The organism is Citrobacter amalonaticus (assembly GCF_037053465.1).
Lineage (GTDB): Bacteria > Pseudomonadota > Gammaproteobacteria > Enterobacterales > Enterobacteriaceae > Citrobacter_A > Citrobacter_A amalonaticus_H.
In genome coordinates, this window is record NZ_JBALIF010000007.1 from 171,256 (window position 1) to 228,926 (window position 57,671).

Here is a 57,671-nt window from a genome sequence, read left to right on the forward strand (position 1 = left end):
CCCCGCAACGCACTCAATGCGGTGCTCGGCTGCTGCGTGATCAGTACCCTGTGCATCTATGCGTTAGAGATTAACCTTGATGCGCTGATTGTTTACGCCAACGGCATCTTTATCATGATTTATCTGCTGTGCATGCTGGCGGGATGCCGTCTGCTCAAGGGGCGCTATCGCGCTCTGGCTGTGGTGGGCGGGCTGTTATGCCTGTTGCTACTGGCGATGGTCGGCTGGAAGAGCGCATATGCACTGATTATGTTGGTCGTGCTGTGGCTGTTTTTGCCAAAACGAAAAAAGATTGAACATCACTTATAAGCCGGTTCTACGAAAATGCCCGGTGGCGCTTACGCTTACCGGGCCTACGGGAATCAGTCGCGACGATCGTCTTTATGCTCAATACGGTCACGCTCGTCATCTTTACGCTGAAATTCACCGTCAAACGTGTCGCCCCCACCGGTCCCCGCGCTAAAACCGCCGCCCGGCATACGGGAAAATCGCAAATGCGGAAGCAGCTTCATTGTCAGGTGCTTCTGCACCGGGGGTAACAAAAGCAAAAGACCGAGGAAGTCTGTAAAAAAGCCCGGCAGCAGCAACAGCAGGCCAGCGATAATCAGCGACACGCTCTTGATCATCTCTTCGGCTGGGCTTTCACCGGCAGCCATTTTCTGCTGCATCAGCAAAAAGTTCTTAAACCCCTGGTTGCGGACCAGCGACATCCCGATGACCGACGTAAAGATAACCAGGATGAGCGTCATCAACACGCCTAGCACATGAGCTACCTGTATAAAGATAGAAATCTCAATATAAACATAGAGAAAGACAGCAAGTAATGGTATCCAGCGCAAAAGGATTCTCCTTAGACAACCGCCGTGTTTCACACGTCGGCCTGAAATTGTTGCGATTCTAATCAATAGGTAATGAGGGTAGTTCGCAAAATTTCAAGCTGTTTGTACACTTATTTTTGGTGTTAATCCCAAAGCGGTGACCTATTTCACAAAATAATAATTAAGGAGTAAATTCCCACCCTTATAGTGATCCAGATTACGGCACAATTTCTGAAGCAGAATATGATCTCGTTGACCAGACCGATGCAGGGGATAATCGTCGGTCAAGAAACAATCGAAACCACATATATTCTGTGTGTTTAGTGCATTCATTGGCAGCTTTAAATAAAGAAGGTTCACATGTTAAACAACATTCGTATCGAAGAAGATCTGTTGGGTACCAGGGAAGTTCCAGCCGAAGCCTACTATGGTGTTCACACTCTGAGAGCGATTGAAAACTTCTACATCAGCAATAACAAAATCAGCGACATCCCTGAATTTGTACGCGGTATGGTAATGGTCAAGAAGGCCGCAGCTCTGGCTAACAAAGAGTTGCAGACCATTCCTAAGAGCGTGGCGAATGCCATCATTGCCGCATGCGATGAAGTCCTGAATAACGGCAAATGCATGGACCAGTTCCCGGTAGATGTATACCAGGGTGGTGCAGGCACCTCCGTCAACATGAATACCAACGAAGTGCTGGCCAATATCGGGCTGGAGCTGATGGGTCACCAGAAAGGTGAATATCAGTACCTGAACCCGAACGACCACGTGAACAAATGTCAGTCAACTAACGACGCCTACCCGACCGGTTTCCGCATCGCTGTGTATGCTTCCATCGTGAAGCTTATCGATGCTATCAACCAACTGCGTGAAGGTTTCGAGCGTAAAGCTGTCGAATTCCAGGACATCCTGAAAATGGGTCGTACCCAGTTGCAGGATGCGGTTCCGATGACCCTGGGTCAGGAATTCCGTGCTTTCAGCGTACTGCTGAAAGAAGAAGTGAAAAACATCGAGCGTACCGCTGAACTGCTGCTGGAAGTTAACCTCGGCGCAACGGCTATCGGTACTGGTCTGAATACCCCTAAAGAGTACTCTCCGCTGGCGGTACAAAAACTGGCGGAAGTGACGGGCTTTGCCTGCGTTCCGGCAGAAGACCTGATTGAAGCAACCTCCGACTGTGGTGCGTACGTCATGGTACATGGCGCGCTGAAACGTCTGGCTGTGAAGCTGTCCAAAATCTGTAACGACCTGCGTTTGCTCTCTTCTGGCCCACGTGCTGGCCTCAATGAGATCAACCTGCCGGAACTGCAGGCGGGCTCTTCTATCATGCCAGCCAAAGTTAACCCGGTTGTGCCGGAAGTTGTTAACCAGGTATGCTTCAAAGTTATCGGTAACGATATCACCGTTACCATGGCCTCTGAAGCTGGTCAGCTGCAACTGAACGTTATGGAACCCGTGATTGGTCAGGCGATGTTTGAATCCATTCACATCCTGAGCAACGCCTGCTACAACCTGCTGGAGAAATGTGTTAACGGTATTACCGCTAACAAAGAAGTGTGCGAAGGCTATGTCTACAACTCTATCGGCATCGTCACCTACCTCAACCCGTTCATCGGTCACCACAACGGCGATATCGTTGGTAAGATTTGCGCCGAAACCGGTAAGAGCGTACGTGAAGTGGTGCTGGAGCGCGGTCTGTTGACTGAAGCAGAGCTGGACGATATTTTCTCCGCCCAAAACCTGATGCACCCGGCTTATAAAGCAAAACGTTATACTGATGAAAGCGAACAGTAGTCGTACAGGGTAGTACCAAGGAGGGCACGTCAGTTGACGTGCCCTTTTTCTTAAAAGAAGTTACCAAATAACAACAATTTAATATCAACTTGTTAAACAACAAGGAAGGCTAATATGATAGTTGTAGAACTTATCATTGTTTTGCTGGCAATCTTTTTGGGCGCCAGACTAGGGGGCATCGGCATCGGATTTGCAGGTGGGCTGGGTGTTCTGGTTCTTGCCGCGATCGGCGTAAAACCGGGTAACATTCCGTTCGATGTCATTTCCATCATCATGGCGGTTATCGCTGCCATCTCCGCGATGCAGGTTGCCGGCGGTCTGGACTATCTGGTTAACCAGACGGAAAAACTGCTGCGTCGGAACCCGAAATACATCACGATCCTCGCACCGATCGTAACCTATTTCCTGACTATCTTTGCAGGCACCGGGAACATCTCCCTGGCGACGCTGCCGGTTATCGCTGAAGTGGCGAAGGAACAGGGTATCAAACCTTGCCGTCCGCTCTCCACCGCCGTCGTTTCTGCGCAGATTGCGATCACCGCATCGCCAATCTCCGCTGCGGTGGTCTACATGTCTTCTGTTATGGAAGGGCATGGCATTAGCTACATCCACCTGCTGTCCGTGGTCATCCCGTCCACTCTGCTGGCGGTACTGGTAATGTCGTTCCTGGTCACTATGCTGTTCAACTCCAAACTTTCTGACGATCCGGTATACCGCAAGCGTCTCGAAGAAGGTCTGATTGAACTGCGCGGTGAGAAGCAGATCGAAATCAAACCAATGGCGAAAAACTCCGTCTGGCTGTTCCTGCTGGGCGTCGTGTGCGTCGTCGTTTATGCGATCATCAACAGCCCAAGCCTGGGTCTGGTTGAGAAGCCGCTGATGAACACCACTAACGCAATCCTGATCATCATGCTGAGCATCGCGACGCTGACCACGATCATGTGTAAAGTGGAAACGGATGCCATCCTCAACTCCAGCACCTTCAAAGCCGGTATGAGCGCCTGTATTTGTATCCTGGGCGTTGCATGGCTGGGTGACACCTTCGTATCTCACAACATTGACTGGATCAAAGACACTGCCGGTGAAGTGATTCAGGGTCATCCGTGGCTGCTGGCCGTGATCTTCTTCTTTGCTTCTGCGCTGCTCTACTCTCAGGCAGCAACCGCGAAAGCACTGATGCCGATGGCGCTGGCGCTGAACGTCTCTCCGCTGACCGCTGTTGCTTCTTTCGCTGCAGTTTCAGGTCTGTTCATTCTGCCGACTTACCCAACGCTGGTTGCAGCGGTACAGATGGACGACACCGGTACAACGCGTATTGGTAAATTCGTCTTTAACCACCCGTTCTTCATTCCGGGTACGCTGGGCGTGGTACTGGCGGTCTGTTTCGGCTTCCTGCTGGGCAGCTTCATGCTATAAGTCTTCCCCGCGGGGCGTGTTCGCGCCCCGCATTTCCCCTTCCTTTGTCTAACATCCTTTCCTCGTCCGTTGTATAGTGACCACTCTTTTGCGGGTCATTCTGTTCATTCGAGGTGTTTATGCTTGATGTTAGCAGTCAGGATATGTCCATCCCCGATGCCGTTGTGGTGCTCTGTACCGCGCCGGATGAAGCCACCGCCCAGGATCTGGCGGCCAAAGCGCTGGCAGAAAAACTGGCGGCATGTGCGACGATCATTCCAGGTGCCACCTCCTTGTACTACTGGGAAGGCAAACTGGAGCAGGAATACGAAGTCCAGATGATCCTAAAAACCTCGGTGTTACACCAGGACGCTTTACTCGATTGCCTGAAGTCTCATCATCCTTATCAAACGCCTGAACTTCTGGTTTTACCCGTTACTCACGGAGACAGTGATTACCTCTCATGGCTCAACGCATCTTTACGCTGATCCTGCTTCTTTGCAGCACATCTGTATTTGCTGGTCTTTTCGACGCGCCGGGTCGCTCGGACTTTGTCCCTGCTGACCAGGCGTTTGCCTTTGACTTTCAGCAAAACCAGCACGACCTGAATCTTACCTGGCAGGTGAAAGACGGGTATTACCTGTATCGTAAACAAATTCGTATTACTCCTGCTCAGGCAGAGATTGCTGAGATAGCGCTGCCGGCGGGCGCCTGGCACGAAGATGAGTTCTACGGCAAAAGCGAAATATACCGCAATCAGCTTACGATTCCGGTCACGGTGAATCAGGCACAGGCGGGTGCAACACTGACGGTAACGTATCAGGGATGCGCTGACGCGGGCTTTTGTTACCCACCGGAAACAAAAACCGTGCCCCTGAGCGAAGTGGCAGCCAGCCAGACGCCAACGCCAGCCATACCAACGCCAGAACAGCCACAACCAGAACAGGCGACAGCACAGCTTCCCTTCTCCGCCCTGTGGGCGCTACTGATTGGCATTGGCATCGCCTTTACCCCTTGTGTACTGCCGATGTATCCCCTGATTTCCGGGATTGTGCTGGGTGGTAAACAGCGGCTTTCCACCGGACAGGCATTGCTGCTGACCTTCATCTACGTACAAGGTATGGCGCTCACCTATACCGCACTGGGTCTGGTGGTGGCCGCCGCCGGGTTGCAGTTCCAGGCTGCACTTCAACATCCCTACGTTTTAATTGCGCTTGCGGTGGTCTTTACCCTGCTCGCGCTGTCGATGTTCGGCCTGTTTACCCTGCAGCTACCCTCCTCGCTGCAAACGCGTCTCACGCTGATGAGTAACCGCCAGCAAGGTGGCTCGGCAGGTGGCGTGTTCGTGATGGGCGCTATCGCCGGGCTGATTTGCTCACCCTGCACGACCGCGCCATTAAGTGCCATTTTGCTGTACATCGCCCAGAGCGGGAATCTGTGGCTGGGCGGCGGTACGCTGTATCTTTATGCGTTAGGAATGGGATTGCCGCTGATGCTGGTCACCGTATTTGGCAACCGTCTGTTGCCGAAAAGCGGCCCCTGGATGGCACACGTTAAAACGGCGTTTGGATTTGTTATCCTCGCGCTACCGGTCTTTTTGCTGGAACGAATCATCGGCGATGCATGGGGGTTACGCCTGTGGTCACTGCTGGGGGTTGCCTTCTTTGGCTGGGCATTTATCACCAGCCTGCAGGCAAAGCACGGTTGGATGCGTATCGTACAGGTTATCCTGCTGGCGGCAGCGTTGATCAGTGTGCGTCCTTTACAGGACTGGGCGTTTGGCACGACCGTAGCTCAGCCAGTGGCGCATCTGGACTTTAAACCCGTGGCAAGCGTCGACGATTTAAATCAGGCGTTGGCAGAGGCGAAGGGAAAGCCTGTCATGCTGGATCTGTATGCTGACTGGTGTGTCGCCTGTAAAGAATTCGAGAAATATACCTTCAGCAATCCACAGGTTAAGCAAGCTCTGGGCGACACAGTGCTGTTACAGGCCAACGTCACTGCCAATAATGCACAGGATGTGGCGCTGCTAAAACATTTACAGGTACTGGGTCTGCCCACCATCCTGTTCTTTGACGCACAAGGGCAAGAACACCCGCAGGCGCGGGTAACGGGCTTTATGGATGCGGCGACATTTAGTGCGCATTTGCGCGATCGCCAACCGTGAGCGACACTTTCAGAGATAAAAACGGAGGAATGACCGTGCAACGTGAAGATGTCCTGGGAGAAGCCCTAAAACTCGTAGAAATCCATGGGATTGCTGACACCACGCTGGAGATGGTGGCAGAGCGCGTTGGTTATCCGCTTGATGAGATGCAACGTTTCTGGCCAGACAAAGAGGCCATTCTGTATGATGCCCTGCGCTATCTCAGCCAGCAGGTAGACATCTGGCGCCGTCAGTTGATGCTTGACGACACCCTGAGCGCTGAACAAAAACTGCTGGCGCGCTACAATGCCCTGGCGGAATGCGTGAATAATAATCGCTATCCGGGCTGCCTGTTTATTGCCGCCTGTACGTTTTACCCCGATCCCTCGCACCCGATCCATCAACTGGCCGGGCAGCAAAAACGCGTGGCGCATGACTTTACCCACGAACTGCTGACCACGCTTGAAATTGACGACCCGGCGATGGTCGCCAGACAGATGGAACTGGTGCTGGAGGGTTGCCTGAGCCGAATGCTGGTCAATCGTAGCCTGGCTGATGTCGAGACTGCGCATCGGCTGGCAGAAGACATTCTGCGCTTTGCCCAGTGCCGTCAGGGTGGCGCGCTGACCTGAAACCGGCTTGCCTGAGCAGGATTGCCGCAAACTTAAGCAGTTGAACAGGTTTTCCCTAAATTTGGTTGACTGCTGTACGTGTTTACGGTTTAATGCGCCCCGTTGCCCGGATAGCTCAGTCGGTAGAGCAGGGGATTGAAAATCCCCGTGTCCTTGGTTCGATTCCGAGTCCGGGCACCAAACCATTCTAAACGGACGTCAACTGACGTCCGTTTTACTTTTCTAAGTCCCCGTATTTCGAACCTTTTCCTTTCCTGATAGTCAATACACATAAACCATTCTCAACCAGCATCAACACCTTTTTGAGGGTATGACTGCGGGTATTCGCAGTTCGATAAAAATCGTGCCCTCAAAAGACCGTCAAAGAGGCGTGTTTTATGGCACTGACTGACATGACTGTCCGTAATGCTAAACCCCAGGACAAGGCGTACAAGCTTACCGACAGCAACGGACTTTTTCTCTTTATCTCACCCGCAGGCTCAAAACTGTGGCGTTTCCGTTATCGTTTCGAAAACAAAGAGCAGACCTTCAGCATCGGGCCTTATCCCGAAATATCATTATCGGATGCCCGTTCAAAACGCGATGATGCGCGTAAGCTGCTTGCCAATGGCATTAACCCTGCACAGCAAAAGCGTGACAAGAAGGAAGCTAAAGCCAGCATCCGTACTTTCGAGGCCGTGGCCCGTGAATGGCACAAAAGCAACCGTAAATGGGATGAAGGCAACGCGAAAAAAGTTCTCGCCTTACTGGAAAATCACCTGTTTTCAGTCATCGGCCAGCGCGATATCACGGAGTTGAACACCCGTGATCTGCTCATTCCGGTCAGAAATGTGGAAGCCAGAGGGAATATTCACACGGCTGGCCGTCTGCTGAGTAATATCAATCGGATCATGCGATTTGCTGTTCAGAATGCGTATATCAGTTATAACCCCGCTCATGACATGCAGGGCGCGATATCCGCACCGAAAACTGAGCATCGGCCAGCACTTCCTTTCAACAACGTCACCACACTTCTCGAAAAGCTCGATACTTACCAGGGACAACCTCTCACCATACTGGCTATCCAACTCTCCCTGCTCATCTTCATACGCTCCAGCGAGCTGCGATTTGCCCGCTGGCCGGAGATCGACTTCAAACGTGCACTCTGGACTATTCCCGAAAAGCGTAAAGAAATCCCCGGTGTCAAATTCTCCACTCGCGGAGCCAAAATGCGTACGCCGCATCTGGTTCCACTGTGCAAACAGGCTGTGGTGATACTGGAGCAAATTAAGGAAATCAGCGGTGAGTTTGAGCTGGTCTTTACCGGTGACCACAATCCTTACAAGCCGATGAGCGAAAATACCGTCAACAAAGCACTGCGGCTGATGGGCTTCGACACCAAAACCGATGTCTGCGGCCACGGTTTTCGCACCATGGCGTGCAGTGCGATGATCGAGTCAGGCTTGTGGTCAAAAGATGCCGTAGAACGTCAGATGAGCCACAAAGAACGCAGCAACGTTCGCGCGGCCTATATTCATCTGGCGGAGCATTTCGAAGAACGTAAACAGATGATGCAGTGGTGGGCTGATTACCTGGATGCCAACCGCGAAGGCTACGTTACGCCTTATGAGTTTGCTCATCCTGAATAACAATAACCATAAGCCGCTTCCTTCAGGAGGCGGTATTATTTCGTTATTGTTTTTTTGTCGTATTTGCTAACAGATTAATCCACTCTGCCAGTATATCAGGCGTTGCACCGGTGCATTTCATCTGTACAGTTAACCATGCCCCATTCAGGTTAAAGGTGTCAACATGGCAGGTAATAAAGACAATGTAGCAAAAGCTATCACCGCTGGCTGGTTAAAGAAGTACATAGACGAAACTCAGAAATACGACGCTCTTGACTGGTATCTGGCGCTCTCATCAAGAAAAAAAATCTATGATTATCTGTCATGGTTTTATAACCACTCTCATGGATGGCTTTTATTTACCGGACATAAGACATTTTCGTCTCCATCTGTATTAGCCCGACTCACTCATGCGCCCATGCCTTTGTGGATGAGGTTTATGTTCAGCGCTGAAGAAAACCTTGGGTCATTCATTACCTTCCAGAAGGAGTATCCGACACCAGACGAATACAAACAAAACCTTAAAACCCAACAATTCAGAATCATAGACTTCCTTGATGAGAACTCATTACGCGTATTAGTTATAACGCCAGGTAATAGCTGCCGAGAATATATAGCCATCGACAATCACTCTGTCTTATTTATGTATGAAATCTTTAGTGATGAAACTTACAATCACTGGGTAAGTAAGAATTATGAAATATCCGAAATAGAAGGGCAAATAAGAACTCTATCAGAAAAAATAAAATCCGGTGAAATACTAAAATTTTCAGAAGCAGACAGGGCCAGTCTTCCACTATTAATCCAATGCACACATCCCCCATCAGTTACGACACTATCTCAAGGTAATGCATTTTATTATATTGAGCGTTTAAAAGACCAACTGGAAAGAGCATACATCAGAACAAAGCACAAAAATGAGCCAGATATAAACTGGGCTGAAGTACAATTTATGGATACGTTCTGGGAGACAAATGACGAAAAAACGTCAGTTCTCGCTGAAATAAACCTGCTTAAGCCAGATGCCGATATAATCGAAGATTTCAGTATCTGGCTTAAGCAAATACGACTGGAGTTGAATATCCCATCACTTAAGAGAGAGAAAGATACCGCCCCTACAATAGAAGTTCTGACACAAACGTTAACCCTTGCATATATTGATTTTAAAATTTTCGAGTTTGCAAATAAAATTAAAAAACCAGAGTCTTTTTTCTCTGGCATTGTATCTGATCTATCTCCTCTCCCGGGTAATTTCCCCTTCGAACTCAAGTACAAAGAACAAGTAAAAGACGTTGCCGTAAAAGCAATGTCAAATAGCTTCCTGAACCAATTAGCAAATCAGGCCTTTGCCTCTTCCTCAAAAAAACCTGGCCTCCCTTCCTGACTAAAAATGCTCAGGAGAGATATTTTTCTTCTGAGCAACCACATCCAATATAAAAAATCAATAGCAATTATTATTTTTCGGTTTTCACCGTGATCCCCCCTTTCTCCACCAGCATAATCCGGCCTAAATGCTCTTACGCCTTCGGGTGTACCTGAATGAGGACGTTGTGATGAAGAAGAAGGCAGGTAATGAAGCGGATACGCAGCCGACTCAACTGGCTGCACCATTTTCGCTGCAGGCCTGGGTGGAAGCAAACGGCAATCTGGCATTGAAACTGACTCCGGAAAAGCTCGCCTTGCTGAAAGAGATTGACGCTGAAATGCTGAAGTCGCACCAGAAGCAGGCGCTGTATACCGGAGCAGTCGATGCTGAGGCGCTGAAAATGTCCCCAGAGCAGGCGGCACAGGTTAAGCACCTTGTTTTACTGACGATGAAGCAAACGGCTGCAGTGATCAACGCTACACCTCAGTATATCTACAAAATGATTGCCGAAAGAAAATTTCCTGCACCAGTAAAACTGGGCCGTATGACCCGTTTTCGTCTGGTGGATCTGGAAATGTACATCAATGCGCACACCAGCCAGGACTGACATGTACACCCGGACGCTTAATCCGCTTATAAGGGCTATCGGGCGGGCGTTGACGCACCTGACTGATTACCCACAACACGAGTGCGGACCGGACAGTATTGCCGTCACACTGGCGGAAAACAATATTTTTGCCGTCGCGATGACAATCGCGGATGAGCGTGCCTGCAACGACGCACTTATTGCTTATGTTTTTGGCGACCAAATGCCGCTCACCCCGGTGGTGCTGAACGGGCTATTATACATTCCGGGGATCTTCCCGGAGATCCTTTTTGAACCCCGCTACGGTCAATTGATCTGCACACGGGCTTCCGTGGACGAACTGATCCGAAGCCAGGCTCGTATTGAGAAAGACGTATCCAGTGCGGCAGAGCTTCGTGATACGTGTAACCAACTTGAAGCATTCTTCCGGTTGCCCTCTGAATTCAGACGACCGACGCGGATCCACCGCTGGAAAAACGATTCCGGGCAACCCTGTGCAGGTAAGCCTCGCCCCATCACCGGTTGTGTCGTGGATGAAAAACGCCACAGCCTTATATTGAACGCAAAAGGCCTGCGCGCCCATATGCGGCATATTCACCATACTGTTGAGCGCCTTCTGGGTGGTAACACCACACAGTCAGCATTTTCGCCGCAGGAGACAGAACCCGACAGCGGCACCGTGTTATGCGAACTACTGTCAGATGCAACGGAAGGCCGCCTTGCCGCGCCAGTCGCTGCAGTACCGTACCAGTCACCTGATCCCCTTAATTTTTTTACCCATGATACCGGGCTGCAGGAGACGCCCAGCCGGCTGTTATCTTTCATTCTTTACTACTGCGTAATAAGGCCCTCGCAGCCCGGTATTTTTTACCTGGATAATGGTCCGGTGCTTTCGTATCACAGCCAGTCTTTTGTTAGCGGTAAATGGCCCTGCCACACCATCAGCCTCCTCCATTGCAGGGGCCCACCAGACCTCATTATTATTTATCCTGAGCTCCGGCCCGGGCAATTGTTCCCCTTGTTATTCCGCTGTATTCAGGCCGGAAGGTGATTCTTTGACCTGAATATCCATAACCAGCAACGATATAAACGAGTATTAAATTAGAGGTATCTATGATTAATCAATTAGCTAAACGGAAACAGCGCCAACAACGAAAGTGGTCTGAAGCTAAATACAAGTACCGGATAAGTCCGGATTTCCCGCTCCCCACTCTTCCTGATTTTCTGTTCAATGCCGTAAACAGTGCCAGTATGGTATTACAAACCCCCTTTGAGCTGACAAATCAGGCTACGCTTGGCTACATGTCAACTGTCGCCCAGTGTGGGTTTGACGTTCGTATCGCTGAACACCTTAAACCTAAACCCCTGACACTGCACTTTATAACTGTCGCAGAATCAGGCGATCGCAAGACGGGTGCTGACAGCCTGATTAATGCTCCTCTCTATGAGTACAACAACCAGCTAGAAGCTGATTACGAAGCAAAACTGGCTGCATATTCAGTCGAGTTGGGCATCTGGAAAGTCAAAAATCAGACGCTTAAAAAGAAGCTCAAAAAATCACTTGAAAATGAAGAAGATACTACTGAGATCGAAGAATTGCTCAGAGCCAGCCTTAGCGGCAAGCCTCCCGAGCCAGTAAGAGAGCAACTCCTTTTTAGCGATACAACATTAAGAGGCCTTACTGAAGCGCTTCCTGAGCACAACGCATCTGCCTGTCTGCTATCCAGCGAAGCTGGTGGTATTCTGAAAAGAGCAATGGCATCTGATTTTACTTCGTGGTGTGGTATGTGGGACGGGGATGACATCACCATCAATCGCGTGAAGGGTCGCCGCCTTATTCATGCCCCCCGCGTTGTCGTCAGTTTGATGGTTCAGCCGGTTTTTCTTGAACAATTGTTATCTTCTCCTACCAGCCTGTTACGCCTGTCAGGATATGCAGCACGCGTTCTGTTTTGTCGCCCCAGCACACTTAAGGGAACCCGATTCAGAGATCCGGCAGAGCAGGGGCAGCCAGATCTGAGTGCTCTTCATAAACTCCATGAAACTGGCGCCAGGTTGCTTCAGGAGAGCAGAAAAAAAAAGGAGCGCACCGTGCTGACCATTAAAAATATGTATCATTTCAACGAAATATACAATGACATTGAAGCCGAACAGATTGCTGGCGGGATGTTTGCTGAGTTCAGCGATGCAGGATCCAAATTTCAGGAAATTATCGCGCGAATGGCGGGAGTCATCTATGTGTTTTCCGACGATTACGCAGAGGGGTCACCCGAAATTCCTGAGCGATATGTTAACGCTGCAGGCGATATTTGCTTCTGGTACATGAAGCAGTTCATGGCGCTTTTTAACGAAGATGCCCCAATGATTCGCCGTGCAGTCCAGCTAATGGACTGGCTTGATAAGCGCGAATACTTGCCTCGCTGGCAACAAGGGTTCTACGCCACCCATCTCCTTAATCAGATCTCTAAACCGCTTCGTAAGGTCAGTATTCTGAATGAACTTGTTGAAGTTATGCAGGAATTATACCCATACGACTATTTTTATATTTTTGATCCTGACACCGGAGCGGTGAAATATATTTTCACAAAAAATCAGCAAATACCTGATTGTGCTGTTAATGGGAAAGGCCAGCATCGGTGGTAATTTTTAATGTTATTTTAATTTTCTTTTAACCCACCGGGGCTGAAGGGGCTATTCTCAGCCCTTTTAGCCCCATTGGTTTCACAAAAAATAATTTTTCAGCTTCACTAGTGATATTTACATTCGGAGTGCATTCAATATGTCAACAGCATTCAGGAGAAATTCTGTTTCTTCTTCAACATGGTTTTTAGGCCAACAACGAGATCCTGACGCAGATGATCTCACCCCTTCGGCCGTATGCAAACTGGAGGGCTGCAACCGTCCCCTGTATCGCATTACCGAAAACGCGGTGTGGCGACTTTGCCAGGAGCATTATGAAAGGCGGTTGCTGAAGCAGCAAAAAAAGTTGCAGCCACCTGATACCCTGTTTTGCAAATTCTGCGGCAAAGTCATCACCAGTCCACGTAACTCCACCTATTGTGATCGCAATTGTGCGGATGCCGACCGTCGGGTGATCGACGATACACACGCCGTTAAAGTGTTGAGCCATTCCTGGTGGCGAAATATTGAAACGCCATTTTATTGCATCCGCTTAAGCAAAGGCCTAACTGAACAGCATTTCGTCACTTAACAAACATATGCAAATATTTAGGTTAAACGTTTTTTTTGATGACGATAATAACGAACGATGCCGCGAACATGAGTATTCTATATAAACCAAAAAAAAAAAAAACAACCAATGACAATGTGAATATACTGTGATGTATGCTTATCACTTCAGAATAGTTTCCCACATGCATAACTCAAGAGTTATTATATGTTAGCGAATATTAACCGCAGTCTCATTTTATTATTTTCTTTCTTATATTGCCATGCCGGATAATCATGAATCGAATCTGTCGGTTTGTGTATTATATTTTTATTATCATCACACCCTTCAACGACCACGCATTAACAAAAACCATTACACCATCACTAATGCAACCATTACCGGTTATATACTCTAACCACCATTAACCAAGACACGAGAAATAACCATGTCCGATTACATCCAGTCACACGGTAGACTCAGCCAGTATCACCTTAACCGTATTGAGCAGACGATTAATAAATCATTGCAGCAGCATCCCAGAACTCTCGCAATAAGAGTCGACCTTCACGTCCCTTATCATCCACAGCCCTGCGACGAGCCAGATGAATATTCCTTTGCTAACACTGATGCTTCCGTTATCTCTCGTTTCACCGCATCACTCAAAGCTAAGATTGCAGCTGACCTTAATATGAAAAAGCGACAGGGTATCCGTGTTCATAATACGACTGTACGTTATATCTGGGCCAGAGAGTACTGCCCTACGACGTACGCTATCCATTACCACGTCGTTCTCTTACTCAACAAAGATACCTATGCCTTCCTCGGAAAGTACACCGCCGCAGAGGGTAACCTGAGCTCAATGATTAATGATGCCTGGTACAGTGCATTAGGACTTGGATTTGACTGTCCCGGAGCTTTAGTCTATTTTCCTGATAACCCTTGCTACTGGCTGGATATAAACAGCACAGACTTTAACACCAGCTATCGTGATCTGGTCTACAGAGCCAGCTATTTAGCAAAAGTGGAAACGAAGCGACAGGATGATAATCAGCGTAACTTTGGTTATAGTCAACGGTGACCTGCTACCGGTCATATATTCAAGTATAATCAAACCGTTTAGTGTCTGTAATCACCTGTACGCTCCTCTGATTATTACCTAGGTAAAGTTCCGTTGATATAAATAAAATCGGTCAGAATGCTTTACAGTGCGTTATATCGCTATTCCTGAGCAGAGACTCTGTGAATGTGTTATTTACTAATAATCCATACCGTAGAATTATTTGTAAATTGCGGTAATAGTTTCGACTACACAGAGTTTCACTATTACGCATCCGCTTCAATGATGAAACGTTGTCGCAGGTATCTCTTTATACGTCAGCCAGGAGTCACTGCTCTTTGCGTGAGCGCGTTTGCACCTGCTGGTGTGCGCATTGACGCCGTCAGGGCCCGTGTGTGCTTTTGTGCTCTCGTAGCCGTATCGTTACTCGAGGTTACTTTTCCTCTAATCGCTTACTAAAGTTATATCTTACGAATGGTTTCCGCTGGCTTAATACGTAATCTTAGAAGAATTCTTTTAGCTCTGTCTACACGATGCAAGCTGCTGTCCTTGCTATTAAACAGACGTTGATTATTACAACGACTTTCTGATTATCCGTATTAATTGTTCTAACTATACTTATCAGCGTAAGCATTCTGATTTTTGTTTTTATAGTTTATGCAAGGTATGACTGGTAGGTGAATAATGTCCTATCGTTGATTGATTGCAGGTTGAAATGAGGGTATTTGCTGATATTTTATCGCAACTAATTGGCACTTTGCAGTTTTCACTAGTCCTGCCGGGTATTTCGCCCTTGTTCGTAACTCTTTATTGCACGTATGTTTTTATTCACAATTTCCTTGCGTACAAATGTCCCCGCTTACAGTTAGGACATACTGGGCTTTCGTATGCTGGCGCTCTCCACTGCTGTAGACAAATAGAGCACTGATAGTATTGCCAGCGATAGCTCTGGTAGTTTACGCTATGCTCAGCCTGCTGAGGTCGGTAATTTTCTATTTGTGCATTCAGTCGTGCCTGAGCGTCTTGTTGCGCTTTATCTTTTCGGGGATGATACACCCATCGCTTAGCATCCTGATTATTTTCTACAAAGTTCTTCAGTTCATCTATAAAATTGACACCCGCTGTATTTTTCCTGGCAAACAGCTTTATCGTTTCATCGAGCTTGATTTCGACAATGCCACACTGTTGCTGCTGTGGTTCCAGTAATTCAAATGGCAGGAAACGCTCGGGGTGCGTGAAGTAAATCACGAAAGGGTATCCACTGACCTCAGCGTAAATATCGACCAGCACACCGTCGAAAAAGTATTCCTTCTGTACGTTTTTCAGAGTTACCTCAGTTTTCCGGGTGATCCAGTACTCCTCTATAAACACTTCGCTGTGACATTTTTCGATTATGGCATCACGCCATTCCGGTAGCACCACCGGCATACCCGCTTCCAGCAGTTGCTTCGCCATCGTACGCACCGAAACGAAAAACGAGAACTCGCATTCCTTCTCCACTTCATCGACGTCCCGACTGGCATGGGCAAAGTGCCAGCGATTGGCTTTCCCTTGTCGCGCAATCAAAGGGATCCAACAAGAAGGGCAGATACAACCGCATTGCTTACCTTTCGGTACGTCAGCAACGTCAACGTACTGCTGACCGACAAGCCTCAGACCAAAGGGTATACGGTTTATCAGCTGCATTTTTGATACCTCCCATCACACAACTCACCTTGAAACAGTATCTCTCAAGCCTCTGTGGTTGGCGAAGCGATCGATCAAGTCCAGAGCATATTTTTTGATGACTAAAATATTGTGCACTTGATGCCACGCATTTTTAATGCGAAGACAGCAGCTATATAGACAATATTTTCTCTTGGATGTTTTTAACCATTCAATAACTGATTGATCACGAACAAACAGCGTTTAGTTTTCTTTCGTGCCGTATTGCCACTGAAAATAAGATCTTCATTATTTACGCATCATCATTGCGGGGTTGTTTATGGAAGTACTGTTGTCTGAATCAGGTGTTACACCAGTCTATGCCGCTGAATACGTCAGGATGTCGACAGAGCATCAGCAATATTCTCTGGATAACCAGTCAGGATTTATTCACGAGTATGCGAGCAAAAAAGGGATAACGATTATTCATACCTACAACGATGCAGGTAAAAGTGGACTAAACCTGGCTGGTAGACCGGGTCTGAAGGCATTGCTGAATGATGTTATTAATCACAAAATCAATATCTCTCTTCTGCTGGTCTACGATGTCAGCCGGTTTGGACGATTCCAGGATACTGATGAAGCGGGCCATTATATCTACCTGCTAAAAACACACGGAGTGAGTGTTATCTACTGTGCGGAACCCTTTGCCGATCAGCACTCGGAGCTGCATATGCTTGGTCTTTCATTCTCTCGCTATGGCGCTGCCAGCTACAGCCGCAATTTGTCTGAAAAGGTATTTATTGGGCAAGCGAATCTGATCCGAAGGGGCTTTCACCAGGGAGGGATGGCTGGATATGGATTACGACGTATGCTCATTGATGAACAGCGGACACCAAAGGGCATTCTGGAGTTTGGTCAGCGCAAAAGTATCCAGACCGATCGCGTTATTCTTATACCTGGACCGCAGAATGAGGTCGATATTGTAAATCAGATCTTCGACATGTTTATCCACGAAGGTAAACCAGAACTGGTCATTGCCTCTGAACTCAATCGAAAACAAATTATCGCTGAGAATAACACTGCATGGACCCGTGGAAAGATCCACCAGATACTGACTAATGAAAAGTATATTGGTAACAACATCTATAATAAAACTTCATTCAAATTAAAACAGCGACACATTATCAATCCTGAAGAGCAATGGATCCGATTTGATGGTGCTTATGATCCCGTCATCAGTACAGAGAAGTTTAATCTTGCAGGTGAAATCATTCGTGCACGTTCCCAGGTCCTCTCTGAGGACGTTCTGCTTGAAAAACTCCGGGCATTACTGCTGAGAAAGGGACGACTTTCTGGGCTGATTATTGATGAGGAAGAGTTACTGCCATCCAGCAGCGTATACCGATCTCGTTTTGGAAGTCTGTTGAGAGTTTATCAACTCGTTGGATTCAATCCTAAAACTGATTACTCCTGGCTCGAAACTAAAAAATATCTCAAAGGTGTTAATGCAGATATCACCAATACCATCATCAGTAATATCTACCAGTCTGATGGATGGGTTAGTGATTCGTCAAATGCCGGTGTTTTAAACATCAATGATGAATTCACTTTAGCGATCCAGGCAGTCAGATGTCAGAGAACATCACCAACAAACCTCAGATGGCGGATAAATTTTAACCACGCGCTTGCCCCTGATATCAGTATCGCTGCAAGGATGGACAGCCTCAACGAGGCAGTCATTGATTATTATATATTCCCGTCAATAGATTTGATACTAAATAACATTTACCTGAAGGAGCAAAATCCTTTTAGTTTTGAATTCTATCGATTCGATACCCTTAAACTACTTTATCAACTGGTCAAACGTATCACCATCCCGGAGGCATAATGAACAGCGACGAAAAAATAAAACTGATTCAAATTTCCAGCATTTATATCTCAAACCCAAGAAAAAGGGATAAATTTACTCACGATGAAATAAAGAAAAACATACATCAAATTGGCCTTAAACGCCCAATATCCGTACGTAAAATAATAGATGACACGTATGATTACGCCCTGATTTGTGGACAAGGACGGCTTGAAGCGTATCTTCAGTATGGTGAGACTCATATCCCGGCAATTATTAAAGTTGTTGATGAAGAAACGGGCCACCTGATGAGCCTGACAGAGAATATAGCCAGGAGAAAGCCCCGTGCAACAGAATTACTGGAAAGCGTAAGCCAGTTAAAAAAACAAGGACTCACTGATAAAGAAATAGGCGATTGCCTGGGATACACCACCAGTTGGGTTAATGGCGTGATCTCACTACTTGAAAAAGGAGAGAAAAAGCTACTTACTGCCTTTGAAGCCGGACATATCCCTTTGTATCTGGCGGTTGAAATCTCCAGAGCCAATGACGATGAAATCCAGGACTCTCTTACAGAAGCATTAATGAATGGGAAAATTAAAGGCAACCAAATCAACATTATCAAGCGTATTATTGAGAGAAGAAAAGCAGGTGATAAAGGGGCCACGAACAAAGCATATGTACATAAACGCCCTGCCAGAAAATATACACCAGAGGAGTTATCAGACATCTACCAAAAGAACGCTGATGAGCACATACTTATACAGGCTAAAGCAAAATATGCCCGAGAAACATTTCTTGCGGTGAAGGAGATTTTCAGAAAACTGACACGCGATGAACAATATTGCTTGCTGTTACGGAAAAACAATATTACGGATATGCCTGCCTGTTTATCTTATAGCGATAAGGAGTTAATACAGAAATGATTAAGCAATGCTTCAGCAATCAATTTCAGACCTATTCAGTTGAGGATTTGAAAAAATCCAGATCGCTTCCGGTAAATATTAAATCCAGCACTAAATACAAACAAATATTGACATCTATCACAGAAATTGGATTGATCGAGCCAGTTGTCATTTTCATTAGTGATGATGGCATGCAGAAAATTCTCGACGGGCACCTGCGCGTAGAAGCATTGAAAGATCTTGGTATCTCCCATGCTCATTGCCTGGTCTCGCCCGTTGATGAGGCCTATTCGTACAACAAACGAGTGAACCGGTTAACAATCCTGCAGGAACAAAAGATGCTGAGGAAAGCGGTAGAATCCGGTGTACCTGTTGAAAAATTAAGTGTCGTTCTTGGCGTCTCGCCCAGCATTATTAATACACGTCTGCGCATCTCAGATGGCATAACACCGGAAGTCATCGCGTTGCTGGCTGAAAAAAATATTTCTCAGAATGTTTTTGATGTGCTTCGTAAGGTCAAGCCAGGCAAACAGCTTGATTTTGTAACAACCATGATAACGCTGAATAACTACAGCCGAAAATTTGCCCTCTCTATGCTACATAGCCTGGCACCTGAATTTTTAGTCTCTCCACCAGATAAAATTAGTGAAGACAAAGATGTTGTTAAGACACTGGCACGACTTGAAAAAGAAATGGCAGCACTTCAGATTGAAACACAGAATATCAAAGATGAATACGCCGAGAACAATCTCAATCTTCTTATTGCCAAAGCTTACATCGCTCGGCTTTTAAATAATAATGCCATATTACACTGGTTGTATGATCACAACATTGAATATCTTGAGGTCCTGAAAACACTTTCAGGTGTAGATAACCTCGATAATATGATCAACAATGGATAGAGTTACTATTAGCATGGATAAAGGGTGCATGTGACCCGAAAAGATCATGCACCTTTTATTTTTAAGTGATCGTCTATTAAAGACAAAAGCCATTTATTGTTATGTCTCAGACAATCAGAAAATAGCACGCCTTCTAAAAAAATCATTTTCGCTTCACAGTTCCTTCAGGATACGTTCTGAACATTGAGCCACTGGGCCTGCTCAGCCCCATGCGCTCCTGTGTGGCGCTCGCAGCCTGGTTGATCGCAGCAATATTCAGTTTCTCTGGTTCCGCGGAAACAGGTGTCACCCTCAACAGGCAATACTTACGTCGCAGGCGGATCCACTCGCGCTGTACATCGGTATGCCCAACATCATCCATTACCACCAGCCAACGAGCCGCTGCTCTGCGCCATAACCCGGCAGCTTCCAGTTTTTCAGCTACACTATCTATTACTTTCTCTGGCATTCCTTTATTTTCCAGCATGTGTAAGTTGTCTGCAATTTCGGCTTGTATTTTATTTAAGGATATTATCAACGGAATTTCACCCCATAACTTAAATCCTGTTTTTTTCTACTAAACGACGGTAGTGCTCGCCAAGCACAGTGAGTTTACATGATTTACTTTGCATAGCTGCATGCCACATATGCGGAGCATCAACTGGAATAACCAAATTTAAGCGATTTAGTCGCTGTAAGAGAGAAAATACTCTGGTGTTTTCAGGAATGGGTTCAGGCATATCAGCGTCACGACCTTTTAACTCTGGCTCAAATGTTGGATTCAGTTGAAACTCAAATCCTTTATGTGGAAAAAGCGTAGCGAGTTGTTGGAGTTCGCTCAAAGGGATTTGGGGTGATATTTTCCGAAGAGACACAAATTGCCGTACATTAGTTTTAAATATTGGCCGTTGCTCCCAGCCACCGAGCGATTGATCCACATGTGCATAAACACTACCCGGAGATATATCCCCAGTAATATTTGCAGCACTGCCATGTAGAGCATCAACAAGCAGAGTAGTAAACACTCCTCGACCATTTTCCTCTGTTGCATACTGCTCAGCAGAAGATGCCGTTAAGATTGTTAAACCCTCAGCTAAATTTGCCACCCCATCCGATTGCGGAGGTGTCCCGGCGATACCTGAATGGCAACTATCAAGAATAATTATTTTATTTTGCGCTGGTGAGTTATTCGCCATGACGAGCACATCTGAAAGAGATAATCCTTCATCACCACGTCTTGAATCACTGGTAAGTAAATATCCTCCTGTTGATTCAATATGCCCATGTCCAGCGAAGTAAAATAATACAGTGCCAGCCTTCGTTTTGAAAAGTTCTTCTACCTTATCTTTAAGTACAGATCGATCAACACGGTCTGCAGGTCCTGTACCAGTAAATATCTGGCAATCAAAATTTACCGTTCCATCTCCATTTCTTGATAACACTGAATTCACTGCATGTGCATCATCAACACAGCCGAACAATGGATTACCGTGTTCATAATAATTGATACCTACAATCAATGCGATCTTCATATGGTTTCCACTATATTGAATTTATTTTCTCGCAAAGGGAATTATCCCCAAATTGACAATAAGTCACCTACAACCATCGCCGTTACCTTGCGCCTTGAATTAATAGCTTCAGGTTATCCCAGGTCCAGGTGTAGATTTTATCCGTAGAATATGCTGACAATGGTTTTATACATGTCTTATCACTGTAGCCGTGTAGTAAAAAATACGGTTTACTTTCTTCTTGTGCAATTCTCAACTCAGCACTAACTCCTGCTGCTGTATTAGTATGCTCACCGCAGATTACACATACAACATCCACAGATTTAATACGTGTTCGCGCTTTTGATTTCCAGTCATGAGTGATATGTTCTTTTATAGACCAATCGGCAAGTTCGAAAGGACTATCTTCATGCTTAGATTGCCCAACAAGAAATGTTTTTAAAATAGCATCATGATCGTAATCAAAACTTATAAAAACTCTTTTTTTAGCCATCTTATTGAGATCCTTTTTTAGATTAATGAATATTGTAAATCACTTTCAACACTGTAGTTAAAATCCACGCGAGATTTTACTCTTCAGTGCCCGGTGAAAATCGTTAGCATTATTACTATTTCGTATAAATGTATTCTCATGAGACTCATTTACAGAGAATCTGGAACCGGAAACAGTTCGATACTCATTTTTGTATTCCTGAATAAATAAATCAATATGTTCCAATGTAATCATCTTCGGCCATTTATCTAGATACTCCGGTAATTTGCTAATACCGACCTGAAATGATGTTATTCTTCTTTCTGTTACTGTTGCTTCACCAATTTCAAAAGGGACCCACCACGATGCGGCTGTCTGGGCTGAGACAACAGCAATAAGGTGCGTACTTTGCAAAATATTTTTTGTGATAACCGTTGTAATATCATCGGTAGTTTGTGATTCGGCATCTAATTTATCCAGGTATGTTTTGATACCAGCGTCATTGAGTTTTTTATTAATCCCCCATGCCGCTGAAAAATCAGTATGTCTGTAGCTAATAAATACGGTCATTGAAACTCCTTTTTTAAAAAAAGATTGGTCAATCAATTAAGTGGGGAAAATCCAGAAACTTAGATATAAATGCAAATAATTTATTCATAACACTACTTCATTATTAAATCCAATCAGAAGTTATATATGAAGGAACTCCCCCATAATTAATCAAACCAACTTATCTACAACACTGAAGAATACGTCTTCGGTCATCATGTTGTAACTGGTTTTCAACTGCTGTTCATTCCTGATAAGCCAGCCGTCCACTGGCGCCATGCACAAATAAAAATATTGCTTTACGGAAGTACGGTCAGGCGTATTAACAGTGAGCGTCACACAACCTTTACTCTCCTTCTGGTAAAGCTGTTCGGGCACAATACTGACACTGCGGGTGCCGTTCTGCAGCCTGATGGTCGTGATGTCATAGCGGGACGCACCGCTGTTGAGACTATGGCCAATAGTGCTCAGGTCCTGTAGGGATGTCGTCGCAATAATCACGTCAATCCCGGAGCCTTCAAACCATTGTTGCACCTGCTGCGTCAGTTCATCCATCCGTTGACAAAAAGCCTGAATATCCCCCTCAACCGACCCGTCACTGGGTACGGTGAAATTTTGCTTCTGCTGTACTTTCTTAAAAAAACGCTCTCTGACTGACACACGACATTCCTTTCTCTTACCCGGAATGGTTAACCGGGCTTTGTTAATACTGGCAATCCTGTAGCTTTTTTATCAGTCGTCCACGAGCTTTCTCCACCGCCAGGAGAGTCCTGTTCGCAAAGAACGTAGCCTGTTGCTCTGCCACACTCAGGTGCATGCTGCCTTTCAGTAATCGCCACTCTTCGTCGCTCCAGGGGCGAAATCCAATGGCGCTGTCACAGGATTTTTTCAATCCCAGTCTCCGGGCCATCACCCTGACGGCCACCGCATTTCTGCCGGGTAATCGCGCGGTGACGAAAGAGCCTTCTTCCGGATAGTAGAAACGCAGAATGGCCAGTTCCTCCTCACGCCAGAATCGTCCGCTCAGCACGCCCATTTTTTCTGCCATGCTAAATATTGCGCTGACGCTTCGTCCTGGCAGGAGCTGCAGCAGAAACTCAGCGCGCACGCCGCTTCTGTAGTGATGACGGATGATGTCCATTTCACTTTGCTTCCATACCGCCCCGCGCTCACCCCGACATCCGAGTTTATCCGCCATAAGCGCTACCGCCCCCGGAGATCGTCCCAGATGTTCAGCAATCTCAACCAGCGATCGGGAACGATAGAATTGCTCCAGAAACAGGAGGTCACTGACGGTCCAGAGGGCACGGTTATTGCGTGGAGCCGCCTCTTTTTGACTCATATGTGATTGCGCCATAATCATGGGAGATAAATTATTTCACGCGTTTATAGCGGGTCAGGCCCGGAGTGTCTTGCCGCTACGTGGCATGGTGCTCAGGGCGAAACGTTGTCCAGCGCGGGACGTGTGACGGTCAGCGCATAGCGGTTCAGCAGCGCGTTCAGGGACATTTCTGTCTGGCTTTGTTGCGCAGCAGGCACTGGTTGCCCTTGCGGAGTTTGTGCCAGTTGCCGCAGTTGCTCTTCCACCGGTACCGCACGGTTAAACGACCGGGTGATGTCATACACCATGGTTTTCAGCTCACTCCCCGTCAGATAGCGCCCTTTCCGCTCATCCAGCGCGTTCAGTTTATCGCTCAGTTGTTGTAACTGTTCCATTCCCTGATGCCAGCCGTTGAGGTTTTCAGCAGGAAGCGCCGTGGCATTAAGTTGCTGCTGCCATTGTTGCGCCAGTTTCTGGCTCTGCTCTGGCCACAGTGCCTGCGTCTGGCGAACCAGCTGATTACCGTACTGTTGCGTCCAGACCGGTGACTGAAGGGTAAGGCGATTGAGCTGTTGCTGCGTTTGCTGAACCAGATCATCCGACAGGTTGCCTTTCTGTCTCAGGCTCGCCAGTTGTTGCTCTGTCAGCGCCGCCGGAAGCGGTGCCAGCGAAGCATTCAGTTGCGATATCAGTGGGTCTGGCCGCTGAAATACCTGCCAGCCCCACAGCCCTGCGCCGCCTAACACCAGCATGGAAAACGCGCCGATTGTAAATGACTTCCAGGGACTCACCGACGGTGGAGGTTCTTCCGCCACAACTATTCTGGGCGCAGGATCTTGTTGTGCGACAAATACCCACTGCGTGGCAGCGGGCGGAGTGCTTTCGGTCATCGGACCGGATTGCAAAACTATGCCCTCATGCAAAGCTTCCTGGCCAGTATCACCACTATTTTCCAACCGCACCGCCGCGTTATGCAGTTGTGAACGCAAAGCCTCCAGCTGGCTGACGTGTTTCAGTTCAAGGCGCTGCAAAACTTCGCCCATACCGGATAAATGCTGCTCTGCCTGGTAGAGTTTTCCGAGGTCGGTATAGAGGAACGTGAGTGTGCGCATTGCCTGTTGCAGGCGCTGGCTAAGGCTCACCAGGATTTCTATCCGCGCGTGAACCGGTTGCGGCCAGAGGCTGCCCCATTGGTGGGCCAGTAACGCTTCCAGCACAGCGAGCCCTTCACAGAGCCCGTCCAACCCGGCAAGACGGGTGCGTGCCAGCGTATACCAGGCTGCAGTTTGTAACTCCACGCCGTTCTGACTGAACAGACTGAGACACAGCGTTTCTACCCGCTGCCAGTCCACATCCAGGCGGGCCGGATGCGTCAGCTTGCTGAGCTCTTTGCGTAGTTTTGCGTAGTCCGGCAGAGCCCTGGGGTCGCCTCCGGGCCGCAGACGTTGCGGAGTTCCGTAAGACATCTGTGATATCCCTCTGCTAATCAGTCGTCACCGAAGACTTTCAGCGTCGCCATATCCGATGAGTTCACCGTATGTCCGGAGAAGGTGATTTTTGATACGCAGCGTTTGTTGTCATTATCACTGTTAATGTTAATCCAGTCGGTGGTGGCGCCTTCCTTTATCTCTGAAGGGACATTCAGCGTCTGGCTGCTGTTTTTAGCCGCCTTAAAATAAACGGTAGTCCCACTTAAGTTCAGGTCCCCATGTTCAGCGGTCAGTTGCAGGCGCTTAACCACCCGACAGACCGGGATTTTCAGCGCCAGGTCATTCGTTTCATTACGTGGCATGGCAACCACGCCCAGTGCTTTATGGTCGTTCGCCTGAACGGACAGGCTCAACAGTAAGCCGGTTAACAGGCACGGTAATGCAAGACGACATTTTTTCATCTTCAGGTTCTCTGTGGTTAGTGTGAATAAGGGTTCAGCCCCGGAGAATATTCCGGCCGGGGCAACCGGTCAGCGGCTCAGCCACTCTGGAAGGTGAGCCCCAAGCGGCATAGCCGGGGTGGTAAAGCGCAGCGGTGTTTTCTCAAGCCTCAGCGCAGTATTAAAGTAGTGCAGTTCGCCAAAGGGTCCGGTTTCGGTTGCCATACAGGCAGCAATCCATTCTTCGTCCGGACCTGTGGCTTTTTGCCATCCGTCCACCAGGCCCTGCTGTTGCAGCCAGGTGGCGGTGCGGCACAGTGAGACGTCCACCTGCCAGGCTCCACCTTCATGGCTCTGACGTTCCAGCGCCATCAGCACGCCAAGCGTGGCAAGGTATCCCGTCAGGTAGTCATTCGGATACGTCGGCCCCAGTTGGGGGGCAACCCCTTCCCCCTGTGCCATCGACATTCCCGTGCAGGTCTGCGCCAGTTGTTCAAAACCGGGACGGGATTTCCACGGGCCGGTGTGCCCATAACAGTTCAGGTTCACGGCTATCAGATGCGGGTTCAGTTGCACCATTTCCGGAACGCTCAGGCCGTAGCGGCCCAGCGCTTCCGGGCGATAACTCTGTACAAACACATCGCCGTCCCCCACCAGCCATGCGGCGGTTTGCTGGTCAGCCAGCACCGACAAATCCAGATACGCGTTACGCTTACCGTGGCTGGTGTCCACATCGAACGGCAGAATACGTGGCCGGTGCGGGGAGGAGATATGCAGCACATCCGCCCCCATCTGCGCCAGACTGCGGGTGGCGGTCGGCCCGGCAATCACATGGGTAAAATCCAGCACCCGCAGACACCGCAGGGTTTGCTCTGTGCCATAACGCCGGGAGCGCGGTGCGCTGTCGCTCACCTTCGTCAGACGAATCAACGGCTCAGCGCTGACCGCCCGCCCCTGTGGATGAGCCTGCCACTCCTCAAATGAGCGAACCACAGCACCGCAAAGCCCGGCATCCGCCAGCGTGGACTCCAGGTATTCGGCATTCCAGGTCATCACTGCATCTGCGATACGGCTGCGGTTATTGGGCACATTGAGGATATCCAGAATGCCGTCACGCAGCTTCGGGTAGCCCCCGTGCAGAAATATCCAGCGGCCATCGCCGGTGCGATAAAAATCCGTGGTCGGGTAGTCCGGGTCGTTGTACTGCCAGTTATGCCCGTTCTGGCGCTGGAAAGCGACCGCGTGGGTGGACGCCGCTGCGCTGCGGCAGTCCACCGCAATCTGCTGCGGGGCCATACCCTGCTGCACACGGAGTGCGTCCAGCATCCCCCCCTGCAGAGCCAGCACGGCAGCCGCCGCTTCGCCGATACGAAAAGGCATCGGGTATACCGGGTCGGCACCGGTCAGCGTGACCCGGTCAGCAGGAAAAGCATCCAGCCCCAGTTCACAGCAAAGTTTTTCGAACAGGATGTGTGCACTCATAGCAGGATGCTCCAGTTGTTACGGATGTTTTTATCTGACATCAATACCTGTAGCTGATGCTCCAGGGCGTCGCAGTGTGCGATATCCCGTCATTACGCCGCTTCGGTATCTGTGCTGTCCAGGCTCTGCCAGTACTGAAGCGCCACCGGATCGGCAATGTATTCAACCTGCCCATGATGGCGCTCCACTTCGTTAATGATCTTCGCCAGCTCCACCCGGAAGAACTCTTTACGCAGATTAATTCTATTCATCCGGTAGTGCTCAAGGTGTTCGTGTAACACTTTCTCCAGAGCCGGGGCATCATCACAGGAGATCATTGCATGGACATCAAAATCAAACGGCACCGAGGCATCACTCAGCTCTTTAACCCTGTCCATTGGTTCAAGCCGCCGGGTCATGCCTACTTTGTAAACATTCTCACCGAAGGAGCCGATGTTCGAAATGATATAGACGTGCCCCTGCCGGGTGAGCTGAGCCATGGATTTGGCTCTTTCATACTGCTGGTGAACCGCCGCAATTTGTTGCTCCAGCTCAACACGCTGCCTTTCCAGCTCCGTCTTGTGCGCACCTTCCGCTGCCAGAAGCGCTTCCTCCAGCACCCGCTGCTGCTCTTCGAGACGGTGCTGTTCTTCTTCCGCTTCCTGCTGTTGTCTGTCCAGCTCATCCTGGCGTTGCTTTTCCTCACGCATCTGGCGTTTAATTTCTGCCTGATATTCCTTCTCTTCCTGCGCTTTTTCCAGTAAGGCAACCTTATCAAGGAATTGTTGTCTGACACCGTTCCAGTCGGCATTATCCTGCAATTCAAGATGGGTGATTTTTTCACGAATAGCCGCATACCCGGCCATCTCTTTTCTCAACTGGTCGTACTTACTTTGCCAGTTATTGATGGTGGTGCCTGCAAGCAGCGTTTTGACTTTAAAGGTATATGCAGAGTCCACGATGCGCTGCAGCGCACGGGAGGATTTGGCTCTGGTTTCGTTAAACAGCTCTTCACGGCGGGCAAGGCGTTTGCGCTCACCGTACATCACGCGCTCTACCTCATGATTTACCCGTTCAGTAAAGGCATTCTCTTGTTGCTTCAGCTTTTCCCTGGCCTCTTCAAGTTCTGCCGTGCGTTGTTTAAATCCCCGATAAATAAAATAGCGAACCAATATGCTAACCAGAATCAACAGACCGAAGAACAGACCAATAATCCCGGCAGGTCCGGATGCAGCCTCAATAAAGCGCTCGTTGATATTAATTAACACTCTTATTACGGCATAAATAGCCCATAAAATGACACCAAGAATAATCAAAATACCTAAAGCGGCATCACCGCCACTTTTTTTTCTGGCCATATATCAGTCCTTTGCTGTTTAGAAAATAACTGAGGGGAAAAATCGACATAACGGCTAAAGCTATAACGTAGCTCGTGCAGTGAGGAATTGTTGATTTTTCAGATGCCGGATTAATACTCGTCCTTCCGGCATAAATTCTGTGCCGTAGCGCACCAGCCCAATCCCCTTAAGTTCTGCATCAATGGCGTAGCGCAACTCACCTGGCACTTGCTGTTCGAGCAGGGTCACATTGAGTGACTGCAAACGAGGTTCATACTTGAGCAAGACACCGCCCAGCGTATCGATCAGCTCATGGGCTGTCCCGGGCATGCCTTGCAGAATTTTGGTCATATCCGGCAAACCATAATCTGGTAGATGGGATATGGTCCCGGCCCGGGCGTTCAAAATACTCTGGATGTTATCCAGCACGGATAAGATGACCTGGTCTTCTTCATTTACAACTTCAAGGGGAAGGTCCCCTTTAAAGTTGCCAGTAAGAATTTCATATAGAGATGGTGATTTTCTATCGGGCATTTTGACCTCAGAAATCTTATTGAAATGAATGATTTCTATTTTTAATTAATGTTGAAAAATCATGTTGTGAACACAGGCATTTCAATACCGCGATTTTTGTCACTTAGTGAATTCGTATGAATCATAGCCTGTAGGTCCTGGGTAAAGTAAAGAATGGCTATCACCGTACAGGAATTCTATACCGTCATATGCACCCATGTTGGAAGTGCCATAATACGGGGATGGTTTAAAAACCACCTCGCCAGATGCATTATAAATAATGAAGAAATAATCCTCGTTCTGTAAATATTTATAAAGAGACATAGGGGATATTATCCTGCCATGATAAATAATTACTTTGTATTTATTGTCAGGGCTGTTAATTTGATATATTTTTGAATATGAAGAAGGAATAATTGTTGATGGTAAAACAAACCAAGCAACTACTAATGCGACGATAAAAAACCCCTTCGGAATTCGCTTCATCATAAAATAATCACCTCACCCTCAATAAGGGTTTTAGCCATAAAACTCCTAAAACTACTTCGTGCTTAAGCAAAGAAAATATTTTTTTATTATTATAACGAATAGATAACTTATTATAAAACACCCCCCCATAAGACAGACCCTTAGTGGATGCACAGAAAACCACTCATAAAATAGATAGAGCATTGCAAGTGCCACGATAGTTAAATTTATTCTTAACGGTGTAAACAAAGTGAGCAGTAATATTGGAGTCGCAATAACCAAAAAGAAAAAAGATATGAATATCATTCCGACCGTTCGATGAGAAGAAACAGTGAATGCCAGTTCGTACATCCATGATGCTAATGAATAACCGCCTACCATAACTACAATGGCGGATATAAATGTAAGTATCATTATAATTATTTTATTTTTTCCAGATGCCATATTTCTCTAACTCCTCTTTAGTTATACTTTCTCCGAGTGATTTTGCATTGACATCATGTGATGTCTCTTCAACATCTACCGCAGGATAGGTTTTTCCAGACGGGGTAATCTTATACGAGAATTTTTTACTTGCATATAACGCCCCCCTGAGAACAAAGAAGTTATCATATTCATTCGTTGAATCTGATTTTTGCATGAGGGCATCTAATGGATTACCTGTGGCCCATGTCATACCCGTTTCTACGGTTGCTTTTATTGTATGGTATGTACGGTAAGTGCCTACAGCAAAAGGAATTTGCCCTATTGCATCAGACCAATAAGGTATTTTATCGATGAGCGATAAAAGGAACTTCCCTCCTCCATCAGGAACATTCTTCCAGTCCCCGCTACCACCTGTCCTATAAGATAGTAGTGCTCTGTCTACTAATGAAAAGTCAGCAATGTCCGCCCATGAATATACTTTATATGCGTCTAGGGTATAATCGGCGTCATTAACAAAAAGTAACTCGCGATAGTTATCTGCTAAGGGCTCAAACCATTGATATTGAAATTTGTCATAAAGCTCTTGAGCTGTAATAATCGCAAAGTTATCTTCTTCATTGCCACGCAAGATAAATAACACATCAGCGTTTTTTCTAGTAATAATGAGAATGTTAGGTACTTTGACTTCATGAGGTGTATTGTCTTTTTCTGGGGTTGTATTCCCCTTTAAGCCCAACTCAGTCTTTCCATCCTTTGTGACAATGAGATAACTCTTTCCATCTATTTCAACATTTAGTTTTTTCATGGTCTTTTACTCAACTTACAAATATCCAATATTCATGTTCACTGTCACTTTTATCTATATAACCATCTGTTCCGGAGCCAGAAAGTAATTCCACCCCATCTGATGTTTCAACACGATAATTGACATTTGAAGAGAAGTTTAACTTTCTGTCGTAGTACTGAGTGATCATTGCCATCTGCTTCAATGACTCGATTGGTTGATCGGTTGCACCAGCAAACATAGTCCGCTTCACTTTGCGCAAATACGACGCTGTCGTTCCATACTCGACCTTCCCGGCCTCAAGCTTCAGGTAACTGCCACCACCAATTAGCGTGATACGTTTTTTTCCGGCAAAGGAGATGTCACTCGCAGAGCTCAGCGTCAGCTTCTTCTCAGCAAATAACCGCATACTGGCGTTTTGCGCCTGGACATCGATTGGCCCTTCTCCGGATTTCAGGCTCAGTTGACCGGTGCGGGCAAAGAGCCCCAGCTTCTCCCCGGTCAAAGCGGTCGCATTGCCCATCACGCCAACACTGAAGTCTTCTCCGGCGTTAAGCGCAAGATTACGGCCAGCGGCCAGCTGCATATCTTCTCCACTGGTCATGGCCATGCCTTCCGGCGCTGAGAAAAGCACCGCTTCATTGAGCGGTTTCAGCCGCTGCTCAAACATCTGTATCTGGCTGTCGACATCCCCTTTCAACGCCAGGGCCTTTTCTGCGGCCATTTCCAGCTGTTGCAGTTGCTGATTAAGCCTGTCAATTTCCTTCAGCGCGGCATCCATGTCCAGAGCATCACCCTGGGCTTTCGCCTGAGCATCCGCAGCGACAAAGAGTCCCTTTCCTGCTCTCAGGGTTCCCCACTCATCGGTGCGCAGCTCTGTGCCTTTACCGCGTAGTTGTCCCTTGCTGTCCACCAGGTTCCCGCTGTTGAGCTGCGTTTTGCCGTATTCCGTGGCGAGTTTGATGTGCTCCTCACCACGCTTGTCTTCCATGCGTAATTTTGAGTTGGCAGGCGTCCGGAGGATGTTCCGGGTGTGATTGTCCCGGTTCACGAGGTCGGGATGTTCGGAGTCGTGCAAAGCATAGGCGATGTACGGCAGATCAATATCGCCATTGCTGTACGCAATCGCCACTTCGGTGCCATCGATGAGCGGCGTATGCCAGCCCAGCGTTTCACCGGCATAAGGCTTCGCCATCCGCAGCCACAGATAACCGTAACCGGGATCCGTCCCTTCCCGGTCGAAGTCCAGCTTCACCCGATAGCGCCCCTGCTCGTCCAGCTGAGCATAGGTATCATTTTTTTCGCGACTTTCGATCCGGGCCGGAATCGTACCTGGGATGACCGGACGCGGGATCTCTACCGGACGGAAGCAGTAACGTTCGGTGTAAGGCAGGCCCCAGACCGACACATGCAGACGGGAATCACGCGCTCCCCGGAAGGTCACCAGCGTGAGGATCACACCCTCTTGCAGGGCCGTAATGACGTCGCCCTGCGGCTCCAGTACCTGCCCGGGTGTGAGGTGTGCAGCATTGCTGAACAGGTGAATACGGGCTGACCTGTTGAGCTCTCGCTCGTGGTGAAGTCGGGCGTAGAACGCGCCAGATTCAGTTTCCGGCTCCGGGCTGGCGTCATCACCCGCTTCACGATAAGGTGCCGCGTAACGGTAATGCTCACCGGTTGTGACCGCATCATTGCGCACGCTGACCGCCGCATTCATCGGCGTGGTTGCTGTCCGGTAGTTGTAATCACGCGTGGTGACAGTGCCGGTGGCAATGTTGTGCCAGGTCCGCACATCCCAGACCGATTCTGCTGCGCCGTCGAACAACCCCGAGGGCTCGCTGTAGGGCAACTGCACATCAAACTGGTAGTTCAGCTGGCTGTCGGCAAAAATGTACGTATCCAGACCGCGCGCGTCATCCATCATCGTGCGCCAGTAAATGCCCACCTCAGACAGAATGCGCTGGATGAATTGCAGATCCGTCTCCTGCCACTGGGTGATAATTTCACGCGGCGGGTACGTATGCTCCAGTCTGAATTCAAAATCAGGACCTTCCAGACCGTGTTTACGCAGCACCTGCTCAACCACCTCAGGAACGGACTGGTTCTGATATACCGCGCACTGTCGGGTGTATCCCAGGAGCGCCAGGCGCGAACTGAGCGTAAGCCGGTAGTGAGACTGGTCCTTTGATGTGGAAAGCCATTCCAGGCGGGTCACCATGCCGTGAACACTTTTACCGCTCCGCATCCGGAAAGAGGCATATTTCATCAGCACCTCTTCCGGGGGGATGTTCGCCTGAAGCGTGGTGAACTCGATGTCCCAGCTGAACGGCTCACTCAGTGCTTCCCTGCCGTAAAAGCGCAGAACATCCGGCTTCACTGAACTGTCATTGATATCCAGAAAATATCGGGTCTGTCCGTCAAAAAGCGCTAACCAGTTATCCATCACGTCACTCCTTCACCGGCACGAGGCTGAGCCAGCCATCACCCAGTTCAACCGTGCGGGGTTTGTCCGGGTCCAGGTCGTCACGGGTCAGCACCAGGCGCCAGCGGTTGTCCTTCTGATCCGGGCGGTTAAACAATCCCACCACAGCCACGAACTGAGCGTCTTCATCCATGGGCATATTGAGTGTCACGCTGCCTTTGGGCATCACCAGCAGCGATTTTGACGCCAGTACGTCGTCTTTAAGTACCGTATCGGCATTACGCAACAGTGTCTGGTAATCGGCGGCATCAACCGCTTTACGATCCTTGAGCTGATAGACTCTCACCATCGTCGCCAGCGGTGTCTGTGCGCCATCGGCGTTAATGGCCGTACGCGGGGTAAAATCCAGATGCAGCGTTTTAATTTTTTTGTAGAAGATGGATTTCGTGATGCTGACCGTACCGTCCGTGACAGTCTGAGTCAGACCGCAGCCAGCGAGCAGGCTACAGGCAATAAGCGTCAGCGCCCACCAGCGGGTTACTGTTGCCATTCAAAAGTTCCTTTATTGAGAGTGGGAGTACGTGATTATTCGAAGCGGTAGTGCCCGTCTTCAGCGGACGGTAACGCAGAACATTGCAACCCTTCATAGCAGCCCAGATTGACGGTCAGACTCTCCCGACTATTGCTGAGCTTGCCAGCTTTAAGGCCCAGCAAGCCGGTGCGGCCCAGCTGGATACGTCTGCCTTTACCAAGGCGAGGCTCAGGCAGCAATCGTACAGGTACGGTGAGACGCAGTCGGGCGTCACTGCGGTAGCCGAGATAAACGCGCAACAGGACCAGTAAATCGGTATGGAGAAAACCACCAGGTAACCACCCTTCTGCTTCCTCCGGATCTTCTGTCTCCAGTGTCACCAGTACCCGACTGCATGCTTCCTTTGCCGTTTTACCCAGCGTGGCTCGCTGAGACAGACGGATCCGATTTTGGGCACCCAGTCCGCTGCGGTTATCGATATGGACCTTAACCGGGTCGGGTTCGGTGATAATTGCCCGGGTATTCGGTGCCAGCAGACTCACCAGGGCCCGGATGCCTTCTGCATTGCGCGTGGGTAATCGCATGGTGCCCAGCAAGGCCAGAAAGCGGGAAACCGGCGTTGCCACCTGCTCAGCCGTGCCCGGTATACCGAGTCCGACCAGCCCCAACAGACACTGTGATGTGGCATCACGGCCACCTGCCTCGAAGGTGGCCGGATAGGCGTATTTTCGCCAGATCCGATAATACTGGGTGGTGATGCGGTGGCTGAAAATATCCAGAAACGAGGTGACCGCCTCGTGCCCCTCGCGGCGCTGCGCAATGTCGTCCAGATAGGACGTTGGCAGAGGGGAGTCCACGCCATACATCCCCAAAAATGTCGTACGGACCGTTGGGGGCAATGTCGGGTTGTCTTCGTCGGTCTCCACCGCTTTGAGGGTACTGACCGGGAATCCCATACCAGGCCAGGGCCTGAAGCGTACCGGATCGTTGGCCGGATGGCTGGTGGTGCCCAGTTTCGGCGCGTCCGGATTTTCCTGCTCCAGCAGCTGGCAGAAACGATAAAAATTAGCCCGCCAGATATCTTTGCTCAGGACTAATGTCAGCCCGGTACGTGCTGGCTGTGATTCTCGCGCCATCTCAGTCGTTTTCCTGTCGGTTGCAGCACCAGCGTGAGCTGGTTAAAGAGGTGAATATCCGCGTAGAGCGCGAAGAAGCGATGCAGCATCTCGCCGAAGAGATTCACATCGCCTTCGCCTGCAAAATTGTCCATGTTCAGCGTGACTTCTATGTCCACGCCCCGAAGCATAAAGCCCTTCTCAAAGCGTCGGATCAGGGTGTGCTTCACCGCGACGATAGCTTCGAGCCGACGGCGGTTCATTTCATCATCGGTCCAGTCGTACAGCGCCAGTGTTCCCCGCAGCACCTCAGGATTGTCCATCATGCTGAGGAAGTTTGAGCCGAGGTGGCTCATCACTCGCCAGTGAAAACGGTCGTTGGCGGGCGGGTACAGCGGCATTGTCGGCGCGGAGACGTTCAGTACTCTGACGGGCACCTTCCCGGTTTTGACCACCCTGTCCAGCAGGGTACTTTCCAGTGCCTTACGCGGAAGCTGACCATTGGTACCGGTGATCCGCATCGAGAGCGACTCCGGTTTATCGGACAGCTGCTCCAGTTCGAACGAGCGGCCGCCGAGAATCAACCAGGTGTCATACAGCCCGGAAGGACCCCGCTTCACACGGGTATGAAAATAGCGCTCTGGTGCATCGTGGCGCATCATTCCGCCACGGTGTCGGAAGCTGGTGAAGGGCACATAGGGGTGTTTGCCATTCTTCACCGCGCCATGGATATTATCGACGCTGTAAATCTCGGTGTGACCATCCTGAAGACGCAACGGCCTGAGCAGATATTCGTTATCCAGCGGGTTAAGCGTCAGCGGGTCGGCTTCCAGGGTGAAGAGGTTGATGACCGGCGCACAGTGCAGCCGGAAGTTTTCCGTCTCAAAAGGCAGATCGGATGACCAGGCTTCACTGAGCACGATGTCGATTTCAAACCAGGAGCTGGCTTCAGTGAGTCCGATGGTGTCGAGACCACGCAGCTCAACAAACATAAATTTCGGACGGAAGCTAAAATATTCCAGCAGCAGCTGGTAGCCGCTGAAGGCTGTATCTGCTTTCTTCCACAGGCCGTCATTGTCATCAAAGCCCATGGGTTTGCACCAGCCATCAAACTGATGACGTTCGGTGTATGTCCCTGCATGGCGGGCATACATGGCGTGGACGCGACGGGTCATTGCCAGATGCAGTGCTGAACTGATCGGACTCTCTGCGTTGAGGAAGATGGCGACTTTGTCGATCCCGGCTTTGCTCCAGTCTACTTTTTCCGGGCATTCGAAGCGCAGACGGATAGCAGAGCGGCCATCGGTTTCAGTATGCAGGCGGGCGTCCGCAAGATGCAGTGGTTGCAGGGGAACATCGCGGGTCGTCCGATACTGACAGGCGGTTTTATGCTGCCCGACAGGGCGTGAAAGCACGGAGAAGCCTTCAGCCAGCATTTCGGCCTGACGCAGGCCACGCCAGTCTGGCGAGAATTCGACAATGGCCAGCGACGGGATGGTCCGCATATAGTGCGGCCACAGCAGACTCACCAGCCCTTCGGTCAGTTCCGGCAGGTCATCATCCAGCTTTTCACGCAAACGGCCCATCAGGAAGGCGAAGCCTTCAAACAGACGTTCTACATAGGGATCGCGGGCGCCGGGTTTATCCAGATTAAGCATTGCAGCCCGATCCGGATGGGCTCGGGCAAACTCTTTACCCGCCTCACGCAGGTAGCGCATCTCAGCTTCGTAGTAGCGTAGGGTTAAATCATCCATACAACTTTAAATCCTGATTTATTGGTTTTTATTTAATTAGGTTCTATTGCTATGTATATTTCTGATTTGGAATCATCTTGATAAGAATATGAATAAACGGAAAGAATCAGGTCTTCTCCATCATATTTTATATAAAATGGGTCCAGGATACCTTCTACGGGGATGATCCGTTTTGTTGTTCTTTTGTCTATGTCTGTTTTCCAGATGCAACCTAAAGCACCGCTATTGTCAAAGTAAAATGTATTACTATCATCTCCCCATACATACTGCCGGGTATATCCAAAAGCATCGTCAGTGATCGAATTGTCAGCCATATCCGCAAAAACATTTAAACCCTGGTCCGGCCGGTTGACTGGAAATACGTACATACCTTCATCTGGGTCTTTAACATTACCATCACTTGAAGCAAGTCGCCATTTGCTATCAGGCGAGATCAATGAGGCATTACACTCTGATGTACCACAATAACCAGTCCATGACTTTGTTTTTTGTGTCACTGCATCTGCTTGCTCAGAGGAAATGTCTGAAATGCTTTTCCCACCATCTGGAGATATAAACAAATAATGATATTCTTTATGTGAATCATTCCCAACAGCAAAGTAAGCTAAAGCGTTTCCTTGAGCATCTCTGGTGCGGGATAGTATATCTACTTTCCCATCATATTGTTGAATGATACGGGGGGGAGTATCTTCTGCAAGTTCTACGAGAAGCGTAATATCTTTATCTTGATACCGTCCGCTAACAGAAATATAAATGAACAAATCATTTTTAATTTCTTGGTATGTTAGCACTGACGATACATACATGCCTTCCAGATTAATTCCGCCTTCAAAGCTATCAGATGAAAATATTTTTTTCACAAGCCATGGTGAGTCGGTGATTGTAAATCCGGACTTGGTCTTAATTGGAGCGTCCAGTTCCTCATCAATTTTGTCGCCTTCGCGGTTGAAAATATCATTTATATTCTTGAGGTTGTTGCTGGCTGCGAGGTTTTTATTACGAATTAGATAGCTGTCAGTAATGCAGGTTACATCACCCTGACAACTGTTCCTTTCTTTTAGCCATTCATTTTGACGTTCAGCCAAACGTCCATGGCTTAAAGAACTGTCATAAGTCTTTTTGAAAAAATTGTTAAGAGCACTGTCAAGTCCTGATAAATACTCATTGCTACATATCGTTTTTTCTGTTGGTGATAATTTTGCAAGGGAACAATCAAACCCCGCCGAAAAAGCAACCTTGCTGCCAGACAGAAGGCATAAAGCCAGAGCAATAAAGCGATAATGCATAATATTCCTTGTTTGTTTCCATTTCATATTACTGGCAAAGCACCATGGCACGGGCCGGATCGATGGCGATCAGACCCGCCAGTAGCGTATCCATCTCAGGCATCAGACGGGCTTTATCGGATTCGCTGCGACCGGCTTTCAGGCGCAGCAGTTTCAGGCGGCGAGCCTGGACTTCAAACAACAGAGCGGGTTCCCAGTCTTCCAGCGTCAGCTGTGGTGCGCTGGTGGTCAGTTCGCCAAGCAGGTGAAGCGCCATATCGTTTCGTCCGTACTGCTCTGCCACCCGGGCCATCAGCAGGCGTATCAGCCAGCGATGGCGTGGAGTGTCCATCCCCGGTCGGGACTGGAGCCAGGCAAGCGCCGCCTCGGGTCCTTCTGCGTCACCTTTTTCCATAGCTTCAGATTCAAGAAGCAGCACATCGTCTGATTGGCTGTTAACAACGGTAGCGGGTTCATCACCGTACAGCAGGCCTTCCTCATTCACTTTTTCAGCGATCCAGGCGGTGGTGACTTCATCAGCGAAGGGCGTTCCGTCATTCCATGCCAGCCCTTCAAGGCCCGGAAGGCGCTGAAGGAGCAGCCGCAGATCGAGAAGAACGGAGTCTGTCCAGGCATCCCACGGGTGACCGGCATGACTGAGCCCCTGCCAGAGATACCACTGGAGATCGAGCCAGAAATGATTTACTCCCTCGCAAAACATCTGGCTGGCCTGCTCAACCAGTTCAGTCCAGTTTTTCTGAAGGTAGAGCCGCTTGAGTTGAGCCCGAGACTCGGCCTTCGGCGGTACCAGACGGGTGCGCCCGCTACTGTCCAGCGGAGGGATTTGATCAACCGTGTCCCATCGCACAGTCTTAATCAGCCGGTGAGAGGCAAGCCAGCCCTGCGGCTGTTCACTCAGCCAGCGGGAAAGTAACTTTGCCTGGTCGAGCAAATCGCGACCAGATTTCACGGCTGACAGCTGCGGTGAATCTGAGTGGGCCGGTTCACGTCCATGCTCCTGGGCGCTGCTGTACTGGGGGACCAGCGCCTCCATACCGCCTGAGCGAGCCAGGCGGTTTTCCAGTGCAGTACACAGGCCAGCAAAAGAAGGCTTATCAGCTTCCGGCCAGTTGACAACGGCAGACTCAAGCAGGTTTATGGCGCCGACCGTCAGACAGGCATCATTACTGTCGACTTCCGGCCATAAAGAGAGTGTGTCGATAATTTTTGTACTGTTCAGCCATTCCAGGGCTGCTTTACGGGCAACCGGGCGTTGTGGATGACAGGCCTGCCCGAAGCGGGTCAACATCGCAACAAGAAGCAGTAGGCCCTCAGACAAACCTTTTTCGCCGTCGCGGCTGAGACGGGCCTGAACGTACCAGGTGACAACACGAATATCTTTGGCGCTTTCGCAAAGACACTTCTGGGCCAGTTCGCACAACCGTGCTGAATCGGTACCCGAAAGCTTATTAATCTCTTCACGCATCAGCTGAAAATTATCATCGTATGCGGGATCGTCGCCGGTTTCAGGGCCGGAGGTGAACGGGTGCAGCCAGTTATCCCAGAGCGACAGGGCGTCATTTGCCCGGGAGAGGAGACGCTGCCTTTCTTCTTCGCTGGTGGCGCAGGCGGTTAACAGATCTTCCGGTGAACTCATTCTTTTTCCCGTTTGTTAGTCTCTTTCATAAATCTCACGACCGCTTCCAGAGAATCGTCGTCCTTGCCATTGACGATTTGCGGTGGCTTCCACTTCAGCAACATACTTTTCTCTTCACCCTGAGTGGGTTTGCCCTTCCAGTAGCTTTGCCAGTGGGCTTTTCGGATATGGGGACGAAGGCGCCGATGGGGCGCGGAGGATCTTTCCACTGAGGTACTGGCTTCCGATACTCGCGGTGCCTGCCTGAGCGCCGAACCGGCCCGGACACCCGCAAAAATTTGCACGGGTTTATCCGGAGGTATGAAGCGCTGATGCTTTCCGACGCGTCTGGGGGCTGGCCGGACGGGTTTCCCCTGCCTGCCCCATTCACTGTTCTCAGAGCAGAGCCAGAACAGCACCGGCAGTACCGCGTTCCAGAATCCATGGATCCCCTTATCCTGCTGGCTGATGGCCGTGGAAACAGGGTTGGTTAGGGCGAGGTACTCCATCCCTAATGGAATGTGCTCCCGGGAAAGCGGATCCTGAGCCAGCGTCAGGGCGAGCAGCGCATCAGTCTGGTTATCATGATCGGCAAGGGTGAAGAAAGCGCCCATCAGGGCACCCTGACCTTCGGCAAAGACTGTGTCAGCCGGAAAATCGAGCCAGAATCCCCAGAACGGCAGGCGGCGAAGCATTTCACCTGACAGAGCATCTGTCTGACGGGTTTCACCCAGGATCCGAAAGAGGGATTCATCGCAGTGAAGGAGTGTTTTACCGGTACGCCAGGCCGCAAGCGCCATATAAACGATATGTGGCGGGAAACGCTTCATGAGCACGGGGCTAAGAAACCCTTCCTTTGGTGCCGGATTATGCTTCAGCCAGTCACTGATCCAGGCCCGACACTGCCGAAAGGTCATAAACTGCCAGGGGGCCGGTGATTCAGGCTCCCGCCATTTATCAACCTTGCTGAAAATACCCGGGGACCAGCCTTCCACCTGTTTTGCGAAAGCGAGTGCCGGATGAAGTTTCCCGCCCATCGTTACTGGAGCTCTTCTGCGCCAGCGGCGACATTAAAGATAGCGTTGGGCAGCGTGAATCCCTGTAGCTTCAGCAAGGCAAGTGGGCCGTTGCCGAGCTCACTGCGCATCACAAACTTCAGAGGGTTGCCGTCGGCGGTGATCCACACCAGTTGCGTTCGGCTGGCATCAAGCGGGGTGATGAGAGCCTTGTCCAGCAGGCGAATGAAACCCCAGTTGCCCTGATTGTTAGCATAGAGCTGCATACCACTGTTCACGCTCCGCCAGCTGAGCGACACGCCTGGATACCAGGTATTCCCCGGCCACGTGAAGCTCTGCCAGCTTTCCATCTGGTTGAAGTAATCCAGGTTTTGCTCATCAAGGGTAAGTTGCACTCTGGCAACATCCCGCGAGGGACGCGCCATCAGTTCGAAGTGAACCCCTGCATCGCCCTGAGAGAACACGATATCTGACAGTTCTGCCAGCTGGTTAATCGCCTGAAGGAAATCCGGGCTCACCACCATTCCCTGGCTTGCAGAAGGGTCAACGACCCAGCGATTTCCTTCCTGATGAAGGATCCCGCCAAGATTAGTTTTCAGGAAGGTAGTGATTCGACCCGAGTCGCTACGCAGAAACTGTGCCAGCAACGGCAGGGAGGCATCGCTGCCGGTGGCTTTAAACGGATACCGTCCCGCAAAGGCCTTATTCCACTGATCGACAATGGTTGTCTGCCAGCGGGCATTGAGGCTTCCCGCTGCCGGGGCAAGAACCTGCCGCCAGGCCAGATCCAGTGGTTGCACAAACAACGACTGGCCAAATCCGTTCCACTCCTGCCCCAGGCTTGCTGCAACCAGACTGCCATAATCGCGGGTGTCCGTCAGATCGATGGCTTTCCCCTGGAACACGGTCTGGGCAAGCATCTGCGACATAGCCTGCGGATCCGGGGCGCTGGTGACCTGCTGAAGCTTCAGTCGCACCTGGGTAACACGGGCAAGCCAGGACTGGAAACTGAGATTACCGTTGCTACCGGTTCCCTCTTTACCTTCCATCAGACCCATCAGCGGTCCAAATACCCCATCGAGCGGGCCTTTAGGCCCCTGCGCCTGTTCGATAAACTGTTTGGCATTTTTTTTCTGACCGATCAGCTTTTTCGCTGAGTCCACTATCGAATCAGCCAGTGCCTCACCCTTTTGCCCTGTTTTTCCCTGCCAGGCCAGCGTGTTCATCAGAGCAACCAGCGGTGACTGGCGGACATCGCCGATCAGATTAAGCTGAGCGATTGCTTCAGAAAGTGACGTGGCTTCCTGCCACTGAATGCTGTTGACCATGTTCAGCCAGGCATTACCAAAATCGGTAAAATAGCGTTCTGTCAGACGGGCTTTCAGCGCCTCCGGGGAGATATCGCTCCCTGTCTGGTGCGTCTTATCCGTCAGGACCCAGTCAATTTCATCGCGACGGGTTTTGACAACCTCGTTAATCGCATCCTGAACCTGCTCTTCCCAGGCCTGACGCGTAAACATTCCCGGGACGACTTCGTCAGTGCTGAATACCGTTGAGGCATCGGTGCCGCCGGTCATATCTGCAAGGGTCAAATCAGGCCAGTTGCTGGCAACGCGCTTCAGCATGTCCTGGTATAACCCGGATTCAGCGTTACGCTGGCCTATCTGCTTGAGCAGGATCTGACGGACCGTGCTGATTAATTCAGCGTCGGGCTTAATTTTCCATTCCGGATGAGCCGGGAGGTTCTGTGCGTAGAAGCCCAGCAGTTTCGGTGCCAGGTCCTGCCATGTGCCATCCGGCACATTCTGACGTTTCGGCCAGGCGACCAGTACGTTTTTTGCCAGCCAGCCTGCGTCCGCTTTATCCGGACGGGCCAGCATCAGATAACTTTTCAGCATGTCATAGGTGTGCTGTGTGCCCTGCGTACGGGCATCACTGGCAGGAGGAAGTTGCACAAAGGCATTCAGCTGCTGCCTGAGACTCTCTGCGGTGGCATCTCTCATCAGCTGTGCGTTGTTTTTCGCATACAGCGGCCAGAGCGCGACCAGCGTGTCGCTGTCCTGATTTAGACCAAAGCGGGTGTACCACGGAGCGCCGGTTACTTCACGATGTTGCAAACGGGCGATAGATTGCTGTAGTACGAGCTGGTTGTGCAGGCGTTCAGCCAGGGGTTTTGCAGTATCCGCTGCCTGTCTTGCCGTCTCCTGCGCCTCATAAATCTGAGCCCGGTTAACGACGAGCGACAGCAGAGTACCGGCTCCCCATAAAAGGATCAGGGAAAGCAGGAGTAATCGCAGAACCTTAAGCCAGTTGAAGCCCAGCTTTCTGCCGCTGACGGCATCACAGTCATCAATGACGGCTTTCCATGTCGGGGTGTCGAGACGTGTGTTCGGCACCGTTCCGGCACCGGCCAGTTCTGGACTGAACATGACCCCGCGTAAACGCCAGGCCGCAGATCCCTGCATCAGCCCGCTGAGTAAAACGGTCAGGCTGGCCTTCAGTTCGTGTCGCAGGCGCGAGGACAACTGAAGCAGGCCGTCATGTGCCGGATTCTTCAGTATCTGTGCCATTCCGAATTTTTGCAGGCGTTGTGCCAGTGTAGAAAACGCTTCACTCGCCCCTTTAACAGTGCCTTCCGTACCAAAAATAACCCCTGCTGGCGTCGTTTCCGCGTCCGGCTGAGCGCCTGTCGCTTTGTCTGTCAACCACAGCCAGACAGGGGCCTGCCAGCCAAGCAGATGGTCTGCTTTCTGGCGGCAACGCAAAAAGGCATCCCGTTCGCTATCCGTCGGGAGGGTTGAAGTATTCATCACCTGAATGATGCCATCAAGCGGGTGATCGGGCCGCAGGCGTTTCAGTTTTGACAGGAAGATCTCATCCGGGAGTGATTGTGCGTCACCGCCATAAATCAGTACGTTGCCGTCGCCTTCCTGCCAGAGGTCATGACACAGGCCCGGAGCAGCTTTTTGAACGTCGTCCTGGTTGCCCATAACCAAAAGGAGACGCACTTTACGCTTCCAGCGACGTCCATAGCGAAAGCGCAGGTGTTCGGACACGACGTCTTCGCTGAAAACCGGTTCATCATCGTCTTCTTCACTGGGAATTGGGTTCACCAACGGAGCGGCACTCTCAGCCTTTTTCTGCCCCCACTGGAAATACAACCCGGATTTACCCGCGTGGTCGAAAGCCTTCTCTGTCAGCCAGCCGAGTAAAAATATCGCGGCAACCAGTATGGCGCAGAATGTGAGTATCCGTTGGCCATCATACGGCCCGAAGCCGGTGGCAGAAGCCACATTTTCCGGAAAGGCATAAAACAAAAATGCCACGATGACTGTCAGGAAAAAGGCGACAGTCACAACGGAGCCGATGAGTGTTTTTACTTTTACCTTAGACATTCTTAGGCGATTCCTTGCGAACTTCTTCTTTGGTGATGACGGCAACCCAGATGTCATCCTTGTCAGCGGCGGGTTGTGCGGCGATAACCTGCGGCCCGCGTTGTTCAACGTCAGCATTGGCTAGCGTGATAGCCAGCCATGGAGCCGCATGGCCTGTGTATCCCAGCACTGGATCGATACTGAAGTTGTCCTCAGAAAGACTAAATGCCACCCCGCTCTGCTCGCAGGCATTATTCCAGCCGCTTCCAGAGGTCAATGTAGGACCGGAGATCCAGCTTCCTTTGAGTTCATCGGGGCTGGTCTTCGCCCAGAGCATCGCCCGGGTGAGTGTCTTTGTGAGCGTTGTTTCTGCTCCCCTTTCGGGGCGACTAAGGCGGAGTGCATCCGGCCAGGCGTGGGCTTTACGGTTGCTCAATACCACCATCGAGACGGCATCTGCGTCATCTTCCCGGGGGGACGCCGGTAACGACAGCGTGATGGCAACCAGAATGCCTGGATTGTCCCATCGCTTGTCCAGCCAGGCATCGAATGCGCTCAGCCCTTTTCCGGACATCAGACGAAAAATCCTGCCGGTCTTTAGTGATAGATCGGCCTTAAGCTGCTCTTCAATCAAGGGGTAAAGGTCGTTATCACAATCCAGCACCAGCCAGCACGGCAGCTCCGGCGGAAGCGGCTGAACTATCCCTTCTACACGCGTGGTCAGTTTAGTCACCGCAGCCGTCAGGGCCTTAGTTAAATCAGACTGGTATTCTGTTAATGCCGCGTATCTGACCGGTTTGTCACATCCTCTCGGGTGGGAGAAGTCGATAGCGGGGGCTGCGGCTTTCATTGCCTCAAGCAGGTCATCGGCTTTGTTTCCGGCCGGGGCCTGAATGTATGTACCGAGGATCCATGCGCAGCGCTGACCGCGAAGAATTTCACTGTCGATGAGAGCTTCACGGTCGACATTACGCGACTCAGCTCCAACCTGCTCTGCTTTATAGGCAACCCTACGTAAACCGAAAAGAAGCCCCCAGGTACAAAAAGGAAGGCCCAGAGCGGTGAACCAGAAGACAAATCCGGTTCGCTCTGATGTCCAGCACCACAGAGTAAGCGCTATGCCCCCCAGCATGACAAACGCGAGAAAGAGCAGCCAACGCCCGGTGCCGGGACGCGGTATCTTAGGGGCCTTTTCAGGGATGGCATCCAGCCAGACGGGCATAATCAGGCAACCTTTGCAGCGGCAAATGAACTGATCAACGTGCAACCACAGGCACATTTGTGACCGTGAAAGGCAACCGGGATACCATGGTCAAGATAATCAGGATTACCTTCTACGATGGTAGTTGGTCCGTGCCCCTCGACCGGGCAGGACACTTTGTCGCCTTTGCGGGCAACGCCGATACCACCGAATTTCATCGTTTCGGAAGCGGTCTGTACCGAACCACCGTGAGTGGTTTTATCGCCTTTACGGATAATCTGGAGCATTATTAGATTCCTCTTTCTTATCTCTTAACTAATTCATCATTCTTTAATTCCCATGTCTCAGCTGGGATTTTCTTATCCGTGCCGTCAACAGAGATTGAAGGAATGTTTATTCTGAATGTTTCTGGGCCACTGGTTATTGATGGATAATGACCCCCACAGAAATCAATAGTCTTCAGATGTTTGTATTTCTCATCTTCCGTTTTGCTAAACACATGTAATGGGCCCCCATCGCATGCATTTCCCAATGGGCTATCAATAAATACTATTATTTGTTTTCTGGCTTCGTACAAATATGAAAACGATAATACTGATGGTGCGCGATAAAATTCACATTTGTAACTATCAACAAGGTCGTCATTGATTTTTATTCTACACGTATTATTTTCTGAATACGTATTTATCCTTGGTACTTCATCTGCAATGGCGAAATTATTACATGTGAGGAATGCAAATAAAATGTAGGGCACTAACTCAGTCGCTCTAAAGTCCATTTGGCTAGCCTAAATTAACATTTATCACTGGGTTAGGGTTGAGTTTAGTAACTCAACCCAGATCGTCCGCTGATACATGCTGCGTCCGAATTTTCTGGGGTAGGATTCTCGTTATGATGAATCTTTATGAGAGGTCATTGATTGTTACATCCTTCCAGTGATTCGATCAATTTCACATACCCACTATTGTTGAAATTAAATAAGGCCGTTTTACATACAGGACTATCACTCTTATTTACTGAGATAGATTGACCTGTTAATGCAATCATTGAACTATTTTTATAAGCATCAATCTCAAATGGAAGACCAACAGGGGTGCCATTATCAGAAATATCAGCATAATTATAACTACCATTAGTATCTGATGGTAGTGTTGCGACAACTGCCCCTGATAGTTTATCAATAACCCAACCACATACCCAATTATCACGAAGGCATTCTTTACCATGACCGCCAAAGGCTGTATAGATTCTAAAGTGTCCTGCAAAATTAACAGGCTTTTTTAGTTGCTCTTGAACTGCATTTTTCCAATGTTGCGAGTAGTTTTCCTGTTCTTTATTAAAGTGAATATTTCTTTCAAATGGCCCGTTACTTACGGGAACTAGGTAGTCTGAAAACTGTGGGTTAGACCTGTCAACATCTTTACATTGAGCATATGTTGCCGAAGCCATTAAAACTAAAGCTGTCAAAATGAGTTTTATTTTAGTTTTCATTATTCCCCTATGAGTAAAAAATTAATCCCTACCCTGCTTCAATTATTATCTGATGGTCCGATGCCGGTTCCTGTTGGTGTTAGTTGATTAGACTTTACCCACCCTTCCACATCTTTACCGTCTTTTGTAAAATACATTATATATGTATAATTGTTATAATCTGCTGATGCATTAACAAGGTCGCCTGGTATTATAAATAGATTTTTGATTGCGCACTTTTCATCCGGGGCTGAGTAGAAATAAGCACGTCCCCTCCCTGACACTTTATAACCAGAATCACTGCTAGGGATAATCGCTCTTTCTGTATCTGCTTTGTCAGATACACTTGAACAATAATCTTCAGCATGTGAAATCATAGGTGAAAAAGAGAGTAATAATATAATCAATGCCTTCATTTTATTAACCCTTGGCTTTTCATAACACTATGAAGTGCTCTCCAGTATTCCATTGGAGAGCAACGATCGCTGCTTCGTAAAGTGAGTTGATAAGGTTGCGGAAGAATCCAACAGGCTGTATTTTTTCATCCAGATAATCAAAGCTGGCAGGCTCTGCGGTTACAGTTCTGAAACCCAACTTTGCCAAATCATACTGTGATAACAGTTGTGGCACAGCCTAGCCTTTAGGCACGTAGGCATTTTCTGGTCGCAGCTGCCAGTATTCCTGTTTTGTTGATTTATCCGTTTCAGCCAGACCCCACCCGGCATTGCTCTTATGAACCGTAAGCTGGGTCATCGCCATGGTCTATATCGCACTCGGTTGACATGATCTTATTAAAGATATTGTTTTTAAAGTCATACAGAGAGTTAGCGCATTTTATTTTATCACTCTCTTCAGGTGGATTATTTTCACCATATATGAGCATCATTGTTGAGTTAGGGTAATATGTTGCATCAAATGCATCTGGAGAGGGTGTTCCATTGTCTGTGGTTGAATGGTATTTTGTATTTCCATTAAATGTAGGCAGTGTGGAAACAATATGACCAGTCAATTTATCGATGATCCATCCGCATGCCCAGCCATCATTCCCACATTCTTTTAGAAATTGACCATTGTTGCTAATGTAAACTCGATAGTGCCCAGCGAAATTTACGGGCGCCACAAGCTCTTTCTGCATAAATGACTTCCATTTTTGCGTAGACTGTAACTGCTCTCCAGTTAAATCTAATTTTTGGACAAATGGCCCTGTACTTATTTTTGTTGCGTAATCTGAAAATTGAGGTCCATTAGTGTCGTTTGCAAAAGAAAACGTAGAAATGAAACACAGGCTAAAAATCAAAAATTTACTTGCCTTCATTTTTCGACTCCATTAATACTTTTACCATATCGTCAGGTTTAATATGTGCAGCGTTAACGCCATCGCCAGAATAATAAGAAACACCTTCACTCTTAGCAAATCTTCTCTTGTGTATTTTATGACCCTTACTATCTAATTTGAAATTACCATCCGGCAATGTTTCGAATTCTGTTTTCGAAGGGCTTATTTCCTTACCTTTGCGGACACCAGCAGATGCAAATTCTTTTGCCCACGCATAAATCGCATCCTCAACGCTACCATTACCTTCAAGATAATTAATGATATCGGGTCTTTTTATTTTTATTAAGTATTCTTCAAAGATTTTATCTTGCATTTCTTCATTATATTTTTGATTAATATCAAGCCCCAATGAAGAAATGGCTCCTTTTAGTGCATCTGGGGTTATCTGGAAGCGCCCTGTTGCAAATAGACCGTTCGAAGATGAATCATTCTGTGAAGCTCTAACTTCCTTAATAGTCATCTCGGTTAGATTAGTCTTATAGTGAGGCTTATAAGTCACGTGAACATTGTAAGCAGTGTAATCATTTTTAGATTCAACATGCCCCAAAAAGTCCGCAAACTTGCTATGCGCCCACCCAGTATTTTTCTTTATTAATGCACCAAGAAACGCAATCGGATGCATATGCCATAAGGAAGGGCCAAGTTTTTCAGATGTAACATCCTGCATCCATGCCATCTTATCCAGGAAATCTTCGCTGTATTTCTTCCATTCAGGAGCATCTTTCTTCAGTGCATTAAGGAATGGTTGCCAGATAGCATCGCCTTTTTTAAAGTACCAGTCGCTGGGATGTTTTACGATTGTTTTCTGGATGACGTCACGATAGTCGGGATTATGAAGTGCTCTCCAATACTCCATTGGAGAATAACGGTCGCTTCCGCTGTCAATTTTATCCAGCAGGCGCTGATAATTATGCTTCACGAGAGCATGACTGGTTCGCGTATCTTCGGTCGCGGCCTGGTAGAGTGAGTCGATGAGGTTGCGGAAGAATCCAGTGGGCTGTTTTTTTCCATCCAGGTAATCAAAGCTTTCAGGCTCTGCGGTTTCCGTTCTAAAACCCAATTTAGCCAGGTCGTACTGAGACAAAAGCTGAGGCTCAGCCTGCCCTTTTAGCGCGTAGGCATTTTCTGGCCGCAGTTGCCAGTATTCCTGTTTTGTTGATGTATCAGTTTCAGTAGTGACCTTACTCAGCGGTAAAATGCCTGTCCGCGTTGTCGATGTCGCGCCCTTTGCGAAGGTGCATTTAGCGGTATCTTTTGTGAAGAGAGCAAGGCCTGGAGAATACTTCAACCAGAGTGGGTTTTTCTCCCCCACTTTTTCTGGGTTGGTCAGGAATTTTTCCAGATTATCATCCATGCTGTTACATTCAATATGAACCTGATATCTCGCCTCATATCCCCCGTCCTTTGGTGCCTGATAGTAGCCCATGTGCCCAATCGAGTCACCGGCCTTGATAGGGAGAGGTGAACTGAGACTGACTGTTTTATCAAAAACCATGACTTCTTTTGCTGGTGGAACCAAATGATCCCACCAACCAGGGCCACTTCCTGGCGCCGGTTTAATGTTGTTATTGTCGACCAGCATCCAGACTCTTTGGCCCGATTTCAGTTTTCCGCTATCCGCGTTCAGAGTTGCCAATCCATAAGTACGTCCCCCCTGGGTGGCGGTGAGGGAAGTGTCTGAGGCATCCCAGGTAACAGGAGTCCCTTTGTTGACATTGCCTGCACTCGCTGGTCTCTGGTCGCTGCGGCTCAAATCCATAATCAACCAGTCGGCTTCTGAATATCCAGAGAGCGTATCCTGAGTTATCCAGTGGATTTTTTTCGCACTTTCATAGGCTGAATACGGCGCAAGATGCATATACAAGGTGTAGAAATGCAGTCCGCTGGACTCTTTCTCACCTGGTTGAATATAGTGTTTTACTAGGACAAATGACCCCGAAAAACTTAGCGGACCAGATTCCCAGCCTAGCGTCAGATAATCCTTGCAGACACGATATGCAACGACTTCCCCATCAGCCATGCAACGTATAGCCTGCTCGCCTTTAAAAGCAACAGGAAAATCGAATGCCTCCAACGGTGCGCTACCACTCAGGGCACACCAGGGGGTTGTGGCGTGGGTGATATGGATACCGCCATGCCACATACCGCTGCGACCGATCGTGTATTGTCCGGTGGATTCACCACCAAGGTGGGAAAGAATATCTTCTGTCGTTGAGAATTCCTGACCACCTTGCTTTGTGATGGGGAAGCAAATCTTTAGTTGTTTATTTTTATTACTGTCATTTTGCTCCTGGGATTGATCCTCAGCGCCAAAACGGTACATGATAAATGCGGGTTTTAATTTCTGATAGGCATGTCCCGGATAAAAACCAAGCTGCTCCTGCCTGAAGTCTGAAATCCATTGAGTCCCATTGAACATCGCCATATGCCCATATGGATGACCAGGGATGGGCTGAATAACGACAACATCACCTGCCTGTTGTCCTGGAACTGATGTGACATCTGATAACGGGGCACCATTTCCAGCATATGTATAAACAGGTACAAATCCCTTTTTATTTATAGGTTTTCCATAATCAGCGGCTGCGGGGTATTTTAATCCTGAACGAGGGGCTGGTCTTTTTATCGTCATGCCTCCAGCTTCAATTGCTTGCGTTACATAGGCTGCACAATTACGCTGACTGTGCTTATGAGCATTAGCATTAAGGTGTGATATTGCCGAATCTTTATTCCACATAAAATCATCTCAACTACTGGAAGCGGTAGGGGGCTGGTCTGAAGTCTGAAACATTATCGATTTGCCACTGTCCATTATTTTTAATCATGGCAACTATAATAATCTGTGGTTTTTCCTGTGCACCCCCTAGATAAATTTTAACGCTGGACTGTTTTTTACCAGGTTTAACTATTTCAGCTTTAATTTCTTTCCAGTCATCGTAGGCATCTTGCGCCCTGATGATATAGACATATCCCAGTTTAGGTTCAACATCATCGATGTTACATACTGGATCATGCCCAGCCTCACATATTTTAGCTTCCTTTATTTCTTTATTGAATCGGGGGGTGACATATTTATTCATCATTGAATTAAATATAGTGGCATCAGGAGGTACCATTTTGAAGTAATAATCCATATATAATGAATAAAATTCTTTCGCAACCTGTGCTGGGCTTTCTTTGTAATCAGTAGCGGAATGAACACTAAAATTGACCAGCAAGAGCACAGCAGTTAATAAAGAATAAATTTTCTTGGGAATGTTCATGGCAAATATCCGAATTTGTTCGTCATTTTCATTAGTCGTTAAAAGACTTACTGCTAATTTTGCTCTCCTGAGCGATATCCGTCAGGCTGAAATTGGGTGTTTCGTTGGGAAGGTTTGCGCCCGAGCCTGGTACCAGATAGTCAGACGTTTTCATAATGAACTCACCAGATGAACCATGCTCAATCCCGTTCTTACTCAGCCTCAGGTAAGACCCGCCACCGTTCAGTGTCAGGGTTTCCGGGGTGCTGATAATAATTTCGTCTTCACTGCTGGTCACCGTCAGCTGTTTTTCAGAAAACAGTGCCATCGTGTTGTGCTGAGCCTGAATCTCGATGTCTCCCTGGTTGGCAACCAGCTTAGCCCCTTCTTTATGGACAAACATACCCAGGGCTTTTTCTACCGTTACAGACAGATTCTTCATCGCACCGATATCAAGATGCTGACCGGCATTGATCATGGTATTGCGGGTACTGCTGAGCTGAAGATGTTCACCTGAGGTAAATGCTACCCCCTGCGGAGCACTACCCAGCAGGACCGAAGACTGGAGGTCTTTGATTTTGTCGGTCACGAGACTAATCTGGGTATTGATGTCGCAGACCAGCGCTCCGGCGGCAACAGCTGCGCTGTTCAGCGCCTGCATCTGGCTGTTGGCCTGGTTAATCTGACTTATCGCAGGGGCCATTTCCAGCACCGGCCCCTGGGCTTTGGACTGGGCATCCGCTGTCAGGAACAGCCCTTTTGCAGCCCGAACTGCGCCATGCTCGTCTGTACGCAGTTCAAAACCGGCGCCGCGCTTTTCACGCTGGCCATTGACCAGGTGTCCCATGTTTAGTTGCGTTTTGCCATATTCCGTCGCGAGCTTGATATGCTCTTCCTGGCGCTTATCCTCCATCCGCAACTTATTGTTCGCCGGGGTACGCCACACGTTCCGCGTATGATTGTCACTGGTGACATGGTCCGGATGTTCTGAGTCATGCAGGGCATAGGCGATATAGGGGCGATCAGGATCCCCGTTGTCGAAAATGACGGCCACTTCAGTTCCGTCGATAAGCGGAGAGTGGAAGCCGTAGGTATCACCGGCATAGGGTTTAGCCAGCCGCAGCCACAAATAGGCATAACCCTGTTCAGGACTGTTACGGTCAAAGTCCAGTTTCACACGGTAGCGCCCTTCCGGGTCGAGCCAGGAATAGGTGTCGCCTTTTTGTGTGCTTTCCACCCGGGCTGGAAGCGTTCCGGATATCACCGGGCGATTGAGTAACGCCGGACGATAACAGACGGTTTCGCTATACGGGATGCCTTCAAAGGTCAGAGTAAAGCTACTTTTTCGTGAGCCGCTGGTGCGCACCGTGGTGATGACGATGCCTTCTTTTACGGTATCAGGAAGCGTTCCGTCCGTTTCCAGTACCTGCCCCGGAGACAGATGAGGGCTGGAGGAATGCCCGGTGACCTGATATTGCGCATTCAGAATGCGTTCGTGACGCAGACGGGCGAAGTATGCTCCGGTCTCTGTGCTTTCAGTATCACCTTCAGTCAGGAAGGGCTCCGCATAATGGTACGTCTCCCCGGTGGTGATCCCTTCCTTGCTGAAAATGCTTTCGGAACTGTCCTGAGGTTTCAGTGCTTCACGGTAGTTGTAGTCACGGGTGGCCACACTCCCGCTCACGACATTGTAGCCAGTCTGAATATCCCAGATGCTCTCCTGCCCGCTGTCACTCATCCCGGCCTGATTGCGCAATGGCAGGGTGACACCAAATTCATACTGCTGCTGGCTGTCCTGGAAAATAACCACATCCTGTTCAAGACGGCTGTCCATTTCATAGCGCCAGTAAATGCCCACTTCTGCCAGCAGACGCTGGATAAACTCAAGGTCGGTTTCCCGCCACTGGGTGATGAGCTCACGGGATGGATACTCACGGGAGAGACGGAACTCAAAATCAGGACCTTCCAGACCGTGCTTACGCAATACCTGTTCAACCACCTCTGTAACCGACTGATTGAGATAGATCTCGCTCCCTTTCGTATAGTCCAGAAGGGCAATACGGGGAACGATCGTCAGCGCGTAATGGGTATCATCATTAGACGTAGATACACGGCGAAACGACTCCACTACACCAAAAACCGTCCGTACCGGCAGAGCCGGTGTCCCGTCAAATACCGGGGTCTGGAAGGTAAATGACGCCGGTTTCAGCAATAACGTCTCACACGCAATATCTTTAGAGGAGCAGGTAACCGCCACGTCATAACGCCATGGCTGGCTAAGTGATTCAACGGCGTTGTAACGCAGAACATCAAGGAAATCGCTGCATTCATGCACATCTACCCGGTAACGAGACTGGCCTGACAGCTGTTGCACCGCATCGGTTGCTTTCTTGATAAGTGTTCCGCTCATGACGCCTCTCCTTCTGCCTGTTCATCAAATTCCAGCACAATGCCCTGTTCGTCATCCCAGGTCAGCTGTAGTGAGGACGGCTTTTGTTTCGCCGCCATATGGCTTAACAACTGTTGACTCAGAACCGGCAGGATCTGCTGGTTAAGCAGACTGTCCACGTTGCGGGCGCCGGTATCCGGCAGCAGACAGGCTGCCGTCAGGGTGTCGATGAGACTTTCGCCGATGTGAGTGGAGATGCCGTAGTGACGTTGCAGACGCGTGCTCACCTGTGCCAGTTTCATGCCTACGATGGTGCGCATCGCATCCATAGCCAGTGGGCGGTATATCACCGTCTGGAAGCGAGCCAGTAAAGCAGGCTGGAAATGGTCGCGCAGGGTCGGACGTAACAATTCATGCAGGCAGCTCTCCGTGGCTTCTGGTTGCTCCTCCAGCAGCTGCATCAACTGATCACTGCCCAGGTTGGACGTCATCAGGATCACGGTATTGCGGAAATCGATTTCACGCCCTTCCCCGTCCCGCATAAAGCCCCGGTCAAAGACCTGATAAAACAGGTTCATCACATCCCGGTGGGCCTTCTCCACTTCATCCAGCAGCACCACGCTGTACGGCCGCTTACGGACCGCCTCGGTGAGAATACCGCCCTGACCATATCCGACATAGCCCGGAGGGGAGCCTTTCAACTGCGAGACCGTGTGTGGTTCCTGGTATTCAGACAGATTGATGGTAATGAGCGATTTCTCACCACCATACATAACGTCAGCAAGTGCCAGCGCGGTCTCTGTTTTGCCCACCCCACTTGGCCCCACCAGTAAAAACACGCCCTGTGGCCCGTTCTCTGGCGTCAGGCCCGTTTTTGACGCTCGCAGTCGTTGGGCGATGGCATTCAGGGCAGGATGTTGGCCGACAACACGGGTTGCCAGCTGCTCTTCCAGCGTCAGTAATTCGGTCTGCTCATCCTTCATCAGCGACGAGAGAGGAACCCCTGTCCAGTCGGCGATAACGGTCGCAACGGTGCGGACATCAACATCCAGCCCCAGTAATGGGCTGTTATTCTGAATTTGGGAGAGCTCTTGCTGGAAGGCGGAGATCTCTTTCTGGCGGCTGATGTCTTCCCGGCAAGCTTTCAGCGAGTCGGTAAGCTGCTTTTCAGTCTCATACTGTGACTGAAGGGCCATTTTTTGCTGGCTGAGTGCCTGGGTCCGTTGTTCAATCTGCGGCAGACGACTGGCATCAACGGTGTTACCCAGGGAAATATCTTCCAGCAACTCCTGCTGCTCCATGGCAAGCGCAGTCAGTTCAGCCTGCAACCGGGTAAGCTGTTCTGGCTGCGTGTCCAGGCTCATCCGTACCCGGGCCGCAGCGGTATCCAGTAAGTCCACCGCTTTATCAGGCAGCTGGCGCCCTGTCAGGTAGCGGCGGGATAGCGTCACCGCTGCCCGGACGGCCTCACCGGTAATGTGTACGCCATGATGTTCGGCATAGCGGGATTTAAGACCGCGCAGCATCAGGCAGGCTGTCTCATCATCGGGCTCATCAACCTTGACCATCTGGAAGCGGCGCTCCAGGGCAGCGTCACGTTCGAAGTACTGCTTGTATTCACTCCAGGTGGTGGCCGCAATGGTTCGCAGTTCACCGCGAGCCAGTGCCGGTTTCAGCAGGTTGGCCGCATCTGCCCCGCCCGCCTGATTACCGGCACCGATAATGGTGTGCGCTTCATCAATAAACAGCAGCACCGGCACCGGGGAGTGCTGGACGGCGTCGATGATATTTTTCAGACGCTGTTCGAACTCCCCCTTTACACCGGCACCCGCCTGAAGCAAACCCAGATCCAGTGTCCTGACGATGACGGGCTTAAGACTTTCGGGCACATTGCCCTCAGCAATACGTAGCGCCAGGCCTTCAACCAGGGCCGTTTTGCCCACGCCGGGTTCACCCACGAGGATCGGGTTGTTCTTCCTGCGTCTGGAGAGAATATCCACCATCTGACGGATTTCGTTATCGCGACCAAAGACCGGGTCAATCTTTCCTTCCCGGGCACGGGCAGTCACATCAACTGTAAAACGATTGAGAACGGACTCTTCCTGTGAAACGGCAGGCTGCGCACTTCCGCCTTCAGCCTGATTTTGTGCTTCATGCTGTAACGGTGCAGCCCGGCCAATAATGCTGACATTGCCAGACTGCTCACTGAGCGCAACGTCATGCCGCTCATCCGACTGGGCTTCCAGCAGGGGACGTAACCTTTCCAGCTGGCTGGTGGTCAGGGTCATTAAGGGCCAGAGGCCATCGCAGCGCGTCAGTCCTGACATTTCAATCATGGCCGTGAGCAAATGTATGCTGCGGATCTGCTCATCTCCCGCGAGCGTGGCGGCAAGCCAGGCCTGTTTCAGAAGGGTCTGGAGGGAAGCAGAAAGCTCCGGGCGTGTGCGAACTGAACGAGGCTGTGCATCCAGCCAGCTCAGAAGTGACTGCCAGACGGCATCCATATCCCATTCATAGCGTCGGGCAAGAACGGTCAGGTCACCTTCCCCCTGCTCCAGCAGTTTCAGCAGCCAGTGCTCAGGCGTGATTTCTGCATGCGCACGGGTCTGACATAAACAAGCCGCCCCCTCCAGTGCTCTGGCGCAATAAGGGTTAAGTCGTCGTAGCAGGACTGCTGAATGATGTTCCATGTCGTTCCCTCTTGTTCAGGCACGCTACCGCCCCTGGCCGTCAACCGATGCCCATAAGGTTCATGCCGATAAATTGTGAAACTGCTCTGCAAAGCGTCCGTCTGACAGGCGCTGTGCGGAGCAAAACAAAAAGGCGGACAGAAGGGATCTGCCCGCCAGAGTCTTATGCTGTGGTGCGTTCGTTCCAGGAATCGGAATGAATGATGTTGCCGTCTTTGTAGGTCCAGGTGATTTTTTCGTAGCGCAGCTCGATTTGCTCAAGGTGGTTATGCTTCTCGAAGGAGGCATCCTTGATGTCGTGCATTTTTGGTGCAACTTTCACCAGCTTGACGTTTTCCAGTTTGGTGTTGAAATACTCAACTTCCTGGCCTGCGTCGTTGATTTTGTACCACTTAAATTCAGCAGACTTCAGGGTCTGGCCCGTGGTCACGGCTTTGTAAAGGTACGGGCTGGAAGAGTCGATTTCTTTGGTAAACAGGAACGGCGTGTGAATACGGGTGCCGGTTAGTTTGCCAGTATTGTTATCGGTCGGGATGTACAGGTTGTGTTCCTGAGCAACAACTTCGATGCTCCCTTCGCGATCTTTCACATCTACGGAACCCTTGATGTCAGCGCCGCCATCGTCTTTCAGCCACAGATAAACTGGGATTGCCATGTTTTACTTCTCCATTTCTTGAGTTGAAACGTCACGTACATCCTGTGACGCGTGTTTTGCGCCTGGCAGACGACAGGCGTCAGCCTGCGGTACCAGACTGATCTCGACACGCCGGTTATGCGCACGGCCATCAGGCGTGTCGTTTGATGCAATCGGTCGGCTGTCACCGTAACCCTGAACGGCAAAGCAACTTTCCGGTACGTCCCCGGTATCACGCATCCAGTTACGGACGGCCTCAGCTCGTTGTAAAGACAGGGTCTGGTTGAGCTGAACGCTACCGGTATTGTCTGTGTGGCCGCTGACCACGATGAGCCAGCCTGGTCTGGCTTTGATTCCGACCAGCGAGTTGACCAGCATTTTGGTGGAGCCCGGTTTCAGCACGGACTTACCGGAATCAAACAGCGACATGCTGTCGAGACGAACAATTTTCGGTACTGGTTTTGGTTTAGGTGCTGGTGGAGGCGTCCAGGTATCAATAGCCTGTTGCAAGGCCAGCCACAGTCGTTGGCCCGGGTAATAGCCCAGGCTGTAACGCAAAGGCTCACCCTGGCGCTGCCAGCGTTCAAGCAGGAGGGCATCCTGCTTCAGGGCGGCCAGTGATTCTGCCTTAGGGCGATAGTGGTTCATCGGGATTGCATTCCAGCGCTGCAAATCGGTACTCACCTGACGAATCAGGTCACGGTTATTGAGCGCAGAAATACCCAATGCGGTCAGTGCACACAGCCACATCAGCAGGATCAGGCGAAGGGTACGCTGGCCCCCCTGCACAGTTGAAGCAAAAGGTGCCAGCAGCGGCAGAACCGCATCCGGAAACAAACTTGCCGGGGCTTTCTGCCCTAGATTTCTGAAAAACTGCAAACAGGTGCGGGTATATAGCCAGTCGGCCCAGACTGACTCAGTACCGGGAAGGACGGTACCGAGGCGCATTACCACGGAAAATGCTCGTTCAGGGGGCGTTAACCGATCAGGCTTCTCAAGCTCATCAGTCAGGGTTTTACGGATAA

At 49.5% G+C, this 57,671-nt stretch carries 52 protein-coding genes and 1 tRNA gene (2 of these 53 only partly in view); 17 read left to right on the forward strand and 36 right to left on the reverse strand.

The genetic code is table 11. The annotated features are described in order from the left end of the window. Positions 1-309: the end of an L-methionine/branched-chain amino acid transporter gene (yjeH, locus tag WB371_RS13910; protein ID WP_336220645.1), read on the forward strand. 942 nt of this gene lie to the left of the window's left edge; only the last 309 of its 1,251 coding nucleotides appear in the window; its start codon lies beyond the left edge, outside the window; its stop codon occupies positions 307-309. A gap of 53 nt (positions 310-362) precedes the next feature. Here yjeH and WB371_RS13915 read toward each other — a convergent pair whose 3' ends face one another. Next, a complete protein-coding gene (locus WB371_RS13915; protein WP_336220646.1) occupies positions 363-839 on the reverse strand; it encodes an FxsA family protein in 477 nt (158 codons plus the stop codon). Positions 840-1,178: 339 nt separating this feature from the next. Between WB371_RS13915 and aspA the strand changes: the two genes are divergently transcribed. From aspA to WB371_RS13980, 13 genes are all read left to right on the forward strand, one after another. Then, entirely contained in the window at positions 1,179-2,615 is a 1,437-nt protein-coding gene (aspA, locus tag WB371_RS13920; RefSeq protein WP_336220647.1) for an aspartate ammonia-lyase, read from the forward strand. A gap of 114 nt (positions 2,616-2,729) precedes the next feature. Continuing rightward, positions 2,730-4,031, forward strand: coding sequence for an anaerobic C4-dicarboxylate transporter DcuA (gene dcuA / locus WB371_RS13925; RefSeq protein WP_336220648.1), 1,302 nt, complete (start codon positions 2,730-2,732; stop codon positions 4,029-4,031). 119 nt (positions 4,032-4,150) lie between these two features. Then, the gene (gene cutA, locus WB371_RS13930) at positions 4,151-4,498 is read left to right on the forward strand and encodes a divalent cation tolerance protein CutA (protein ID WP_336220649.1); all 348 of its coding nucleotides are present in this window, start codon (positions 4,151-4,153) and stop codon (positions 4,496-4,498) included. Continuing rightward, entirely contained in the window at positions 4,474-6,177 is a 1,704-nt protein-coding gene (locus tag WB371_RS13935; protein WP_336220650.1) for a protein-disulfide reductase DsbD, read from the forward strand. The genes cutA and WB371_RS13935 overlap by 25 nt, the downstream gene beginning before the upstream one ends. A 35-nt stretch (positions 6,178-6,212) precedes the next feature. Then, positions 6,213-6,788: a transcriptional regulator gene (locus WB371_RS13940; RefSeq protein ID WP_336220651.1), complete on the forward strand. Its 576-nt coding sequence runs from the start codon at positions 6,213-6,215 to the stop codon at positions 6,786-6,788. 104 nt (positions 6,789-6,892) lie between these two features. After that, positions 6,893-6,968, forward strand: a tRNA-Phe gene (locus WB371_RS13945). Between the two features lie 197 nt (positions 6,969-7,165). Next, the gene (locus tag WB371_RS13950) at positions 7,166-8,416 is read left to right on the forward strand and encodes a tyrosine-type recombinase/integrase (protein ID WP_336220652.1); all 1,251 of its coding nucleotides are present in this window, start codon (positions 7,166-7,168) and stop codon (positions 8,414-8,416) included. A gap of 163 nt (positions 8,417-8,579) precedes the next feature. Then, positions 8,580-9,779: a DUF6387 family protein gene (locus WB371_RS13955; RefSeq protein ID WP_336220653.1), complete on the forward strand. Its 1,200-nt coding sequence runs from the start codon at positions 8,580-8,582 to the stop codon at positions 9,777-9,779. A gap of 169 nt (positions 9,780-9,948) precedes the next feature. Next, on the forward strand, positions 9,949-10,368 hold the full coding sequence (locus WB371_RS13960) for a helix-turn-helix domain-containing protein (protein WP_336220654.1): 420 nt from the start codon (positions 9,949-9,951) through the stop codon (positions 10,366-10,368). Position 10,369: 1 nt separating this feature from the next. After that, positions 10,370-11,398: a hypothetical protein gene (locus tag WB371_RS13965; RefSeq protein WP_336220655.1), complete on the forward strand. Its 1,029-nt coding sequence runs from the start codon at positions 10,370-10,372 to the stop codon at positions 11,396-11,398. 62 nt (positions 11,399-11,460) lie between these two features. Further along, positions 11,461-12,990 carry a DUF3987 domain-containing protein gene (locus tag WB371_RS13970; RefSeq protein WP_336220656.1) on the forward strand — a complete coding sequence of 510 codons (1,530 nt, stop codon included), beginning with the start codon at positions 11,461-11,463 and terminating at the stop codon, positions 12,988-12,990. Positions 12,991-13,126: 136 nt separating this feature from the next. After that, positions 13,127-13,558 carry a hypothetical protein gene (locus tag WB371_RS13975; RefSeq protein ID WP_336220657.1) on the forward strand — a complete coding sequence of 144 codons (432 nt, stop codon included), beginning with the start codon at positions 13,127-13,129 and terminating at the stop codon, positions 13,556-13,558. Between the two features lie 406 nt (positions 13,559-13,964). Beyond that, entirely contained in the window at positions 13,965-14,597 is a 633-nt protein-coding gene (locus WB371_RS13980; protein ID WP_336220658.1) for an inovirus Gp2 family protein, read from the forward strand. 807 nt (positions 14,598-15,404) lie between these two features. On the opposite strand, the gene WB371_RS13985 is transcribed toward WB371_RS13980, so the two are convergent. Further along, entirely contained in the window at positions 15,405-16,262 is an 858-nt protein-coding gene (locus WB371_RS13985) for a hypothetical protein (protein ID WP_336220659.1), read from the reverse strand. 298 nt (positions 16,263-16,560) lie between these two features. On the opposite strand from WB371_RS13985, the gene WB371_RS13990 reads away from it, so the two are divergent. From WB371_RS13990 to WB371_RS14000, 3 genes are read left to right on the forward strand one after another with little or no spacing between them, the layout of a single operon-like run. After that, positions 16,561-18,111, forward strand: a complete 1,551-nt coding sequence (locus WB371_RS13990; protein ID WP_336220660.1) for a recombinase family protein — start codon at positions 16,561-16,563, stop codon at positions 18,109-18,111. Further along, positions 18,111-18,998, forward strand: coding sequence for a ParB/RepB/Spo0J family partition protein (locus tag WB371_RS13995; RefSeq protein ID WP_336220661.1), 888 nt, complete (start codon positions 18,111-18,113; stop codon positions 18,996-18,998). Before WB371_RS13990 ends, WB371_RS13995 begins: the two co-directional genes overlap by 1 nt. Further along, entirely contained in the window at positions 18,995-19,879 is an 885-nt protein-coding gene (locus WB371_RS14000) for a plasmid partitioning protein RepB C-terminal domain-containing protein (protein WP_336220662.1), read from the forward strand. The genes WB371_RS13995 and WB371_RS14000 overlap by 4 nt, the downstream gene beginning before the upstream one ends. 142 nt (positions 19,880-20,021) lie before the next feature. Here the strand turns inward: WB371_RS14000 and WB371_RS14005 are convergent, their stop codons facing one another. The 34 genes from WB371_RS14005 to WB371_RS14170 form a co-directional block, all read right to left on the reverse strand. Then, positions 20,022-20,327: a PerC family transcriptional regulator gene (locus tag WB371_RS14005; protein WP_336220663.1), complete on the reverse strand. Its 306-nt coding sequence runs from the start codon at positions 20,325-20,327 to the stop codon at positions 20,022-20,024. 88 nt (positions 20,328-20,415) lie between these two features. After that, on the reverse strand, positions 20,416-21,390 hold the full coding sequence (locus WB371_RS14010; RefSeq protein WP_336220664.1) for a caspase family protein: 975 nt from the start codon (positions 21,388-21,390) through the stop codon (positions 20,416-20,418). 82 nt (positions 21,391-21,472) lie between these two features. Further along, entirely contained in the window at positions 21,473-21,862 is a 390-nt protein-coding gene (locus WB371_RS14015) for a TIR domain-containing protein (protein WP_336220665.1), read from the reverse strand. A gap of 57 nt (positions 21,863-21,919) precedes the next feature. After that, a complete protein-coding gene (locus tag WB371_RS14020; RefSeq protein WP_336220666.1) occupies positions 21,920-22,411 on the reverse strand; it encodes a TIR domain-containing protein in 492 nt (163 codons plus the stop codon). Positions 22,412-22,561: 150 nt separating this feature from the next. Then, on the reverse strand, positions 22,562-23,050 hold the full coding sequence (locus WB371_RS14025) for a hypothetical protein (protein WP_336220667.1): 489 nt from the start codon (positions 23,048-23,050) through the stop codon (positions 22,562-22,564). Positions 23,051-23,093: 43 nt separating this feature from the next. Continuing rightward, complete coding sequence (locus WB371_RS14030; protein WP_336220668.1) at positions 23,094-23,732, reverse strand: hypothetical protein; 639 nt, start codon at positions 23,730-23,732, stop codon at positions 23,094-23,096. A gap of 92 nt (positions 23,733-23,824) precedes the next feature. Continuing rightward, complete coding sequence (locus tag WB371_RS14035; RefSeq protein ID WP_336220669.1) at positions 23,825-25,177, reverse strand: VasL domain-containing protein; 1,353 nt, start codon at positions 25,175-25,177, stop codon at positions 23,825-23,827. 20 nt (positions 25,178-25,197) lie between these two features. Then, complete coding sequence (locus tag WB371_RS14040) at positions 25,198-25,602, reverse strand: DUF2541 family protein (RefSeq protein WP_336220670.1); 405 nt, start codon at positions 25,600-25,602, stop codon at positions 25,198-25,200. A 69-nt stretch (positions 25,603-25,671) separates the two neighbouring features. Continuing rightward, positions 25,672-27,063, reverse strand: coding sequence for a CoA transferase (locus WB371_RS14045; RefSeq protein WP_336220671.1), 1,392 nt, complete (start codon positions 27,061-27,063; stop codon positions 25,672-25,674). Positions 27,064-27,155: 92 nt separating this feature from the next. Further along, positions 27,156-28,400, reverse strand: coding sequence for a GIY-YIG nuclease family protein (locus WB371_RS14050; protein ID WP_336220672.1), 1,245 nt, complete (start codon positions 28,398-28,400; stop codon positions 27,156-27,158). Positions 28,401-28,460: 60 nt separating this feature from the next. Next, complete coding sequence (gene tssE / locus WB371_RS14055) at positions 28,461-28,913, reverse strand: type VI secretion system baseplate subunit TssE (protein ID WP_336220673.1); 453 nt, start codon at positions 28,911-28,913, stop codon at positions 28,461-28,463. Positions 28,914-29,012: 99 nt separating this feature from the next. After that, positions 29,013-29,381, reverse strand: coding sequence for a DUF6201 family protein (locus tag WB371_RS14060; RefSeq protein WP_336220674.1), 369 nt, complete (start codon positions 29,379-29,381; stop codon positions 29,013-29,015). 403 nt (positions 29,382-29,784) lie between these two features. Further along, on the reverse strand, positions 29,785-30,591 hold the full coding sequence (locus WB371_RS14065) for a hypothetical protein (RefSeq protein WP_336220675.1): 807 nt from the start codon (positions 30,589-30,591) through the stop codon (positions 29,785-29,787). 10 nt (positions 30,592-30,601) lie between these two features. After that, the gene (locus WB371_RS14070; protein WP_336220676.1) at positions 30,602-33,013 is read right to left on the reverse strand and encodes a type VI secretion system tip protein VgrG; all 2,412 of its coding nucleotides are present in this window, start codon (positions 33,011-33,013) and stop codon (positions 30,602-30,604) included. A 4-nt stretch (positions 33,014-33,017) separates the two neighbouring features. Further along, positions 33,018-33,542: a type VI secretion system lipoprotein TssJ gene (gene tssJ / locus WB371_RS14075; RefSeq protein ID WP_285143856.1), complete on the reverse strand. Its 525-nt coding sequence runs from the start codon at positions 33,540-33,542 to the stop codon at positions 33,018-33,020. A gap of 35 nt (positions 33,543-33,577) precedes the next feature. After that, complete coding sequence (gene tssG, locus WB371_RS14080; protein WP_285143857.1) at positions 33,578-34,660, reverse strand: type VI secretion system baseplate subunit TssG; 1,083 nt, start codon at positions 34,658-34,660, stop codon at positions 33,578-33,580. Beyond that, positions 34,624-36,393: a type VI secretion system baseplate subunit TssF gene (gene tssF, locus WB371_RS14085; protein ID WP_336220677.1), complete on the reverse strand. Its 1,770-nt coding sequence runs from the start codon at positions 36,391-36,393 to the stop codon at positions 34,624-34,626. The genes tssG and tssF overlap by 37 nt, the downstream gene beginning before the upstream one ends. Before the next feature lie 32 nt (positions 36,394-36,425). Next, positions 36,426-37,679 carry a hypothetical protein gene (locus WB371_RS14090; RefSeq protein WP_336220678.1) on the reverse strand — a complete coding sequence of 418 codons (1,254 nt, stop codon included), beginning with the start codon at positions 37,677-37,679 and terminating at the stop codon, positions 36,426-36,428. A 28-nt stretch (positions 37,680-37,707) separates the two neighbouring features. After that, positions 37,708-39,315, reverse strand: coding sequence for a type VI secretion system protein TssA (gene tssA / locus WB371_RS14095; RefSeq protein ID WP_336220679.1), 1,608 nt, complete (start codon positions 39,313-39,315; stop codon positions 37,708-37,710). Continuing rightward, the gene (locus WB371_RS14100) at positions 39,312-40,331 is read right to left on the reverse strand and encodes a hypothetical protein (protein ID WP_336220680.1); all 1,020 of its coding nucleotides are present in this window, start codon (positions 40,329-40,331) and stop codon (positions 39,312-39,314) included. The genes tssA and WB371_RS14100 overlap by 4 nt, the downstream gene beginning before the upstream one ends. 2 nt (positions 40,332-40,333) lie before the next feature. Next, complete coding sequence (locus tag WB371_RS14105) at positions 40,334-43,705, reverse strand: ImcF-related family protein (protein WP_336220681.1); 3,372 nt, start codon at positions 43,703-43,705, stop codon at positions 40,334-40,336. Continuing rightward, on the reverse strand, positions 43,698-44,906 hold the full coding sequence (locus WB371_RS14110; protein WP_336220682.1) for a hypothetical protein: 1,209 nt from the start codon (positions 44,904-44,906) through the stop codon (positions 43,698-43,700). The genes WB371_RS14105 and WB371_RS14110 overlap by 8 nt, the downstream gene beginning before the upstream one ends. Before the next feature lie 2 nt (positions 44,907-44,908). Next, entirely contained in the window at positions 44,909-45,172 is a 264-nt protein-coding gene (locus tag WB371_RS14115) for a PAAR domain-containing protein (RefSeq protein WP_285149754.1), read from the reverse strand. Positions 45,173-45,189: 17 nt separating this feature from the next. Next, positions 45,190-45,663 (reverse strand): hypothetical protein, encoded by a 474-nt coding sequence (locus WB371_RS14120; RefSeq protein WP_285157349.1) that lies wholly within the window; start codon positions 45,661-45,663, stop codon positions 45,190-45,192. Positions 45,664-45,797: 134 nt separating this feature from the next. Then, complete coding sequence (locus WB371_RS14125; protein WP_336220683.1) at positions 45,798-46,376, reverse strand: hypothetical protein; 579 nt, start codon at positions 46,374-46,376, stop codon at positions 45,798-45,800. Positions 46,377-46,414: 38 nt separating this feature from the next. Then, positions 46,415-46,771 carry a hypothetical protein gene (locus WB371_RS14130; protein WP_336220684.1) on the reverse strand — a complete coding sequence of 119 codons (357 nt, stop codon included), beginning with the start codon at positions 46,769-46,771 and terminating at the stop codon, positions 46,415-46,417. Positions 46,772-46,790: 19 nt separating this feature from the next. Then, positions 46,791-46,985: a hypothetical protein gene (locus WB371_RS14135; protein WP_285149750.1), complete on the reverse strand. Its 195-nt coding sequence runs from the start codon at positions 46,983-46,985 to the stop codon at positions 46,791-46,793. A 100-nt stretch (positions 46,986-47,085) separates the two neighbouring features. After that, the gene (locus tag WB371_RS14140) at positions 47,086-47,670 is read right to left on the reverse strand and encodes a hypothetical protein (protein ID WP_285149749.1); all 585 of its coding nucleotides are present in this window, start codon (positions 47,668-47,670) and stop codon (positions 47,086-47,088) included. Then, a complete protein-coding gene (locus tag WB371_RS14145; protein ID WP_285157352.1) occupies positions 47,657-50,428 on the reverse strand; it encodes a hypothetical protein in 2,772 nt (923 codons plus the stop codon). Before WB371_RS14145 ends, WB371_RS14140 begins: the two co-directional genes overlap by 14 nt. Before the next feature lie 13 nt (positions 50,429-50,441). Continuing rightward, positions 50,442-50,954 (reverse strand): DUF3828 domain-containing protein, encoded by a 513-nt coding sequence (locus tag WB371_RS14150; protein WP_285143867.1) that lies wholly within the window; start codon positions 50,952-50,954, stop codon positions 50,442-50,444. Positions 50,955-50,985: 31 nt separating this feature from the next. After that, complete coding sequence (locus tag WB371_RS14155; RefSeq protein ID WP_336220685.1) at positions 50,986-53,343, reverse strand: type VI secretion system tip protein VgrG; 2,358 nt, start codon at positions 53,341-53,343, stop codon at positions 50,986-50,988. Further along, positions 53,340-56,012 carry a type VI secretion system ATPase TssH gene (gene tssH / locus WB371_RS14160; RefSeq protein WP_336220686.1) on the reverse strand — a complete coding sequence of 891 codons (2,673 nt, stop codon included), beginning with the start codon at positions 56,010-56,012 and terminating at the stop codon, positions 53,340-53,342. Before tssH ends, WB371_RS14155 begins: the two co-directional genes overlap by 4 nt. 163 nt (positions 56,013-56,175) lie before the next feature. Further along, on the reverse strand, positions 56,176-56,667 hold the full coding sequence (locus WB371_RS14165) for an Hcp family type VI secretion system effector (RefSeq protein ID WP_021241774.1): 492 nt from the start codon (positions 56,665-56,667) through the stop codon (positions 56,176-56,178). Positions 56,668-56,670: 3 nt separating this feature from the next. Next, on the reverse strand, positions 56,671-57,671 hold the 3' portion of the coding sequence (locus WB371_RS14170; RefSeq protein WP_336220687.1) for an OmpA family protein. It continues 679 nt past the right edge of the window; 1,001 of the gene's 1,680 nt are visible here — the last part of the coding sequence; the start codon falls outside the window, past its right edge — the gene reads right to left on this strand; it ends in the stop codon at positions 56,671-56,673.

Coding starts and splice junctions, on each gene's coding strand:
- aspA (WP_336220647.1), top strand. CDS start 1,179: ATGTTAAACAACATTCGTATCGAAGAAGATCTGTTGGGTACCAGGGAA.
- dcuA (WP_336220648.1), top strand. CDS start 2,730: ATGATAGTTGTAGAACTTATCATTGTTTTGCTGGCAATCTTTTTGGGC.
- cutA (WP_336220649.1), top strand. CDS start 4,151: ATGCTTGATGTTAGCAGTCAGGATATGTCCATCCCCGATGCCGTTGTG.
- WB371_RS13935 (WP_336220650.1), top strand. CDS start 4,474: ATGGCTCAACGCATCTTTACGCTGATCCTGCTTCTTTGCAGCACATCT.
- WB371_RS13950 (WP_336220652.1), top strand. CDS start 7,166: ATGGCACTGACTGACATGACTGTCCGTAATGCTAAACCCCAGGACAAG.
- WB371_RS13955 (WP_336220653.1), top strand. CDS start 8,580: ATGGCAGGTAATAAAGACAATGTAGCAAAAGCTATCACCGCTGGCTGG.
- WB371_RS13960 (WP_336220654.1), top strand. CDS start 9,949: ATGAAGAAGAAGGCAGGTAATGAAGCGGATACGCAGCCGACTCAACTG.
- WB371_RS13965 (WP_336220655.1), top strand. CDS start 10,370: ATGTACACCCGGACGCTTAATCCGCTTATAAGGGCTATCGGGCGGGCG.
- WB371_RS13970 (WP_336220656.1), top strand. CDS start 11,461: ATGATTAATCAATTAGCTAAACGGAAACAGCGCCAACAACGAAAGTGG.
- WB371_RS13975 (WP_336220657.1), top strand. CDS start 13,127: ATGTCAACAGCATTCAGGAGAAATTCTGTTTCTTCTTCAACATGGTTT.
- WB371_RS13980 (WP_336220658.1), top strand. CDS start 13,965: ATGTCCGATTACATCCAGTCACACGGTAGACTCAGCCAGTATCACCTT.
- WB371_RS13985 (WP_336220659.1), bottom strand. CDS start 16,262: ATGCAGCTGATAAACCGTATACCCTTTGGTCTGAGGCTTGTCGGTCAG.
- WB371_RS13990 (WP_336220660.1), top strand. CDS start 16,561: ATGGAAGTACTGTTGTCTGAATCAGGTGTTACACCAGTCTATGCCGCT.
- WB371_RS13995 (WP_336220661.1), top strand. CDS start 18,111: ATGAACAGCGACGAAAAAATAAAACTGATTCAAATTTCCAGCATTTAT.
- WB371_RS14000 (WP_336220662.1), top strand. CDS start 18,995: ATGATTAAGCAATGCTTCAGCAATCAATTTCAGACCTATTCAGTTGAG.
- WB371_RS14005 (WP_336220663.1), bottom strand. CDS start 20,327: ATGCCAGAGAAAGTAATAGATAGTGTAGCTGAAAAACTGGAAGCTGCC.
- WB371_RS14010 (WP_336220664.1), bottom strand. CDS start 21,390: ATGAAGATCGCATTGATTGTAGGTATCAATTATTATGAACACGGTAAT.
- WB371_RS14015 (WP_336220665.1), bottom strand. CDS start 21,862: ATGGCTAAAAAAAGAGTTTTTATAAGTTTTGATTACGATCATGATGCT.
- WB371_RS14020 (WP_336220666.1), bottom strand. CDS start 22,411: ATGACCGTATTTATTAGCTACAGACATACTGATTTTTCAGCGGCATGG.
- WB371_RS14030 (WP_336220668.1), bottom strand. CDS start 23,732: ATGAGTCAAAAAGAGGCGGCTCCACGCAATAACCGTGCCCTCTGGACC.
- WB371_RS14035 (WP_336220669.1), bottom strand. CDS start 25,177: ATGTCTTACGGAACTCCGCAACGTCTGCGGCCCGGAGGCGACCCCAGG.
- WB371_RS14040 (WP_336220670.1), bottom strand. CDS start 25,602: ATGAAAAAATGTCGTCTTGCATTACCGTGCCTGTTAACCGGCTTACTG.
- WB371_RS14045 (WP_336220671.1), bottom strand. CDS start 27,063: ATGAGTGCACACATCCTGTTCGAAAAACTTTGCTGTGAACTGGGGCTG.
- WB371_RS14050 (WP_336220672.1), bottom strand. CDS start 28,400: ATGGCCAGAAAAAAAAGTGGCGGTGATGCCGCTTTAGGTATTTTGATT.
- tssE (WP_336220673.1), bottom strand. CDS start 28,913: ATGCCCGATAGAAAATCACCATCTCTATATGAAATTCTTACTGGCAAC.
- WB371_RS14060 (WP_336220674.1), bottom strand. CDS start 29,381: ATGATGAAGCGAATTCCGAAGGGGTTTTTTATCGTCGCATTAGTAGTT.
- WB371_RS14065 (WP_336220675.1), bottom strand. CDS start 30,591: ATGAAAAAACTAAATGTTGAAATAGATGGAAAGAGTTATCTCATTGTC.
- WB371_RS14070 (WP_336220676.1), bottom strand. CDS start 33,013: ATGGATAACTGGTTAGCGCTTTTTGACGGACAGACCCGATATTTTCTG.
- tssJ (WP_285143856.1), bottom strand. CDS start 33,542: ATGGCAACAGTAACCCGCTGGTGGGCGCTGACGCTTATTGCCTGTAGC.
- tssG (WP_285143857.1), bottom strand. CDS start 34,660: ATGGCGCGAGAATCACAGCCAGCACGTACCGGGCTGACATTAGTCCTG.
- tssF (WP_336220677.1), bottom strand. CDS start 36,393: ATGGATGATTTAACCCTACGCTACTACGAAGCTGAGATGCGCTACCTG.
- WB371_RS14090 (WP_336220678.1), bottom strand. CDS start 37,679: ATGCATTATCGCTTTATTGCTCTGGCTTTATGCCTTCTGTCTGGCAGC.
- tssA (WP_336220679.1), bottom strand. CDS start 39,315: ATGAGTTCACCGGAAGATCTGTTAACCGCCTGCGCCACCAGCGAAGAA.
- WB371_RS14100 (WP_336220680.1), bottom strand. CDS start 40,331: ATGGGCGGGAAACTTCATCCGGCACTCGCTTTCGCAAAACAGGTGGAA.
- WB371_RS14105 (WP_336220681.1), bottom strand. CDS start 43,705: ATGTCTAAGGTAAAAGTAAAAACACTCATCGGCTCCGTTGTGACTGTC.
- WB371_RS14110 (WP_336220682.1), bottom strand. CDS start 44,906: ATGCCCGTCTGGCTGGATGCCATCCCTGAAAAGGCCCCTAAGATACCG.
- WB371_RS14115 (WP_285149754.1), bottom strand. CDS start 45,172: ATGCTCCAGATTATCCGTAAAGGCGATAAAACCACTCACGGTGGTTCG.
- WB371_RS14120 (WP_285157349.1), bottom strand. CDS start 45,663: ATGGACTTTAGAGCGACTGAGTTAGTGCCCTACATTTTATTTGCATTC.
- WB371_RS14125 (WP_336220683.1), bottom strand. CDS start 46,376: ATGAAAACTAAAATAAAACTCATTTTGACAGCTTTAGTTTTAATGGCT.
- WB371_RS14130 (WP_336220684.1), bottom strand. CDS start 46,771: ATGAAGGCATTGATTATATTATTACTCTCTTTTTCACCTATGATTTCA.
- WB371_RS14140 (WP_285149749.1), bottom strand. CDS start 47,670: ATGAAGGCAAGTAAATTTTTGATTTTTAGCCTGTGTTTCATTTCTACG.
- WB371_RS14145 (WP_285157352.1), bottom strand. CDS start 50,428: ATGTGGAATAAAGATTCGGCAATATCACACCTTAATGCTAATGCTCAT.
- WB371_RS14150 (WP_285143867.1), bottom strand. CDS start 50,954: ATGAACATTCCCAAGAAAATTTATTCTTTATTAACTGCTGTGCTCTTG.
- WB371_RS14155 (WP_336220685.1), bottom strand. CDS start 53,343: ATGAGCGGAACACTTATCAAGAAAGCAACCGATGCGGTGCAACAGCTG.
- tssH (WP_336220686.1), bottom strand. CDS start 56,012: ATGGAACATCATTCAGCAGTCCTGCTACGACGACTTAACCCTTATTGC.
- WB371_RS14165 (WP_021241774.1), bottom strand. CDS start 56,667: ATGGCAATCCCAGTTTATCTGTGGCTGAAAGACGATGGCGGCGCTGAC.